Source organism: Streptomyces sp. NPDC048751 (assembly GCF_043198595.1).
GTDB lineage: Bacteria > Actinomycetota > Actinomycetes > Streptomycetales > Streptomycetaceae > Streptomyces.
On sequence record NZ_JBICUX010000009.1, the window covers coordinates 223,355 to 279,408 of the forward strand.

49 protein-coding genes and 2 pseudogenes (1 of these 51 cut by a window edge) are annotated in these 56,054 nt (G+C 71.2%); 32 read left to right on the forward strand and 19 right to left on the reverse strand.

The window, feature by feature from the left end; genetic code table 11:
* Window positions 1-41 precede the first annotated feature (41 nt).
* The 5 genes from chvE (at window position 42) to ACGFNV_RS28325 (ending at window position 6,985) form a co-directional block, all read left to right on the forward strand.
* On the forward strand, window positions 42-1,148 hold the full coding sequence (gene chvE / locus ACGFNV_RS28305; RefSeq protein WP_393626042.1) for a multiple monosaccharide ABC transporter substrate-binding protein: 1,107 nt from the start codon (window positions 42-44) through the stop codon (window positions 1,146-1,148).
* Window positions 1,149-1,192: 44 nt separating this feature from the next.
* Window positions 1,193-2,743, forward strand: a complete 1,551-nt coding sequence (gene mmsA / locus ACGFNV_RS28310) for a multiple monosaccharide ABC transporter ATP-binding protein (RefSeq protein ID WP_393626043.1) — start codon at window positions 1,193-1,195, stop codon at window positions 2,741-2,743.
* A complete protein-coding gene (mmsB, locus tag ACGFNV_RS28315; protein ID WP_393626044.1) occupies window positions 2,740-3,984 on the forward strand; it encodes a multiple monosaccharide ABC transporter permease in 1,245 nt (414 codons plus the stop codon). Before mmsA ends, mmsB begins: the two co-directional genes overlap by 4 nt.
* Before the next feature lie 91 nt (window positions 3,985-4,075).
* A complete protein-coding gene (locus ACGFNV_RS28320; RefSeq protein ID WP_393626046.1) occupies window positions 4,076-5,125 on the forward strand; it encodes an aldose epimerase family protein in 1,050 nt (349 codons plus the stop codon).
* A 123-nt stretch (window positions 5,126-5,248) separates the two neighbouring features.
* A complete protein-coding gene (locus tag ACGFNV_RS28325) occupies window positions 5,249-6,985 on the forward strand; it encodes a pyridoxal phosphate-dependent aminotransferase (protein ID WP_393626047.1) in 1,737 nt (578 codons plus the stop codon).
* An 81-nt stretch (window positions 6,986-7,066) separates the two neighbouring features.
* Here the strand turns inward: ACGFNV_RS28325 and ACGFNV_RS28330 are convergent, their stop codons facing one another.
* Complete coding sequence (locus ACGFNV_RS28330) at window positions 7,067-8,500, reverse strand: family 43 glycosylhydrolase (RefSeq protein ID WP_393626049.1); 1,434 nt, start codon at window positions 8,498-8,500, stop codon at window positions 7,067-7,069.
* Complete coding sequence (locus ACGFNV_RS28335) at window positions 8,482-9,462, reverse strand: arabinan endo-1,5-alpha-L-arabinosidase (RefSeq protein ID WP_393626050.1); 981 nt, start codon at window positions 9,460-9,462, stop codon at window positions 8,482-8,484. Before ACGFNV_RS28335 ends, ACGFNV_RS28330 begins: the two co-directional genes overlap by 19 nt.
* Window positions 9,463-9,623: 161 nt before the next feature.
* Here ACGFNV_RS28335 and ACGFNV_RS28340 point away from each other — a divergent pair, with 161 nt between their 5' ends.
* The gene (locus ACGFNV_RS28340) at window positions 9,624-10,535 is read left to right on the forward strand and encodes a MerR family transcriptional regulator (protein ID WP_393626051.1); all 912 of its coding nucleotides are present in this window, start codon (window positions 9,624-9,626) and stop codon (window positions 10,533-10,535) included.
* 303 nt (window positions 10,536-10,838) lie between these two features.
* On the opposite strand, the gene ACGFNV_RS28345 is transcribed toward ACGFNV_RS28340, so the two are convergent.
* Entirely contained in the window at window positions 10,839-11,645 is an 807-nt protein-coding gene (locus ACGFNV_RS28345) for a helix-turn-helix transcriptional regulator (RefSeq protein ID WP_393626052.1), read from the reverse strand.
* Here ACGFNV_RS28345 and ACGFNV_RS28350 point away from each other — a divergent pair.
* Window positions 11,622-11,867, forward strand: a complete 246-nt coding sequence (locus ACGFNV_RS28350; RefSeq protein WP_393626054.1) for a hypothetical protein — start codon at window positions 11,622-11,624, stop codon at window positions 11,865-11,867. The two genes, ACGFNV_RS28345 and ACGFNV_RS28350, sit on opposite strands and share 24 nt — an antisense overlap.
* Window position 11,868: 1 nt before the next feature.
* On the opposite strand, the gene ACGFNV_RS28355 is transcribed toward ACGFNV_RS28350, so the two are convergent.
* Both ACGFNV_RS28355 and ACGFNV_RS28360 read right to left on the reverse strand, forming a co-directional pair.
* Window positions 11,869-12,768 (reverse strand): NADP-dependent oxidoreductase, encoded by a 900-nt coding sequence (locus ACGFNV_RS28355; RefSeq protein ID WP_393626055.1) that lies wholly within the window; start codon window positions 12,766-12,768, stop codon window positions 11,869-11,871.
* Window positions 12,769-13,057: 289 nt separating this feature from the next.
* Window positions 13,058-13,987 (reverse strand): NmrA/HSCARG family protein, encoded by a 930-nt coding sequence (locus ACGFNV_RS28360; RefSeq protein ID WP_393626057.1) that lies wholly within the window; start codon window positions 13,985-13,987, stop codon window positions 13,058-13,060.
* 92 nt (window positions 13,988-14,079) lie between these two features.
* Here ACGFNV_RS28360 and ACGFNV_RS28365 point away from each other — a divergent pair, with 92 nt between their 5' ends.
* From ACGFNV_RS28365 to ACGFNV_RS28375, 3 genes and pseudogenes are all read left to right on the forward strand, one after another.
* Window positions 14,080-14,865, forward strand: a complete 786-nt coding sequence (locus tag ACGFNV_RS28365) for an AraC family transcriptional regulator (protein ID WP_393626058.1) — start codon at window positions 14,080-14,082, stop codon at window positions 14,863-14,865.
* 76 nt (window positions 14,866-14,941) lie between these two features.
* Window positions 14,942-15,430 carry an AMP-binding protein gene (locus tag ACGFNV_RS28370; protein ID WP_393626059.1) on the forward strand — a complete coding sequence of 163 codons (489 nt, stop codon included), beginning with the start codon at window positions 14,942-14,944 and terminating at the stop codon, window positions 15,428-15,430.
* Window positions 15,431-15,503: 73 nt separating this feature from the next.
* Window positions 15,504-16,271: pseudogene (locus ACGFNV_RS28375) on the forward strand (IS5 family transposase); the annotation flags it as partial.
* Between the two features lie 3 nt (window positions 16,272-16,274).
* On the opposite strand, the pseudogene ACGFNV_RS28380 reads toward ACGFNV_RS28375, so the two are convergent.
* Window positions 16,275-16,376 (reverse strand): annotated as a pseudogene (locus ACGFNV_RS28380) (nitroreductase); the annotation flags it as partial.
* Window positions 16,377-16,513: 137 nt separating this feature from the next.
* Between ACGFNV_RS28380 and ACGFNV_RS28385 the strand changes: the two are divergent.
* Window positions 16,514-17,284 carry an intradiol ring-cleavage dioxygenase gene (locus ACGFNV_RS28385; protein WP_393626061.1) on the forward strand — a complete coding sequence of 257 codons (771 nt, stop codon included), beginning with the start codon at window positions 16,514-16,516 and terminating at the stop codon, window positions 17,282-17,284.
* A 62-nt stretch (window positions 17,285-17,346) separates the two neighbouring features.
* Here ACGFNV_RS28385 and ACGFNV_RS28390 read toward each other — a convergent pair whose 3' ends face one another.
* The gene (locus ACGFNV_RS28390) at window positions 17,347-17,814 is read right to left on the reverse strand and encodes an ATP-binding protein (RefSeq protein ID WP_393626062.1); all 468 of its coding nucleotides are present in this window, start codon (window positions 17,812-17,814) and stop codon (window positions 17,347-17,349) included.
* A 127-nt stretch (window positions 17,815-17,941) separates the two neighbouring features.
* On the opposite strand from ACGFNV_RS28390, the gene ACGFNV_RS28395 reads away from it, so the two are divergent.
* Together ACGFNV_RS28395 and ACGFNV_RS28400 are read left to right on the forward strand one after the other, a co-directional pair.
* A complete protein-coding gene (locus tag ACGFNV_RS28395; RefSeq protein ID WP_393626064.1) occupies window positions 17,942-18,763 on the forward strand; it encodes a Scr1 family TA system antitoxin-like transcriptional regulator in 822 nt (273 codons plus the stop codon).
* Window positions 18,760-18,942, forward strand: a complete 183-nt coding sequence (locus ACGFNV_RS28400) for a DUF397 domain-containing protein (protein ID WP_393626065.1) — start codon at window positions 18,760-18,762, stop codon at window positions 18,940-18,942. Before ACGFNV_RS28395 ends, ACGFNV_RS28400 begins: the two co-directional genes overlap by 4 nt.
* 65 nt (window positions 18,943-19,007) lie before the next feature.
* Here ACGFNV_RS28400 and ACGFNV_RS28405 read toward each other — a convergent pair whose 3' ends face one another.
* Both ACGFNV_RS28405 and ACGFNV_RS28410 read right to left on the reverse strand, forming a co-directional pair.
* Window positions 19,008-19,658, reverse strand: coding sequence for a DUF4360 domain-containing protein (locus ACGFNV_RS28405; RefSeq protein WP_393626067.1), 651 nt, complete (start codon window positions 19,656-19,658; stop codon window positions 19,008-19,010).
* 189 nt (window positions 19,659-19,847) lie between these two features.
* Window positions 19,848-20,306: an RrF2 family transcriptional regulator gene (locus ACGFNV_RS28410; RefSeq protein WP_393626068.1), complete on the reverse strand. Its 459-nt coding sequence runs from the start codon at window positions 20,304-20,306 to the stop codon at window positions 19,848-19,850.
* A 78-nt stretch (window positions 20,307-20,384) separates the two neighbouring features.
* Here ACGFNV_RS28410 and ACGFNV_RS28415 point away from each other — a divergent pair, with 78 nt between their 5' ends.
* Entirely contained in the window at window positions 20,385-23,327 is a 2,943-nt protein-coding gene (locus ACGFNV_RS28415) for a beta-galactosidase (RefSeq protein ID WP_393626070.1), read from the forward strand.
* 57 nt (window positions 23,328-23,384) lie between these two features.
* Here ACGFNV_RS28415 and ACGFNV_RS28420 read toward each other — a convergent pair whose 3' ends face one another.
* On the reverse strand, window positions 23,385-23,963 hold the full coding sequence (locus ACGFNV_RS28420; protein ID WP_393626071.1) for a TetR/AcrR family transcriptional regulator: 579 nt from the start codon (window positions 23,961-23,963) through the stop codon (window positions 23,385-23,387).
* Between the two features lie 90 nt (window positions 23,964-24,053).
* Here ACGFNV_RS28420 and ACGFNV_RS28425 point away from each other — a divergent pair, with 90 nt between their 5' ends.
* The 3 genes from ACGFNV_RS28425 (at window position 24,054) to coaD (ending at window position 25,502) form a co-directional block, all read left to right on the forward strand.
* Complete coding sequence (locus ACGFNV_RS28425) at window positions 24,054-24,500, forward strand: anthrone oxygenase family protein (protein WP_393626073.1); 447 nt, start codon at window positions 24,054-24,056, stop codon at window positions 24,498-24,500.
* Between the two features lie 62 nt (window positions 24,501-24,562).
* Window positions 24,563-24,988: a DUF4267 domain-containing protein gene (locus ACGFNV_RS28430; RefSeq protein WP_393626074.1), complete on the forward strand. Its 426-nt coding sequence runs from the start codon at window positions 24,563-24,565 to the stop codon at window positions 24,986-24,988.
* Window positions 24,989-25,094: 106 nt separating this feature from the next.
* Window positions 25,095-25,502: a pantetheine-phosphate adenylyltransferase gene (gene coaD, locus ACGFNV_RS28435; RefSeq protein WP_393626076.1), complete on the forward strand. Its 408-nt coding sequence runs from the start codon at window positions 25,095-25,097 to the stop codon at window positions 25,500-25,502.
* Window positions 25,503-25,548: 46 nt separating this feature from the next.
* On the opposite strand, the gene ACGFNV_RS28440 is transcribed toward coaD, so the two are convergent.
* From ACGFNV_RS28440 to ACGFNV_RS28460, 5 genes are all read right to left on the reverse strand, one after another.
* A complete protein-coding gene (locus ACGFNV_RS28440; protein ID WP_393626078.1) occupies window positions 25,549-27,060 on the reverse strand; it encodes an alpha-N-arabinofuranosidase in 1,512 nt (503 codons plus the stop codon).
* Between the two features lie 69 nt (window positions 27,061-27,129).
* Entirely contained in the window at window positions 27,130-28,083 is a 954-nt protein-coding gene (locus ACGFNV_RS28445; RefSeq protein WP_393626408.1) for an arabinan endo-1,5-alpha-L-arabinosidase, read from the reverse strand.
* Window positions 28,084-28,097: 14 nt separating this feature from the next.
* Window positions 28,098-28,970 (reverse strand): carbohydrate ABC transporter permease, encoded by an 873-nt coding sequence (locus tag ACGFNV_RS28450; protein WP_393626079.1) that lies wholly within the window; start codon window positions 28,968-28,970, stop codon window positions 28,098-28,100.
* A complete protein-coding gene (locus tag ACGFNV_RS28455) occupies window positions 28,967-29,905 on the reverse strand; it encodes a carbohydrate ABC transporter permease (RefSeq protein ID WP_393626081.1) in 939 nt (312 codons plus the stop codon). The genes ACGFNV_RS28450 and ACGFNV_RS28455 overlap by 4 nt, the downstream gene beginning before the upstream one ends.
* Window positions 29,902-31,251 (reverse strand): extracellular solute-binding protein, encoded by a 1,350-nt coding sequence (locus ACGFNV_RS28460; RefSeq protein WP_393626083.1) that lies wholly within the window; start codon window positions 31,249-31,251, stop codon window positions 29,902-29,904. Before ACGFNV_RS28460 ends, ACGFNV_RS28455 begins: the two co-directional genes overlap by 4 nt.
* 270 nt (window positions 31,252-31,521) lie before the next feature.
* Here ACGFNV_RS28460 and ACGFNV_RS28465 point away from each other — a divergent pair, with 270 nt between their 5' ends.
* From ACGFNV_RS28465 to ACGFNV_RS28485, 5 genes are all read left to right on the forward strand, one after another.
* Entirely contained in the window at window positions 31,522-32,754 is a 1,233-nt protein-coding gene (locus ACGFNV_RS28465; RefSeq protein WP_393626084.1) for an MAB_1171c family putative transporter, read from the forward strand.
* Between the two features lie 17 nt (window positions 32,755-32,771).
* Entirely contained in the window at window positions 32,772-33,302 is a 531-nt protein-coding gene (locus ACGFNV_RS28470) for a toxin (RefSeq protein WP_393626085.1), read from the forward strand.
* Window positions 33,299-34,480, forward strand: coding sequence for an MAB_1171c family putative transporter (locus ACGFNV_RS28475; protein WP_393626087.1), 1,182 nt, complete (start codon window positions 33,299-33,301; stop codon window positions 34,478-34,480). Before ACGFNV_RS28470 ends, ACGFNV_RS28475 begins: the two co-directional genes overlap by 4 nt.
* Window positions 34,481-34,647: 167 nt before the next feature.
* The gene (locus ACGFNV_RS28480) at window positions 34,648-35,844 is read left to right on the forward strand and encodes an MAB_1171c family putative transporter (RefSeq protein ID WP_393626088.1); all 1,197 of its coding nucleotides are present in this window, start codon (window positions 34,648-34,650) and stop codon (window positions 35,842-35,844) included.
* A complete protein-coding gene (locus ACGFNV_RS28485; protein WP_393626090.1) occupies window positions 35,841-37,238 on the forward strand; it encodes an FAD-dependent monooxygenase in 1,398 nt (465 codons plus the stop codon). Before ACGFNV_RS28480 ends, ACGFNV_RS28485 begins: the two co-directional genes overlap by 4 nt.
* Window positions 37,239-37,350: 112 nt before the next feature.
* Here the strand turns inward: ACGFNV_RS28485 and ACGFNV_RS28490 are convergent, their stop codons facing one another.
* Both ACGFNV_RS28490 and ACGFNV_RS28495 read right to left on the reverse strand, forming a co-directional pair.
* Window positions 37,351-38,202 carry an SMP-30/gluconolactonase/LRE family protein gene (locus ACGFNV_RS28490; protein ID WP_393626091.1) on the reverse strand — a complete coding sequence of 284 codons (852 nt, stop codon included), beginning with the start codon at window positions 38,200-38,202 and terminating at the stop codon, window positions 37,351-37,353.
* Window positions 38,199-38,972, reverse strand: a complete 774-nt coding sequence (locus ACGFNV_RS28495; protein WP_393626093.1) for an IclR family transcriptional regulator — start codon at window positions 38,970-38,972, stop codon at window positions 38,199-38,201. The genes ACGFNV_RS28490 and ACGFNV_RS28495 overlap by 4 nt, the downstream gene beginning before the upstream one ends.
* Before the next feature lie 117 nt (window positions 38,973-39,089).
* Here ACGFNV_RS28495 and ACGFNV_RS28500 point away from each other — a divergent pair, with 117 nt between their 5' ends.
* Window positions 39,090-39,665 carry a hypothetical protein gene (locus ACGFNV_RS28500; protein WP_393626094.1) on the forward strand — a complete coding sequence of 192 codons (576 nt, stop codon included), beginning with the start codon at window positions 39,090-39,092 and terminating at the stop codon, window positions 39,663-39,665.
* Here the strand turns inward: ACGFNV_RS28500 and ACGFNV_RS28505 are convergent.
* Window positions 39,655-40,527: a RimK family alpha-L-glutamate ligase gene (locus ACGFNV_RS28505; protein WP_393626096.1), complete on the reverse strand. Its 873-nt coding sequence runs from the start codon at window positions 40,525-40,527 to the stop codon at window positions 39,655-39,657. The genes ACGFNV_RS28500 and ACGFNV_RS28505 overlap by 11 nt on opposite strands.
* Window positions 40,528-40,682: 155 nt before the next feature.
* Here ACGFNV_RS28505 and ACGFNV_RS28510 point away from each other — a divergent pair, with 155 nt between their 5' ends.
* Window positions 40,683-41,792 (forward strand): MerR family transcriptional regulator, encoded by a 1,110-nt coding sequence (locus ACGFNV_RS28510; protein WP_393626097.1) that lies wholly within the window; start codon window positions 40,683-40,685, stop codon window positions 41,790-41,792.
* Window positions 41,793-41,819: 27 nt separating this feature from the next.
* On the opposite strand, the gene ACGFNV_RS28515 is transcribed toward ACGFNV_RS28510, so the two are convergent.
* Window positions 41,820-42,536, reverse strand: coding sequence for a FadR/GntR family transcriptional regulator (locus tag ACGFNV_RS28515; RefSeq protein WP_393626099.1), 717 nt, complete (start codon window positions 42,534-42,536; stop codon window positions 41,820-41,822).
* 193 nt (window positions 42,537-42,729) lie between these two features.
* Here ACGFNV_RS28515 and ACGFNV_RS28520 point away from each other — a divergent pair, with 193 nt between their 5' ends.
* The 8 genes from ACGFNV_RS28520 to ACGFNV_RS28555 form a co-directional block, all read left to right on the forward strand.
* The gene (locus ACGFNV_RS28520; protein ID WP_393626100.1) at window positions 42,730-44,100 is read left to right on the forward strand and encodes an SLC13 family permease; all 1,371 of its coding nucleotides are present in this window, start codon (window positions 42,730-42,732) and stop codon (window positions 44,098-44,100) included.
* Window positions 44,101-44,163: 63 nt separating this feature from the next.
* Window positions 44,164-45,609, forward strand: coding sequence for an acyl-CoA synthetase (locus ACGFNV_RS28525; RefSeq protein WP_393626102.1), 1,446 nt, complete (start codon window positions 44,164-44,166; stop codon window positions 45,607-45,609).
* Window positions 45,606-47,129 (forward strand): carboxyl transferase domain-containing protein, encoded by a 1,524-nt coding sequence (locus tag ACGFNV_RS28530; protein WP_393626103.1) that lies wholly within the window; start codon window positions 45,606-45,608, stop codon window positions 47,127-47,129. Before ACGFNV_RS28525 ends, ACGFNV_RS28530 begins: the two co-directional genes overlap by 4 nt.
* Before the next feature lie 108 nt (window positions 47,130-47,237).
* Window positions 47,238-47,666, forward strand: coding sequence for a CU044_2847 family protein (locus ACGFNV_RS28535; protein ID WP_393626104.1), 429 nt, complete (start codon window positions 47,238-47,240; stop codon window positions 47,664-47,666).
* Window positions 47,663-49,363: a trypsin-like peptidase domain-containing protein gene (locus ACGFNV_RS28540; RefSeq protein WP_393626106.1), complete on the forward strand. Its 1,701-nt coding sequence runs from the start codon at window positions 47,663-47,665 to the stop codon at window positions 49,361-49,363. Before ACGFNV_RS28535 ends, ACGFNV_RS28540 begins: the two co-directional genes overlap by 4 nt.
* A 50-nt stretch (window positions 49,364-49,413) precedes the next feature.
* A complete protein-coding gene (locus ACGFNV_RS28545) occupies window positions 49,414-50,448 on the forward strand; it encodes an AAA family ATPase (RefSeq protein WP_393626107.1) in 1,035 nt (344 codons plus the stop codon).
* 58 nt (window positions 50,449-50,506) lie between these two features.
* Window positions 50,507-54,883, forward strand: a complete 4,377-nt coding sequence (locus tag ACGFNV_RS28550) for an SAV_2336 N-terminal domain-related protein (protein WP_393626109.1) — start codon at window positions 50,507-50,509, stop codon at window positions 54,881-54,883.
* A 373-nt stretch (window positions 54,884-55,256) separates the two neighbouring features.
* Window positions 55,257-56,054 carry the 5' portion of a rod shape-determining protein gene (locus ACGFNV_RS28555; protein WP_393626110.1) on the forward strand. The gene runs 240 nt beyond the window's last position, so only the first 798 of its 1,038 coding nucleotides appear in the window; it begins with the start codon at window positions 55,257-55,259; its stop codon lies beyond the right edge, outside the window.

The window sequence follows — 56,054 nt, forward strand, 5'->3', positions numbered from 1 at the left end:
CGCGAGACCGACCCCTGCACAAAACATCAAGGATGATGACCATGCGTAACCGCAGAGCCGCTCTCGCCGCCGTCGCCGGAGCCGCCTCCCTCGCCCTCACCCTGTCCGCCTGTGGCCAGAGCGGGGAGGGCGGCAGCAAGGAGGACAAGGGGGACGCCAAGGGCGGCACCATCGGCATCTCGATGCCGACCAAGTCCTCCGAGCGCTGGATCTCCGACGGCAAGAACGTCGTCAAGGACCTCGAGGCCAAGGGCTACAAGACCAAGCTGGTCTACGGCGAGGACGACCCCGACCAGCAGGTCTCGCAGATCGAGAACCTGATCACCCAGGGTGTCAAGGCCCTCGTGATCGCGGCCATCGACAACAAGTCGCTGAACAACGTCCTCCAGCAGGCCGCCGACGCCAAGATCCCGGTCATCTCCTACGACCGCCTGATCCTCGGCACGAAGAACGTCGACTACTACGCGTCCTTCGACAACGAGAAGGTCGGCAAGCTCCAGGGCCAGTACATCGTCGACAAGCTGGGCCTGGCGAGCGGCAAGGGCCCGTTCAACATCGAACTGTTCGCCGGCTCCAACGACGACAACAACACCAAGTACTTCTTCAACGGTGCGATGAGCGTGCTCCAGCCGTACATCGACAAGAAGAAGCTGGTGGTCAAGTCCGGCCAGACCAAGCTCACCCAGGTCACCACCCTGCGCTGGGACGGCGCCACCGCCCAGAAGCGCATGGAGGACAACCTCACCTCGTCCTACACCAAGGGCAGGGTCGACGCGGTGCTCTCGCCGTACGACGGCATCTCCATCGGCATCATCGCCGCGCTGAAGTCGGACGGCTACGGCACCAAGGCCAAGCCGCTGCCGGTCATCACCGGCCAGGACGCCGAGCTCGCCTCGGTGAAGTCGATCATCGCGGGCCAGCAGTCGATGACCGTCTACAAGGACCTCCGCAAGCTCGCCCAGGTCGCCACGAACATGGTCGACGCCTCCCTGAACGGCAAGAAGCCCGAGATCAACGACACCAAGTCGTACGACAACGGCACCAAGGTCGTCCCCGCCTACCTGCTGCAGCCGGTGGGCGTCGACAAGAGCAACTACGAGAAGGAGCTCGTGCAGGGCGGTTACTACACGGCGGACCAGCTCAAGTAAGCGCCGAACCGCCCGTCAACACACTCTGATTGGAAGGCACGACCATGGCGGGACCCGTCCTGGAAATGCGCTCGATCGTCAAGACCTTTCCCGGCGTCAAAGCGCTGTCGGACGTCTCCCTGACCGTCCGTCAGGGCGAGGTCCACGCCATCTGCGGTGAGAACGGCGCCGGAAAGTCCACCTTGATGAAGGTGCTCTCCGGCGTCCATCCGCACGGCACGTACGAGGGCGACATCCTCTTCGAGGGAGAGGTCTGTTCGTTCAAGGACATCCGGGCCAGCGAGCAGCACGGCATTGTGATCATCCACCAGGAGCTGGCGCTGTCGCCGTACCTCTCCCTGGCGGAGAACATCTTCCTCGGCAACGAGCACGCCAAGGGCGGGTTCATCGACTGGCGGGAGACCCTGCGGCACGCCACCGAGCTGCTGCGCCGGGTCGGTCTGCACGACCACCCGGAGACCCGCGTCGCCGACATCGGCGTGGGCAAGCAGCAGCTCGTGGAGATCGCGAAGGCGCTCTCCAAGAAGGTGAAGCTGCTCATCCTCGACGAGCCCACCGCGGCGCTCAACGACGAGGACAGCGACAAACTGCTCGATCTCATCCTGGAGTTGAAGAAGCAGGGCATCACCTCGATCATCATCTCCCACAAGCTCAACGAGATCCGCAAGGTCGCCGACTCGGTGACGATCATCCGCGACGGCCAGACCATCGAGACGCTCGATGTGAAGGCGCCGGAGACGACCGAGGACCGGATCATCAGCGGCATGGTCGGCCGCGACCTGGACCACCGCTTCCCCGAGCGCACCCCGCACGAGCCCGAGAAGGGCGCGGCCCCCGCGCTGGAGATCCGCAACTGGACCGTGCACCACCCGATCGACCAGACGCGCAAGGTCGTCGACGACGTGTCGATCCAGGTGCGGCGCGGGGAGATCGTCGGCATCGCGGGTCTGATGGGCGCGGGCCGCACCGAGCTGGCGATGAGCGTCTTCGGGCGCTCCTACGGCCGGCACGCGGGCGGCACGGTCCTCAAGGACGGCACCGAGATCCGTACGAAGTCCGTCGCCGAGGCGATCGGACACGGCATCGCGTACGTCACCGAGGACCGCAAGCACTACGGTCTCAACCTCATCGACGACATCAACCGCAACATCTCGCTGACCGCCCTGAACAAGGTCGCCAAGCGGGGCGTGGTCGACGAGCACGAGGAGCGGAAGGTCGCCGAGGGCTTCCGCAAGTCCATGAACATCAAGGCCCCGACCGTCTTCGAGACGGTGGGCAGGCTGTCCGGCGGCAACCAGCAGAAGGTCGTCCTCAGCAAGTGGATCTTCGCGGGCCCGGACGTGCTGATCCTGGACGAGCCCACGCGCGGCATCGACGTCGGCGCCAAGTACGAGATCTACACGGTCATCGACCAGTTGGCCGCCCAGGGCAAGGCGGTCGTCTTCATCTCCTCCGAGCTGCCCGAACTGCTCGGCATGTGCGACCGCATCTACACGATGGCCGCCGGGCGGCTCACGGGCGAGTTCCCGCGGGCCGAGGCCACGCAGGAAGTGCTGATGCGTCAGATGACGAAGGACAAAGAGGTAACCCGATGAGCACGGACGTGACCAAGACCCCGGCGGCGGCTCCGCCCGGGAAGAGCGGGGGCTCGGCCACCGGCAGCGGACTGTTGCAGCTGATGCTGGACGGCCTGCGCCGCAACATGCGGCAGTACGGCATGCTGATCGCGCTCGGCCTGCTCGTGGTCCTGTTCCAGGTGTGGACCGGCGGCGACCTGCTGCTGCCGCGCAACGTCTCCAACCTGGTCCTGCAGAACAGCTACATCCTGATCCTCGCGATCGGCATGATGCTGGTGATCATCGCGGGTCACATCGACCTGTCCGTCGGATCGGTGACGGCGTTCACCGGCGCCTTCGCGGCCGTACTGACGGTGCAGCACGGCATGGCGTGGCCGCTCGCGCTGGTGCTGTGCCTGGCCATCGGCGCGGTGGCCGGCGCGGTGCAGGGGTACCTGATCGCCTACCTCGGCATACCCTCGTTCATCGTCACCCTCGCGGGCATGCTGATCTTCCGTGGTCTGACGGAGATGTTCCTGAAGGGCCAGACCCTGGGCCCGTTCCCGGACGGCCTGCAGAAGATGGGCAACGGCTTCCTGCCGGAGGTCGGTCCGAACACGAACTACCACAACCTCACGCTGCTGCTGGGCTTCGCCCTGCTGGCCTTCGTGGTCCTCCAGGAGGTCCGCGACCGCAAGCGTCAGCAGGAGTTCGCGCTCGACGTGGTGCCCACGAACCTCTTCCTGCTCAAGCTCGTCGCCATCGCCGCCGCGATCCTCACCGTCACGATGCTGCTCGCCAGCTACAAGGGCGCGCCGATCATCCTGATCGTCCTCGGCCTGCTGGTGGTCGGCTACGGCTACCTCATGCGCAACGCCGTCTTCGGCCGTCACATCTACGCGATCGGCGGCAACCTGCCGGCCGCGAAGCTGTCCGGCGTCAAGGACAAGAAGGTCACCTTCCTCGTCTTCCTGAACATGGGCGCGCTCGCGGCCCTGGCGGGTCTGGTGGTCGCCGCCCGTCTGAACGCGGCCTCGCCGAAGGCGGGCCTCAACTTCGAGCTCGAGGCCATCGCCTCGTCGTTCATCGGTGGCGCGTCCATGAGCGGCGGTGTCGGTACCGTCCTCGGCGCGATCATCGGTGGTCTCGTCCTCGGTGTGCTGAACAACGGCATGAACCTCCTCAGCGTCGGCACCGACTGGCAGCAGGTCATCAAGGGCCTCGCCCTGCTGGCCGCGGTCGGCTTCGACGTGTGGAACAAGCGCAAGTCCGGTTCGTGAGCCGGTGAACGGGCCCCGCCTTCCGGCGGGGCCCGTTTCTTTGTCGGCGTTTTCCGATGTCGGCGTCGTCTTTGTCCGGGGAAGGCAGGAAATGGTGAAGACGCTCTTCGGCACACTGGCCGACGGCACCGAGGTCTCCAGCTGGTCGCTGGAGAACGGCGGGACCCGGCTGAAGGTCCTCGACTACGGCGGGATCGTCCAGTCCCTGGAGATCCCCGACCGGCACGGCCGGTACGCCAACGTCTCCCTCGGCTTCGACACCATCGAGGACTACGTCGCCGGCAGCCCGTACTTCGGAGCGCTGATCGGCCGGTTCGGCAACCGCCTGGCCAAGGGCCGCTTCACCCTGGACGGCGAGAGCCACCAGCTGCCCGTCAACGACGGCGACAACAGCCTGCACGGCGGTACGGAGGGCTTCGACCGGCGCGTCTGGGACGTCGAGCCGTTCACCGAGGGCCAGGACATCGGCCTGCGCCTGCACCTCACCAGCGCCGACGGCGAGATGGGCTACCCGGGCACCCTGACGGTGAAGGTGACGTACACCCTCACCGGCGACGGCGACTGGCGCGTCGACTACGAGGCCACCACCGACCGACCCACCGTCGTCAACCTCACCAGTCACGTCTACTGGAACCTCGCCGGCGAGGGCAGCGGCTCGGTCCACGACCACGAGCTCCGGATCGCCGCCTCCCGCTACCTGCCCGTGGACGCGGGACTCATCCCCACCGGCGCGCCGGCGGACGTGTCGGGCACCCCCTTCGACTTCCGGGAGGCCAAGGCGGTCGGCCGGGACCTGCGTGTCGCCCACGAACAGCTGCTGCACTGCAAGGGCGTCGACCACAACTACGTCCTCGACAAGGGCCTCACGGACCACCCCGAGCACGTCGCCACGCTCCGGGACCCCGCCTCCGGCCGCACCCTGAGGATCGCGACCACCGAACCGGGCCTGCAGTTCTACTCGGGCAACTTCCTCGACGGCACCCTGGTCGGCAGCGGCGGCCGCGTCTACCGCCAGGGCGACGCCCTGTGCCTGGAGACCCAGCACTTCCCGGACTCCCCCAACCAGCCGTCGTTCCCCTCGACCGTGCTGCGACCGGGACAGACGTACCGCACGACGACGGTGCACTCCTTCGGCAGCTGAAAACGCGTTGAACGGCTCCGCACCCGCCTCCGTATCCATGGATGGCCCGCGCTCCCCCGCGCGGGCCATCCATAGACGACGGGCCCGGCCGTCCCCACCGGACCCGCCCCATACGGAGGTTCCATGGCCGACAACGTCACCTCGCTGTTCCGCAGCACCGCGGCGCACAGCCCCTCCATGGCGGCGTTGACGCGAGAGGGCGGCGAGGGAACCGGCCCGGTGGACTTCTGCATCCCCTGCAATCCGTACTTCCCCACTCCGGCGATGTTCGAGGAGATGGCGGGACGCCTCCGCGACATCGTCACGTACTACCCGAGCAGCGCCGACACGATCACGGCCGAGCTGTGCAACCTCCTCCAGCTTCCGCCGCAGTGCGTGGCGATGGGCAACGGCTCGACGGAGCTGATCACCTGGATCGACCACCTCCTGGTCCGGGAGTCCCTCGCCATCCCCGTCCCCACGTTCGGCCGTTGGACCGACCAGCCGATGGAGACCGGCAAGCGGGTCGACATGTTCCCGCTCCAGGAGTCCAGCGGGTTCGCCCTCGACCTCGCGCAGTACGCCGAGTTCATCCGGGCCCGCGGCACCCGTGTCGCCGTCATCTGCAACCCGAACAACCCCGACGGCGGCTTCCTGCACAAGCACGCCGTCGTGCAGTTCATGGACGCGATGGCCGACCTCGACCTGATCGTGATCGACGAGTCGTTCCTGGAGTTCGCCGACGCCGAGGCCGAACCCAGCGTCGTGCACGAGGCGATGCTGCGCCCGAACGTCGTCGTCCTGCGCAGCCTCGGCAAGAACTTCGGCCTGCACGGCATCCGCTTCGGCTACCTGGTCGCCAACCCGGCCCTGGCCGGCCGGATCCGCTCCATGCTGCCCAAGTGGAACCTCAACTCCTTCGCCGAGCACGTCGTCTTCATGCTCAAGGAGCACGGCTCCGAGTACGCGCAGAGCCTCCAGCAGGTGCGCCGGGACCGTCTCGACATGGCGAGCCAGCTCTCCGCGCTGCCCGGCCTGACGGTCTACCCGTCGCAGGGCAACTTCCTCTTCGTGCGCCTCCCCGTGGGCGCCGAGGGCACCGTGGTCCGGGACCGGCTGCTCACCGAGCACCGGATCCTGGTCCGTGAGTGCGGCAACAAGATCGGCTCGTCAAGCCGCTTCCTGCGGCTCGTGGTGCGCCCCCAGGTGGACGTGCGTCGCCTGGTGTCCGGCCTGGAACAGGTGCTCTACGGGACCAGGAGGGGAGCCGCCGTACCCGAGCTGGGTACAGGGACCCAGTACAGCTCGGGTACGGCGGCAGTGGACCGCCTGGTCAGCGCGACGAACGGCGCCGGTCTCCAGGGCCTCGCCGCTCAGGCCGTCGGCGCCCAGGGGCTGGCACCCGCTGCGGCCCCCCAGATGCCGATGCCCGCGGCCGCCCAGGCTCCCGCCCCGTCCAACGGCACCGGAATGCCGATGCCGGCCGCGGCCCAGACCTTCCCCCAGCCCGTCGCCACCCCGGCCCCTGCGCCGGCGCCCGCGGCCGCGCCCCCCGCTCCGGTGGCCTTCCCGACGCCGGTCCCGCCCGCGTCCCCGATCCCGCCGGCGTCCCCGATCCCACCGGCGTCTCCGTTCCCGCCCGCGGCCCCGTTCCCGCCCGCGGCCCCCGCCCCGGCGGCGGCACCGGTTCCGGCCGCCGCCGCGATGACCCCGCCGCCGATGGGCCCCACCCCGCCCGGCGTCCCCGCCCGCGGTGGCCTCACCGCCGCCCAGGTACGCGGCACGACGGGCATGCCGAACGGCCTGACCACGGCCCCCGCGACCGGCTGGCCCAACGCCCAGAGCTGGCCGAACGCGGCGGGGATGGGCCAGGCGGGCTGAGGCGGACCCGCCTGACGTCGTCCGAACGCCCTTCCGCGAGGAAGGGCGTTCGGTGTACCCGCTGGTAGCTCCAAGACAGTTCTAGACCGGGTTCAGCTTCCACTGCTGGCAGTTGTTGTTGAGCCACGACCACTGACGTACGTCGGCGGCGTCCGCGGTGGAGCAGTTGGCGACGTCGGCGACCTTGCCGGTGGCCTGGTTCACGATCCGTACGTAGCCGCTGTCGGTGACGAGGAACCGGAAACGCTGGCAGGTGTTGTTCAGCCAGGACCACTGGCGCAGGTCGGCACCGTCGGCGGACGAGCAGTCGGCGGTGTCGAGGACCTTGCCGGTGGCGACGTTCACCAGACGGCTGGTGTCGTCGCCCTGGTCCTCGATGCGCCACTTCTGGTTGGTGCCGCCGTTGCAGGAGTACTGCTGGACGTTGGCGCCGTCGGCCGTCGAACTCCCGGCGACATCCAGGCACTTGCCGCTGTTGCGGTTGCTGATCGTGTACGTCGTGGAGGCGGTGGCCGGCTCTCCCGACGGCCCGCTCATGCCCGCCCCGAGCGCGACGGGGGCACCGAGGTTCGGCGAACCGTCCGCGTTCCAGGTGAACTTCTGCGCCCGTGTCGTACGCCCGTTGTCGCAGCCATCGGAGGCGGAGTCGTTGGCGTGGTAGACGATCCAGCTCTCGGTGCCGTCGGGCGAGGAGAAGAAGCCGTTGTGGCCGGGCGCGTACACCCCGGCGGAGTCGTTGCGTTGGAACACGGGCGTGGACTTCTTCGTCCAGGAGGACGCGGAGAGGGGGTCCGAGCCGGTGAGGGTGAGCTGGCCGAGCTTGTAGTCGGGGGTCCAGCAGCCGCTCGCGGAGTAGATCAGGAAGGTCTTCCCGCCGCGCTGGAGGATCTCGGGGCCCTCGTTGACCGTGCCGTTGCGCTCCCAGTCGTAGGTCGGCGTGGAGACGGTGGAGAAGCCGGTGGCGAGGGTGTACGGGTTGGACATCCGCGCGGCGACCAGGTTCTGCGTCCCGCCGCCGCTCGCGCTGCCGAACAGGTACAGCTGGCCGTTGATGGTGGCGACCGTCGGGTCCAGCATCCAGGAGGAGTTGAGCTGGCCCTTGTAGGTGTACGGGCCCATCGGGTCGGATCCGGTGCTTTCCAGCACCTGGGATCTCTGGGTGGCGTTGTAGTCGGAGATGTTCTGCCCGGCGACGTAGTACAGGTACCAACGCCCGTTGAGGAAGTGGATCTCCGGCGCCCAGATGTTGCAGCAGCGCGAGGCGGCGTCACCCTTCCACACCTGCACGCTGGGCGCGGTGGCCAGCCCGGCGAGGGTGGTCGACTTGCGCATGGTGATGACGTCGGTCCAACTCGTCGTCACCAGGTAGTAGTTGCCGTTGTAGTACGAGATCCAGGGGTCGGCGCCCTTCTGCGTCTTGATCGGATTGCTGAACGAGGCCGCGCTGGCGGACGGCTGCCCGACGGACAGGGCGAGGAGTAGTGCCGCGAGGAGGGTCAGTATGCGACGGGCCATCCGCTGCTCCAGTTCAGTAGGTTGACGCCGAGCTTCGGCGTTCCGTTGTCGTTGCCGTCGTAGTAGTGGTAGACGATCAGGTCCCCGTCGGAGTCGTTCATGATCGACTGCCCACCGGGCCCGATGACGCTGCCGTGCGACTCCAGCACGGGCGTCCCGCCGTTGTTCATCAGCGAGACGCCGTTCTTGTCGTAGTAGGGCCCGGTGACGCTGGTGGCGCGCCCGACCTTGACCTTGTACGTGGAGCTGGTGCCGGCGCAGCAGGTGTCGTACGAGGCGAAGAGGTAGTAGTAGCCGCCGCGCTTGACGATGTAGGGCGCCTCGACGGCCTTGGTCCCGGTGGGGCGGGAGGCGATCGAGTAGCGGGTGGTGTTGGAGGAGAGCTGCTTCCCGGTGGAGGGATTGATCTGGATCATCTTGAGCCCCGTCCACCAACTCCCGAAGGACAGCCACCACTTGCCGTCGCCGTCGACGAAGAGGTTGGGGTCGATGGCGTTGTAGTCGCTGGAGGTGGCCGAGGTGTAGACGGTGCCCTGGTCCGTCCAGGATCCGGGGAGGCCGGTCGTGGAGGTCGCCAGCCCGATGGCCGACTTGTTGGACCCGAAGGTCGAGACGGCGTAGTACATCAGGTACTTGCCGCCCTGGTACGAGATGTCCGGCGCCCACGCCTCGCTCGCACCGTACGACGACCACCACCCCGGCTTCACCGAGAAGGCGTCGCCGCCCGCGCTGAACGCGATCCGGTCGGTGGAGGTGCGGTAGGACAGGCCGCCTCCGGTGGCGTACAGCAGGTAGCGGCCGGCGGAGGTGCGGATCATCGTCGGGTCGTGGACGACGGTGGAGCCGGTGACGCGGCCGGGGTTGGGGTAGGCCGACGCGGTGCTCGGGACGAGGGCGAGCAGTAAGGCGGCGGGCAGGGCGAGAAGCGTGGTGCGTTTGGGGAGGCGGGAGGTGCGGCTCACGTGGGTCCTCCTGAGCGTGGGGGGAACGTTCGTGATGTCGAACGTCGATCGCAGATTCGGACGGACCGTAGAATCGAATCCCTTGCGCGTCAATGGTTCGCGCAACCGGTCGCACTGAAGCGCTTGAGTTTCCAGCGGCTGGAGGGTCCAGGATCTCGCCCATGGACGACGAACGCCCCGACGTGCTCACCATCGGCCAGCTCGCTCACCGCACCGGACTTCCGGTACGTACGCTGCGCTTCTGGTCGGACGAGGGAGCGGTGCCGCCCGTGGCCCGCTCCGCGAGCGGTTATCGGCTGTACGACGCCGAGTCCGTGTCCCGCGTCGAGCTGGTCCGCACTCTGCGGGAGTTGGGCCTCGGGCTCGACGACGTGTGCCGGGTGCTGAGCGGTCGGACCACGGTCGCCGAGGTCGCCGACGCGCACGTGGCCGCGCTCGACGCGCAGATCCGCTCGCTCAAGGTGAGTCGGGCCGTCCTGTCCACCGTGGCGACACGTGGTTCCACCGCTGAGGAGACAGCACTGTTGAACCGGTTGGCGCGGCTTTCCGCCGCCGAACGCAAGCAGATCATCGACGAGTTCAAGGAGGAGGTGTTCGGCGGTCTCGGCGTCGAGCCGCACCTGCGCGACCGCATACACACCTTCAGCATCGAATTGCCCGACGATCCCACACCTGAGCAGGTCGACGCCTGGATCGAACTGGCCGAACTGGTGCGGGACCCCGGCTTTCGCGCCCGGTTGCGCACATGGATGGAGCTCAACACGCCCGTACCGGGGCGCGGTCGTCCCCCCGGGGCGTCCATCTGGTGGGCCAGGCAGGTCGTGCAGACCGTCGCCGAGGTCAGAAAACGCGGGGCAGCTCCCGAGGGACCGGAGGCGGTCGAGGTGCTGTCCGAGCTGTTCGGCGACGCCGATCGGACCGCCGTGCTGCGCAGCCTGGAGGCCGGGATCGAGGCAGGGGCGGAGCGCTACCGCAGGCTTGTCGCCCGCGTGCGCGGGCAGGATTCGGCGCCCGACGCGACCGAGGAGCTGGAGTGGCTGGCGCGGGCCCTGCGCGCTGCGGATCAGGCCTGACCGGCCGCATTGCGCTTGTGCGCCATCCCGTGAGGTTCCCTGAGCCCAGCTGAGCCCCTCTCCCAGCAACTCGGGTGGAAGACCTTGGTGCCGCAGGGCCGACGGCGCACGTCGTAGCGGTCCCACAGGGCCAGCAGGGACGGATCCATCCGGAAAGCACTCCCTCGCGTAGTGGGGACAGCCGTCCCGAGAGGCGCTGGCGGCGTATGTCGCCGACCACTTGGGGCCAAGCCAACGCGCCCCGGCGGACCTACGCTTTTCAAAGCCCTAGGTGTGCTGTCCCGGGACGTTGGTTCCTCGCGGTCAGGCTTGACGGGCGTAGGACGTGAGGCGATCGGCGAGCGCGGTGACGAGGTCGCGCAGTTCATCGGGGCGCTCGATGACGAACGGCCGGTCGAGTGAGGCGAGTACTGGAGGCAACCAGTCGAGCCGCTCCGCCCGCAGCTCAACGCGGAGCCAGCGCTCGGTTGCCCGGTCCTCGCCTGCCACGGGCGCGTGCTCCTCCAGGCTCGCGACGCTGGCGGGAAGATGGGCGCGGATCTGCTCAACCGTCCCGTGGATCCGCAAGGTCACCTCGTGCTGGTACTCAGCCGTGGCGAAGCCTGACAACACCCGCTGTGCCGGACCGGGACCCGCCGGCGCTTCGAATGAGCCGGGCAGGGTCCGCGCGTCTGCGATGCGATCGAGCCGGAAAGTTCGATCCTCTTCGATCTGGGCGTCCTTGCCCGTGACGTACCACCGGCCCGCATGGGCGACGATCCCGTACGCGTGCAGCGTGCGTGCGCTGCGCCGTCCGTCACGGTCGGTGTAGCGGATCGAGACCGGTCGGTGGTTGCGCACCGCATCAGCGATGGTGAGCAGGAGTCCGGCGTCCGGGGTTTCGAACTCGCCGGGCTGATCGGTGAAGTCGAGAGCGTCCAGAAGTGTGTCGAGCCGACGGGCGATGTGCTTGGGCAGCACCCGCCGGATCTTCGCCGATGCCGTCTCGCTCGCCGTGCGCTCCGTCGTCGTCAGCCCTGCTCGCCGGCCCGCGACCAGGCCGAGCAGCACGGCCAGCGCCTCGGCATCGGCCTGGCCCGCAAGCACGTGGACGACGTGCTGGCGCTGCACGACGACTTGGTGGACGGCTGCCGCGGCCTTCCCCTCGTGGCCGCGGCAGCCGGGGACGGGCGGACGTGGTGCGAGCAGCAGGCGGAACTGCTGCTCGCCCGCGGTCTCGGCCACCTGCGGCAGGCAGGACCGGTGGAGGCGGACGAGCTGGCCGGGTTCGCCAGGACCGTGACGACCGGCCGGTGCGCTGCCGTCGTGCCTCCCCAGCCGGCCGGTGACTGAGCTACGGCCGCAGGATGAGCTTCCCGGCGGCGTGACCGCTCGCGCTCAGCTCCTGCGCCTTCGCGGCATCCTCCAGCGGAAGGCTCTGCGCGAGGCGCACCGTGAGCTTGCCGTCGGCTGCGAGGCGGGCGTACTCGCCGAGGCGGGAACCGAACGGGGCGCCGGGGCCGGAGTAGGGGATACCCAGCTCGGCGGCCTTCGGATCGGCGATGGTGATGATCCGGTCGGTGCCGCCGCGCAGGTCGATCGACACCTCCAGGTCGCCCGCCCCCGCGGTGTCGTACACGGCGTCGATGCCCTGCGGTGCGGCCTCGCGGACCCGGTCGGCGAGGCCGGCGCCGTAGGCGACCGGGATCGCGCCCAGCGAGCGCAGGTAGTCGTGGTTGCCGGGGGAGGCGGTGCCGATGACCGTGGCGCCGCGGGCGACCGCGAACTGAACACCGACGGCGCCGGACACACCCGCGGCTCCGTGCAGCAGGAGCGTGTCGCCTTCCCCGACGCCGAGGGCGTCGAGCACGCGGACCGAGGTCTCGACGGCGACGGGCAGTGCCGCGGCGAGGTCCCAGTCGAGGTCCGCGGGCTTCGGGCCGAAGTCGACGGCCAGCGCGTGCTCGGCGTACGCGCCGGTGACGGTCCAGCCCAGGACCTCGTCACCCACCGCGACGCCGGTCACGCCTTCGCCGACCTCGTCGACGACGCCGGCCGCCTCCACGCCGGGGATCACCGGGAACGGCGGCGCCACCTGCGGCCTCCACCCGTTGCGGATCTTGGAGTCGAGCGGGTTGACCCCTGCCGCCACGACCTTCAGCCGCACCTGTCCGGGTCCGGCGTGCGGCTCGTCGACCTCTGCGAGGCGGAGGACTTCCGGGCCGCCGAACTCGGTGTAGGTGATCGCCTTCATGTCCTGCTCCAATTCTCGTCGCTCTAGGGCCTGTTGCGAAAGTGGCGTCGTCGCCCGAAGGGCGGCCGCGCGGCGTCCGGTGCGTGCTCTCGGCGTGCCGCCTGGAAGCCCTCGTACTGGGCGTACTCGGGCTTCCGGGCGGTGCGGCGAGAGCGCGTGCCGGGCGTCGCGCGGCAGGCGCCACTTTCGCAACAGGCCCTAGGTGAAAGATCAACCTTGGCCTGGACCTGCGGCGGCCGCGCCGGCACTTCGACTAGTTCCGGCGGGGCCGTTCATCGCGGCTGGAGGCTCAGGAACCAGCCATGTTTGTGGGCGCGGTCCAGCCGGTGGATCGGATCCACTCGACCAGGTCCAGGGTGGCCGGCTCGATCGAGCGCACCACCGCGAGGTCCGACGGGTATTCCGCCGCCTCCGCGAACTGGCGGAACATCGCCTTGTCGAGGTCGCTGGGAAGCACGCTCAACGGCAGGGCCTCGTACCGTGCCGGGAGTCCGGCGTGCGCGCCGAACGCCGCGGCGATCTGGGGGCCTGTCAGCTCGTCGCCGACGAGCTCGACGGCTCCGCCGGGCGCCTCCGCGGTGTCGAGCAGGAGCGCGGCGGCGACCCGGCCGATGTCCCTGATCGAGATCATCTTCAGGGCAGCGTCCTCCGGCATCGGCAGCCTCAGCACGATCTCTCCGTGCTCCAGGCTCGGTGCCATCACCTCCATGAAGGGGGCCGGGCGAACCATCGCGGCCCGCAGGCCGGACTTCCTCAGGTGCTCCTCGATCCAGTGCTTGGAGTCGTGGTGCGGCACACCCCTCTCCCGGTCCGCTCCGATGACCGAGTTGAACACGACGTGCGGGACGCGTGCCGCGACCGCCGCGTCGACGAGCGCGGTACCGACGCGGATCTCCGCCTCGACCTCTTCGAGGCTGTTCGCCTCCGGGGTCATGAAGTAGAACGCCTCGACCGCCGTCAGCGCGGTGGCCAGCGACGCCGGGTCGTCGGTCCGGATGGCCGCCAGCTCGACGCCGCGGGCGGCCAGCGCCTGAGCCCGGTCGGACTGCGGGTTGCGGACCAAAGCCCGCACCCGCGCCCTGCGGTCCAGTAGCGCGTCGGCCACCGCCCCGCCCTGTTGCCCCGTCGCGCCGAAGACTGCGATCGTGCCGGTCGTCTGTGTGGCGGTGGGGGAGGACGACGCGGGCGCGGCGTCCTCGAGCTTGATCTGTTGTGACATGTCTCCACGATGTGGTCTGCGGCGCCAGGCGTACCACCGGTATCCCGCCAGGTTCTTCTGATAACCCGCCAGTGGCGGGTAGCCTCGATCGCGTGTCCGACACCAGCGGCGAGCCGACCTTCTGCACCGACGATGCGCCGTTGTCGGCGCCGCTGGCCCATGGCGCCGACGTGGCTGCGCACTTCCACGACTACGGCCAGCTCCGCTACGCCGCGCGTGGGGCCCTGGTCACAGTGACCCAGGTGGGCACCTGGGTGGCGCCGGCCAGTCGGATCATGTGGGTGCCGCCTTTCGCGGTGCACGGCAGCAAGGCGTACGGCGAGACGGACATCCGGGTGCTGTCGCTGCCCGTGACGCTGACCGGACAGCTGCCGGCCGAGCCGTCGGTCTTCGTGGCGAGCGCGTTGCTGCGCGAGGCCTATCTGGCGCTGATGAGCGAGGGCGAGCCGCTGGAGAGCCCCCGTGCGCGGCTGCTGATCGACGTCGTACTCGCCGAGCTCGCCCGCGCCGCACAGGAGCCGATGCGCCTCCCGGAGCCGAGCGACCGGCGTCTCAAGGCGGTCACCGACCTGCTCCACGTGAACCCAGCAAGCTCGGCGACCCTGGCCGAGCTAGGCCACCGCACCGGCGCCAGCGAACGCACCCTGAGCCGGCTGTTCGGCAGCGAGCTGTCGATGAGCTTCCACCAGTGGCGCACCCTGCTGCGCACCCAACGGGCGCTGATCGAGCTCAGCGACGGTGCCTCGGTCACCGACACGGCGATCCGGCTGGGCTGGTCGAACCCCAGCAGCTTCATCGACGCCTTCACCGAGCTGGTCGGTCAGACACCCGGCCGCTATCGCTCGTCGGCTCGGTCCTCCCGCAGCTCCCATGGGTGAGAGGTTGGCGGGGTAGCCGTAGTTCCTGGCGGAACATGGGTGGCAGCCCAATGGTGCGGGTGCCCACACTGCAAGGGTGACTCCCTCCGTCACCACCCAGAGCTCCTCGTCGGCATCGCCGGCCTCGGCCGGTGCGACCCTGAGCGACCTTATCGTCCAGTCGCTGACCCGGCACAGCTCGTCGGAGGCGTTCGTCGCGGGCGACCGACGACTGACCTACGCCCAGGTGCGGGACCTGGTCTCGCAGTACATGGGTGCGCTCAGTCGGCGCGGCGTTGGCCTGGGGGTGGGCGTCACCATGCTCAGCCCGAACATGCCTGAGTCCTGGATTGTCCAGGCTGCGACGTACCTCCTCGGAGGCCGCTTCACGGGACTCCAGGCCCTGGCCTCGGTGCAGGACCACATCGTGGTCTGCGAGGACGCCGAGGCAGCCGTGCTCGTGGTGTCGGCAACTCTCGAGGAGCACGGCCGGCAGGTCCTCGACCAAGTGCAGTTCGGTGATGTCGCTGGCGAGCACCGCAACAATCCAGTGCGGGGGGGCCGATCAAGTATCAAACGGGCCTAACAACGGCTGACACAAAGCGGTGGGTTGTTCCTGGCTGCCGTGACTGGTGCGGGAGTTGAGGGTTCGGTCTGGTGTGGGGACGTCGCCGTGGATCGTGTCGGATGAGTTGTGGGACCGCGTGGAACCGCTGCTGCCGCAGCGTGAGCGCAGGTTCCGGTATCCCGGCCGCAGGCCGTTGCCGGACCGGGATGTGCTGTGCGGGATCTTGTACGTGCTGCATACGGGGATCCAGTGGGAGTACCTGCCGCAGAACCTCGGCTTCGGGTCGGGCATGACGTGCTGGCGACGGCTGCGGGACTGGAACGAGGCCGGCGTGTGGCAGCGGCTGCACGAAGTCCTGCTGGCCGAGTTGAATGCGGCCTCCCGGCTGGACTGGTCAAGGTGCGTGGTCGATTCCTCCCACGTCAGGGCGCTAAAAGGGGGGATCCACACGGGCCCCTCGCCGGTCGACCGGGGCCGGGCCGGCTCGAAGCACCATCTGATCACCGACGGCCACGGCACCCCGCTCGCGGTCCTGCTGACCGGCGGCAACCGCAACGACGTCACGCAACTGCTGCCACTGCTCGACGCGATCCCACCGGTCCGCGGCCGCATCGGCCGTCCCCGACGCAAGCCGGACTCGCTGTTCGCTGACCGGGGCTACGACCATGACATCTACCGTGACCAGGTCCGCGCCCGGGGCATCGTGCCCGCGATCGCCAGACGCGGCACCCTGCACGGCACGGGACTAGGCACCTACCGCTGCCTCGTGGAGAGGAGTTTCGCGTGGCTGCACGGCTTCCGCCGTCTGCGCATCCGATGGGAACGCAGGGCCGACATCCATGAAGCGTTCCTCAAACTCGCAAGAGGTCAGTTCGGCCGGGTACATCGGATACTCCCGCTCATCACCCGGATCTCCCGCCAGCGCCCTGGCCGTCGCGCGTCTCTTCAGTTCGGCCAAGGGCTCGGGAGGCCCCGCGTCGGGCACCCTCGGCGTGGGCTCGCGCCCGTGTTCACTGCCCTGTCCGGCAGAAGACTTGACGGAGCGTCACTTTACCGAACTGACAGGTGGCCAACAGGATCGGACCCTAAGGTGCCGTGTCCATGACAGACACTCCGGAAGTTCGCAGCAACGTCGCGCGCCGTACCGTGCTGATCGCCACGGGCGCCACCGCCGCGACGCTCGCCGTAGGCGCCGCCGCCGCGCACGAGGCGCCGACCACCGAGGCCGCCGAGACCGCCCCCGTGGCCGCGGCCGCCGTCTGCACCCTCACCAAGGAGATGACCGAAGGCCCCTACTACCTCGACGGCCAGCTCGTCCGCGCCGACATCAGCGAAGGCAAGCCGGGCATCCCGCTCAAGCTCGCCCTCACCGTCGTCGACGACGACACCTGCGCCCCGCTCAGCAACGCACTCGTGGAGATCTGGCACTGCGACGCGCTCGGCGAGTACTCCGGCTTCGTCGGCAACAACGGCCACAACGAACCCGACAACGGCACGTTCCTGCGCGGCGGCGTCCTCACCAACTCCAGCGGCGTCGCCAACATCACCACGATCTACCCCGGCTGGTACCGCGGCCGCTGCATCCACATCCACGTCAAGGTGCACACCAACGTGACCCTGACCTCCGACGGCTCCTTCACCGGCGGCCAGGAACTCCACACCGGCCAGCTCTTCTTCGACGAGGCCATCACCCGCCGCGTGGCCACGGTCTCCCCGTACTCCACCAACACGGTCACCCGCACCACCCTCGCCCAGGACTCCATCTACGACGACGGAGGCGCCGCGTCCGGCCTCCTCACCCTCACGGCCCTGGGCAGCTCGACGTCGGCGGGTTACGGGGGGAAGCTCACGCTGGGCGTCGAGCGAGGCTGAACCTCGAACTGACTCAGCGCTCGGCCAACACGCCCCGGGTGACCGTACTGTCGAACGTGCGGTCACCCAGGGCGCTGCGGCGTTCGACGCCTCCGCAGATCGACCTCCGCCCGCACGGTCTTGCCGGGCTCCCTGTCGACGACCTCCCAACGGTCGGCCAGCGCGTCAACGAGGGCAAGCCCGCGCCCGTCCTCGTCCAGCGGCCCGGGCGGTCGTACGTCGCCGGGGCCGGGCAGGCGCGCCCCGCTACGGGTGTCGGTGACCTCGACGCGCACGCTGCCGGGGACGAGGGAGAGCCTCAGCTCGAAGTCCCGGCCAGGCACGCGCCCATGCGTCACCGCGTTCGCGGCCAGCTCGGCGACGATCAGCGCGAGCGTGTGGTGTGTGTCGGTGCCGTACGGGATTCCCCAGGAGTGGAGCTGGTTCACGGCGAGGTGCCGGGCGAGACGGGCACCGCGTGGGGTTGCGCTGAGGCGCTGGGTGAACATACGTACGGTGACCGGCGATTGGGAGGTGGGAGGAGCTGTCATGCGCCCAATCTGACGGCGTGACCTGCACTTCACCAGGGGGACACCGTGTACGCGGGGGCAGCGTACGCGGCTACGGACTGGACAGTACTGATCACCGCCCGTGACCATGGCTCGCGGGAGGTGACCAATGGTGGTCGATGGTGAGCCGGATTCCTCGGACAGCCTGCGGACGTTCGGGGCGGTCGTCCAGGCGTTGCGCGAACACGCCGGGTTGAGCAGGGAGGAGTTCGCCGAGCTGGTGTGCTTCTCCAAACACACGGTGGCTTCCGTGGAGTTGGGGCGCCGGATGCCCGATCCGACGTTCGTGGAGCGGGCGGAGGAGGCGTTGGGGAACACGGGGGCGTTACGGAGGGCGGCGCAGCATCTGGCGCGGCAACCGGGGTTGGCGGCTTGGTTTCGGCAGTGGGCGCGGATGGAGGTGGTGGCGATCACGCTGTACACCTATGAGTGCCGGCTGATCCCGGGGCTGTTGCAGACGGAGGCGTATGCGCGGCAGTTGTTCGCCGACGAGCTGCCTCCCCTGGGGGACGAGCAAATCGAGGCCCAGTGGGGGGCAAGGGGTGAGCGGCAGCGGCTGTTGCGGGATCGGCCGAACACCGCATTCAGCTTCATCATCGAGGAGCACCTGCTTCGCCGACGTACCGGCGGCTCCGAGGTAACGAGGGAACTCATCGATCACATGCTGGAGGTCGCCGAGCTGCGGAACATCGAAGTTCAAGTCATGCCCCTCGTTCGGGAGTCACACGCTGGCCTTCATGGGCCCATCCGCCTACTGGAAACTCCCGAGAACAAGTGGTTCGCTTACAACGAGGGTCAGGAAAGCGGGCAGCTGATCACGGACCGGAAAGTGATCAGCACCCTCCAAGCGCGGTATGCCAGGATGCGTTCGCAGGCTCTCACCATCCAGGACTCCTTGAGCCTGTTGCAGCGGATGCGAGGGGATCTATGAGCACGCCCGAACTGACCTGGTTCAAGAGCAGCTACAGCAGCGGCTCTGGCGACGACTGCGTCGAGGTCGCCACCGGCAACCGCACCATCCACGTCCGCGACTCCAAGAACTCCCGGGGCCCACAGCTCGCCCTCTCCCCCACCGCCTGGGCCGACTTCCTCACGTCCGTCACGAAGTGACCCGGGCCGGGGCGACCCTCACCCACGCCACCCGCAAAGCGCCGTAGCGAAGGTCGCCCCTCGTCTCACTTGGCCGGGCACTCCTTCCAGGCCATGTGGTACGTAGTGCTGATGTCGCCGTCGGTGGAGTCCATGGTCATGAAGCTGACCTTGCTGGGGGACGACGTGCCGGCGTTCACGCGCAGCTCGGTGTTGATGTTGAAGTTGCGCTGGACTCCGCAGGGCGCGTAGACGAGCTGGGCCCAGTCCGTGGTGTCGGTGGCCTGCCAGTTGTCCTTGAGGGCGCCGGAGAAGTTGTGGTTCTTGAACACCGTGCTGGAAGAGCCCTGGAAGTAGTACGAGGCCCGCTGCACCGCCGTCGCGCCCCGCTCGAGCGAGGCGAAGCCCCGGTAGTCCGCGCTGGCGATGGCGTAGGTGAAGCCCTGCGGGACGTGGACGATCAGGTTGAGCTGGCAGTTCTTGCGGAACGCCGTGGGGTCGGAGTTGCCGCCGACCTGGGCGAGGTAGTCGCTGTACGTCACCGTGAACGCGGTGTTGTCCTCGGAGACGGCGACCGCCGCCGTGCCCGCGGGACAGCCGGAGCCGTTCACCGTGGCGACCTTGATGACGATCTTGTCCGGGGGCGGGTCGACGAACCCGGTGGACGGGTCGTGCGCGGGCACCGCGGCGGTGACGAGAGCGGCTATCGCGCCGCCCAGGAGCAGCCCACTTGCCATGGTCTCTCCCCTTCGTTCAGATCGGTGGGGGGTGGATGCGCCCCGCCGCGCCCACTGAAACTCTGTGAAGAATCAATGGAGTTGCTGTGAAGAAGCGGGGCGATCGAATCGTAGGGAGACCCCCGTGAACCGGCCAGGTCGAACTCCGGCCATTCACCTCGGCCCGTTCACACCCACGCACACCCTCCGCTACGGGTTCTCCCACGCCGCCGGCTCCGCCGCCAGTCGCCGCACCGGCTCCGGCAGCGCGTCCGCCGCGATGTCGGCGATCGAGACGCCCTCCAGAATGCGCCGCACGTTGGCCCGTAGCGCGATCCACAGGGGGAGGAGGGGCTCGGCCGTGCCCGTGTAGGTCAGGCCGGTCGGGCGTTCGCCGCGTACGGAGACGATCGGGCCGTCGACCGCCCGGATCACGTCCGCGACGGTGATCGTCGCGGGGTCACGGGCGAGCCGGTAGCCGCCGCCTCCGCCGCGCCGGCTGTCGACGATGCCGCCGCGCCGCAGGTCGCCGAGGATCCCCTCCAGGAACTTGTGCGGGATGTCCTGTGCGGCGGCGACCACCTCCGCCTTCACGGGGTCGGCGCCCTGCCGTACGGCGAGCTCCAGAACCGCCCGTACCGCGTAATCCGCCCGTGCCGAGATCCTCATGCGCCCATTGTGCGGTGTCCCGGTGTGCACAATGACCCCGCACACCCCCGCACACGCACCCCGGGCCGGGAGGCTCCGATGGAGCTCAGCAGACGTACCTTCAGCGCCCTCGCGGGCACCGCTGCCCTCGGCCTGGCCCTGGGCGGCAGCGGTGGGGCCACCGACGCCCACGCCGCCCACATCGCGCCGACCGGGCCGGCGCCCGCGCCGCCCGGCGCCGACGGGAAGCCGCACACCATCGGCTTCGACCGGTACTCCCTGCTCGTCGACGGCCACCGTCTGTTCGTGTGGTCCGGCGAGATGCACCCCTTCCGGCTGCCCAGCCCCTCCCTGTGGCGGGACGTGCTGCAGAAGATGCGGGCGTACGGCTACAACGCGGTCAGCGTGTACGTGTCCTGGAACTACCACTCCCCCGCACCCGGCCGGTACGACTTCACCGGCATCCGGGATCTGGATCTGTTCCTGCGGATGGCGAGCGAGACCGGGCTGTACGTCATCCTCCGCCCCGGGCCCTACATCAACGCCGAGATCGACGGCGGCGGCTTCCCCGGCTGGCTGACGGCCGCCAAGGGGACCGCCCGGACCGCCGACCCCACCTACCTCTCCCACGTCGACCAGTGGCTGGCGGCGGTGAACCGGATCGCCTCCCGGCATCTGTACAGCGACGGCGGCGGCACGATCCTGCTCTACCAGATCGAGAACGAGTACGACGCGCACGCCACCGAGCCGGCCGGGCGCGACTACATGGCCCATCTGTACCGGAGGGTGCGCGCCGACGGTGTCGACGTGCCCCTCTTCCACAATGACAAGGGACGGAACGGGTATTGGGTGCCGGGGTCCTTCGACACCGGTGAGGAGCACGGGCTCTGGCTGTACGGGTTCGACGGGTATCCCTCACCCTCCCAGGTGCCGCCGGACTGGGGACACTACGGGAGCGGGGGGACGACCGGTGGGGCCACGGCGAGCCCGCGGACGCCCGGGTTCGTGCCGGAGTTCGGCGGTGGCTGGTTCGATCCGTGGGGCGGGGTCTGGTTCAAGGGGAAGGGGTACGCGGAGTCACGGCGGACCCGGGACGCGGCGTACGAGCGGCGCTTCTACCTGACCAACCTCGCCAACGGGATCACCCTGCACAACGTCTACATGACCTTCGGCGGGACCTCGTGGGGCTGGCTGCCCGCGCCGGTCGTCTACACCTCGTACGACTACGGGGCCGCCTTCGACGAGGGGCGCAACCCGACCGCCAAGCTGGTGCCGATGCACCAGCTCGGGCATCTGCTCCGGCACGTGCCCGACTTCGCCAAGCTGGACCGGGCGGCGGACATCACGGCGGACGGGCTGCGCGTGTACCACCTCACCAATCCCGACACCGGCGCCCACTTCTACGTCCTGCGCAACGACGGCACGGAGTCCGTCACCTCGACCCTGCGCGCCGCCGGGACCGACCTCCCGGTCACCGTCCCCGGCCTCGACGCCCGCCTCCTGGTCACCGGGCTCCGCCTGGAACACCGCACACTGAGCCACTCCACGGCCCAGCCCATGCTGGCCCTGACCGTCGGGCGGCAGGACATCGCCGTGCTGACCGGGCGGGCCGGTGAGGAGACACGGACCGTGCTGGAGTGCGCGAGCGAGCCGACGGTGACCGTGCTGGGTGGGCAGGCCACTCATTCCTACGCCTCCGGCGCCCTGCGCATCGACGCCGAACTCCGCGGACTCACCCGGGTGTTGGTCGAGGGCGGCGGTGTTTCCACGCCCCTGCTGCTTCTGCTCGCCGACGACGAGACCTCCGTACGGCTGTGGCCCCGGGACACCCCGGCGGGACCGGTGCTGGTGTACGGGCCCGCCCTGCTGCGCACCGCCGACACGAGCGGTGCGGCCCTGCACCTCACCGGGGACACGGTCGGGGCCGTCGACCTGGAGGTCTGGGCGCCGGACGGTCTCGGGCAAGTCACCTGGAACGGCACCGACTTGACGATGCGGGGCACCGAGTCCGGCGGTCTGCGGGGTGAGCGGCGACTGGCCGGTGTGGGGGCGGTGATGCTGCCGGTGTTGGGCGGGTGGCGGTTCCGGGCGGAGAATCCCGAGTCCGCGCCCGGCTTCGACGACTCCGGCTGGACCGTCGCCGACCGGACGACGTCGTACAGCACGACGCCCGTACCCGCCGGACAGCCCGTGCTCTTCGCGGACGACTACGGCTTCCACTACGGCGACGTCTGGTACCGGGGGCACTTCACCGGCGCGACCGGCCTCCAGGAGGTGTCGCTCGCCTACAGCACCGGCACACAGGGGATGCTGCTGGCCTGGCTGGACGGGGAGCCGTTGGGCGGGCACCGGATGCCGGTGCCGGACGACGCCACGGTCAGGAAGGGCAGTTGGGCGGCGACTGTCGTGTTGTCCGTCCCGGAGAAGCTGCGTACGGGCGGGGCGCATGCGCTGTCCGTGCTGGTGCGGCGGATGCAGCACGACCAGGACGGCAAGGCGCTGGACACCCACAAGGTGGCGCGCGGGCTGACCGCGGTCACCTTCAAGGGGGCGTCGCCGCAGGTCACTTGGCGGCTTCAGGGCGAGGCGGCGGTCGATCCGGTACGTGGGCCGCAGAACAACGGCGGGCTGTACGGGGAGCGCGAGGGCTGGCATCTGCCGGGGTACGCGGACCACGGGTGGCGCCAGACCGCTCTCCCGCGTGCGGAGCGGCGGCAGGGGGTGACCTGGTACCGCACCGAGTTCCGGCTCGCCGTCGATCCCGGCACCGACGCCTCCGTCGGGCTGGTCCTCGACGACGACCCGAACCGCTCGTACCGCGTCCAGATCTTCCTCAACGGCTGGAACATGGGCCAGTACATCAACGACGTGGGCCCGCAGCACACCTTCGTCCTGCCGAACGGCATTCTGCGCACCCGGGGCACCAACACCCTCGCCCTGGCGGTCCTGTCCGACGGGACCACTCCGGCGGGACCGGGCCAGGCGCGCCTGACGCTGCTGGGAGCGGCGGCGGGGGGCGTGCCGGTGAAGCCGGTGGACTAGCCAGGCCGCCTGGTCGTAGTCGGCCGGTACGTCCTCCGCGTGCCTCTTGGTGGCGTGTCAGACCTTGGCGAGCCGGTCCACCAGCAGCTCCACCCTCGCCTCGGTGTACTCCGGCGGCAGCCGCCGCGACCGGGTCAGGGTCGCCACCCCGTGCAGGGACGCCCAGAACACCTCGGTGAACAGCCCCGGGGCGATGCCGTTCCCGGCGACCTCTTCGAGGCTCTCCAGCAGCGCGGCGAAAGCGTCCTTGAGAGGTTCCGGGGTGTCCTCCTGTGCGTACGCGAGGGTGTTGTCGAGCTGGAAGATGGCGTCGTAGACCGCCGGGTTGCGTGCGGCGAAGTCGAGGTAGGCGTGGGCGAGGGCGGCGACCCGCGCGCGCGGGCCGTCCGCGGCGGCGGTCGCGGTCCGGACCGCCGCGGCCAGCTCGGTGGCGCCCTGGAGGGCGACGGCGCCGATGATCTCGCGTTTGCCGCGGAAGTGGCTGTAGAGGACGGGCTGGCTGTATTCGATGGCTTCGGCGAGCCGACGGGTGGTGACCGCGTCCCAGCCGTGCTGCTCGGCGAGTTCCCGGGCTGTCGCCACGATGAGGCGCTCGCGCTCCGCCCGTTCGCGTTCCTTGCGTTCCTGTACCGACATGATTCGATCCTAGCACCGCTAGACAAGAGAGCTACAGCAGTACTAGCGTTGCCTCATCAGCTAGCAGCACTAGATGCCGAGAGGGTCGTCATGCTCAACGCACTTGAGGTCGTCACCACCGTGATCGTCGGCGTGATGGTGGGAGTGGAGTTCTCCGTCGCCTTCATCATGAACCGGATCCTCAACGCCCTCCCGGAGGACAGCGGCCAGCTCGGCCACGCACACGGGGGCCGGATGCTCGGCGCCTTGATGCCGTTCTGGTACATCGGCTCGTTCGTCCTCGTCGGCATCTGGGCGGCCGCCGGGTGGCACCACCACGGCACCGGCCTCGTCGTCACCGCCGGCGCGCTTCTGATGCTCAGCGTGATCATGTCGATGCTGCTGCTCGTCCCGATCAACAACCGGAACAAGACGTGGACCCCTGACAACCGGCCCGCCGACTGGAAGCAGCAGCTGAACCGCTGGGAGCGCTTCCACTACGTCCGCGTCGCCGTCCTCATCGCCGCCTTCGCCCTGCTGGTCACCGCCCTCGCCTGAGCCCACGCGCTCACCCTCCCCGCTCCGTACGCGCCCTACCAAGACCCGCAAGGAGAAGAACAATGTCGCTGAAGAAGATCAACACCGTCCTGGCCGCCGCCTTCGTCCTCTTCATCCTCTGGTTCGGGACGGAGTACATCGTGAGCCCGGAGACGACGGCGCCGGGCTTCGGCCTGCCGAGCTGGCCGTCCGGCGACGGCGGCGGCTTCCTGATCGTCAAGGGAATCCGCGACGACGTCCTGGCCCTGGTCCTGGGCACCCTGCTGGTGAAGGGCCAGCGCCGGGCGCTGGGCTGGGCGCTGCTGGTGGGGTCCCTCGCCGCGTACGGCGACATGACCACCGTGCTGGCCCACCACGGCTCCGTGGCCATCGCGTTCGGCATCCACTGCCTGACCGCGACACTGATGGTGGTCAACGGCCTGCTGATGCTGCGCGAGACCCGCCAGGTCGCCGCCGCTCCGACGACGCCCGCCCCGCAGCCCGCCTGATCCCATCACTGCAAGGGTGGCCCGGCCCCCGGCCGGGCCACCTTGGCGCGTGCCGGTATGTCGGCACTTCACTGCCGGGGGCGGCCACTTGTTACTCTTCCCGGTCATGCGAGCCCTCTTCCCAGGATCCTTCGACCCGGTCACTCAAGGGCACCAGGACGTACTCCGGCGCGCCGCTCTCCTGTTCGACGAGGTCGTCGTGTGCGTGATGTTCAACGCGAGCAAGACCGGCCGCTTCCCCGTCGCGGAACGGCTGGAACGACTCCGCGCGGCAGCAACCGGCTTGAGCAACGTCACGGTCGACTCCCACACCGGCGGCCTGCTGGTCGACTACTGCCGCCGAGCCGCAATCGACGTCGTCATCCGCGGAGTCCGCGGCGTGCGCGACCTGGACCACGAAATGCCGATGGCCCGCATGAACCACGAACTGGCGGGAGTCGAAACGTTCTTCATCCCTGCCGACCCCACCCTGGCCCACGTCTCCTCCACCCTCGTCACCGCGACGAGTTCGTGAGACGTGTCGGCCCCGGCTGCGCACGTCGGCGCAGCCGGGATAGCACTCAGGCCAGCCGGATCACGTTCCACGACAGCGGCTCCAGCACCGCGGTCAGCCGACCGTCCTGGAGCGTCGTGCCCTGCACCGCGTGCGGGGCGACCCTCTCGGGCTCGGCGAGCGTGTTGCGGGCGTCCGGGTCGGCGTCCGCGAGCGCGCTGTGCTCGACGACGGAGGTGAGGTCCAGGCCGCTGAGGGCCACGTCGAGGGGCAGCGGCTCGGTGCGGCTGCGGTTGACGGCGAACACGGTGACCGAGCCGTCCTCCGCTCGGACCGCCGTGGCGTGCAGCAGGTCCGCCTCGCCGTACTTCTTCGTCTCGTACGTCGGCGAGTCCACGCGGACGTCCAGGACCTCGCCCCGGCCGTACTTCGACGCCTGGGCGAACGGGAAGAACGTCGTCTGCCGCCAGGCCGGGCCGCCCGGCTCGGTCAGGATCGGCGCGATCACGTTGACGAGCTGGGCGAGGCAGGCGACGGTGACGCGGTCGGCGTGCCGGAGCAGGGCGATGAGGAGCGAGCCGAAGACGACCGCGTCCATGACGCTGTAGTTGTCCTCGAGGAGGCGCGGGGCCTCCGCCCAGTCCCGCGCGCCGGAGTTCTCGATCTCGTGCCACTCCGAGATGTACCAGACGTTCCACTCGTCGAAGGAGAGGTTGATCTTCTTCTTCGACTTCAGCCGCGCGCCGATGTGGTCGCAGGTGGCGACCACGTTCTCGATGAAGGACTCCATGTCGACGGCGGAGGCGAGGAAGGAGTCGATGTCGCCGTCCTCGGGCTGGTAGTAGGCGTGGAGGGAGATGTAGTCGACCAGGTCGTACGTCTCCTTCAGCACCGTCGCCTCCCACTCGGCGAAGGTGGGCATCGACTGGGAGGAGCTGCCGCAGGCGACGAGTTCGACGTGCGGGTCGATCTGGCGCATGGCGCGGGCGGTCTCCGCCGCGACGCGACCGTACTCCTCGGCGGTCTTGTGGCCGGTCTGCCAGGGGCCGTCCATCTCGTTGCCCAGGCACCAGAGCTTGATGCCGAAGGGGTCCTTGTCGCCGTGCGCGGCACGGAGGTCGGACAGGGCCGTGCCGGCGGGGTGGTTGGCGTACTCCTGGAGTTCGAGGGCCTCGGCGACGCCCCGGGTGCCGAGGTTGAGGGCCATCATGGGCTCGGCCTGGGGGCCGATCTTCTTCAGGAAGGCGATGTACTCGGAGAGGCCGAAGCGGTTGGTCTCGGTGGAGCGCCAGGCGAGGTCGAGGCGGCGGGGGCGCTCCTCGGCGGGGCCGACGGAGTCCTCCCACTTGTAGCCGGAGACGAAGTTGCCGCCGGGGTAGCGGATGGCGGTGACGCCGAGTTCCCGGACGAGGTCCAGGACGTCGGTGCGGATGCCGTCCTCGTCGGCGGAAGGGTGGCCGGGCTCGTAGATGCCGGTGTAGACGCAGCGGCCGAGGTGTTCCACGAAGGAGCCGAAGAGGCGAGGGTTGACCTCGCCGACTGTGAAAGCGGGGTCGAGGGTGAAGCGTGCGGTTCGCAAGGTGCGCCTTTCGAGGGTTGAGTTCTGTCTGCGGGTGAGTCGTGGCTGGTCGCGCAGTTCCTCGCGCCCCTAAAGAATTCTCGGCCAGCCGTTGATCGTCCAAGCAAGGGTGTTGAGCCCCAGCTTGGGCGTGCCGGCGTCGTCCGCGTCGTAGTAGTGGTACGCCAGGACGTCTCTCCCTTTGTCCTTGAAGATCGACTCGCCGCCGGTGCCCAGGTATCTGCCGTGGCCCGCCAGCAACAAGTCGCCACCTCCCTCCAACAGCCGTTTGCCCGTGCTGTCCACGTACGGGCCCGTCACGCTCGTCGATCTGCCGACCCTGATCTTGTACGTCGAGTTCACGCCGGCGCAGCACTGGTCGTAGCTCGCGAAGAGGTAGAAGTAACGGCCGTGCCGCACGATGTACGGGCCCTCCACCGCATAGGGGGCGTCCGGGCGGGTCGCGAGGTGGTGGACCGTGGCCTCCGGGATCGCCTTGCCGGTCCTCGGGTCCAGTTCGACCATGCGGATGCCGGTCCAGTACGAGCCGAACGACATCCACAGCCTGCCGTCCGCCCGGACGATCGCCGGGTCGATGGCGTTCCAGGAGTCGCTGGTCTCGGAGCTGAACACCTTGCCGTGGTCGGTCCAGGTGCCGGGGAGACCGGAGGGGGACGTGGCCACGCCGATCGCGGAGTGGTTGGTGCCCCAGGAGGAGACCGCGTAGTAGAGCCAGTACCGGCCCGCGCGGTACGACACGTCCGGTGCCCAGGGATCACCGGTGCCGTTGTACTCGTACCACCAACTCGGCGGCTGGGCGAAGGCGTTGCCCGCGTCGGTCCAGTTCCGCAGGTCCTTCGAGAGCCGGGCGCCGATCACCCCGCCGGTCGAGTACGCCACGTACTGGCCGGACTTCAGCCTGAGGACGGTCGGGTCATGGATGATCTGCTGGCCGGCGATCGGGAGCGGATCGGGGTAACTACCTTCGGCCTGGGCCGTGTTAGGGAGGACGGCCAGGAGGACCGCCGCCGCCACGGCCGTCATCGCTCTGCGCGCTCTCACTGTCCCGCCAATCCCGTGTGGGCCACGCCCGCCACGATCTGACGCTGGAAGAAGACGAAGACGACGATCAGGGGCAGGCCCGCCATGAGGCCGCCGGCCATGAGCTGGGCCCACTGGATGCCGTAGGAGTTCATGACGGTCGCGATGCCGTTCGGCATGGTCATCAGGTCGGGGTTGTTGGTCACCATGTAGGGCCACAGGAAGTTGTTCCAGGAGGCGATGAAGGTGAAGATGCCGACCGCCGCCAGGGAGGGGCGGGCCAGCGGGACGACGATGGTGAAGAAGACCCGCCAGCGGCCGGCGCCGTCGATGAACGCGGCCTCCTCCAGTTCGCGTGGGACGCCCTGGAAGAACTTGTAGAGGATGTAGACCATGGCGGCGGGCGCGCACTGCGGGAGGATCATGCCCCAGTAGGTGTCGACCATCCCCATCTGCTGGACGGTGGTGAAGAGGGGGACACCGAGGACCGCCGGGGAGATCATCAGGCCCGACATGACGATGCCCATGAGCACGCTCTTGCCGCGGAACTCGGTGCGGGCGAAGCCGTATCCGGCGAGGGCGCTGACCGTCAGCACGACGGTGGTGACGCAGACCGACACGACCAGCGAGTTGATGAACCAGTTGGTGATGTTGCCGGTGTCCCACAGCGCCTTCCACGCCTGGGCCGTCCAGTCCTCGGGCAGCCAGTGCGGCGGGATCTCGGCCGCCTCCGCCTCGGACTTCAGCGAGGTGAGCAGGGCCGCGGCGATCGGCGCCACGAAGACGGCGGAGACGGCGACGCCGATCAGCGTCAGGACGATCTGGCTCGGCGTCCAGGGCTTGCGGGACCTGGTGCGTACGGTGCGTACGGTCGTCTCGGTGGTGGTCATCGGCCGCCCTCCTCACGGGTGCGCAGCAGCCACATCCGAGCCAGGGCGACGACTGCGATGATCAGGAAGAAGATGATGGACATCGCGGAGGCGTAGCCCACGCGGTAGCTGGTGAAGCCCTGTTCGAGGGTGTACTGGACGAAGGAGCGGGTGCTGAGCTCCGGTCCCGGCGAGAAGTCCATCATCACGACGGCCTGGTCGAAGAGCTGGAGCGAGGCGAGGATCTGGAGTGCGATCACCAGGCCGGTGATGTTGCGCAGCATCGGCAGCGTGATGTGGACCATGCGGTGCCAGGCGTTGGCGCCGTCGAGCTTCGCGGCCTCGTACAGGTGGTCCGGGATGCCCTGGAGGGCGGCGAGGTAGAGCAGGAAGCTGAAGCCGACCGTCCACCACAGGGTCTCGATGACGATGGCGAGCATCGCGTACGACTTGTCGGTCAGCCAGGGTGTGTCGAGGCCGAAGGTCTGGTTGATCAGGCCGATGCCCTGGGTGAACAGCCACTGGAACATGTTGGCCGCGACCGTGGAGGGCAGCAGGAACGGCACGAAGAAGCACAGCCGCCACAGCCATTTGCCGCGTTCGATGTGGTGGGCGAGCATCGCGAGCAGGAAGGCGAGGACCGTGATGCACGGGACGACCAGCAGCGTGAAGTAGGCGCTGTGGCCGAGGGCGTCCCACATCGCCGAGTCGTGCAGGGCGTCGCGGTAGTTGTCGAGGCCGACGAAGCTCGCGCCCTCGCCGGAGATGTTGGCGTCCGTGAAGCTGAGGTAGACGCCGCGCAGCAGCGGCCAGATGACGAACAGCGCGAAGAGCGCCAGGAACGGGGCGACGAACCAGCCCCCGTGCTGGAAGCCCTGCTTGCGGCGGACGGTCGCCGTCGCGGTCGCGGTCCTGGCGCGTGCCGGTGCGACGACGGTCTGAGCGCTGGTCGTCATGCGACCGCACCTCCCTGCGCGGCGGTTCTGCCGTCCATCGGGTTCTTCGAGGCGAGGAGCTTGGTGAGGTGCTTCTTCATCGTCTGCGCGGCCGAGGCCGGTTTGGCGGAGCCCATGGTCGAGGAGACGACGACCGGGCCGAGGTCCTGGGCGAGGACGCCGGTGGAGCCCGCGAACCACACCTTCGGCTCGGTGGCCTGGTGGTCCATGGCGCTCGCGTACTCGTTCTGCGGGGTGAGCTTTTTGTACGCGGCCGTGGAGAGCGTCGGTGTGTACGCGGGGATGTGGCCGCCGGCCGCCCACTGGAGGGCGTGCTTGACGACGTAGGCGGCGAGTCGGTGCGCGCCCTCGTTGGTGGCGCCGCCGCGTCCCGACTGGTGGGGCAGGACGAAGGCGTGCGACTCGGCGTGGGTGGCCTGCTTGCCGAAGACGGGCGGCAGCGGGGTCGCGCCGTAGTCGAGCTCGGCGCCGGAGAAGACCGGCACGGACCAGTTGCCCTCCCAGGTGAAGGGGGCGCCGTTGATGAACTGTTCGCCGGTGGGGGCGCCGGGGATGACGTACCCGTCGGTGACGTGCTTGCGGAGGAACTCCAGGACCTGGGTGGCCTTGTCGGTGTCGAAGAGGACCTCGGTGTCGGCGTCGTTGAACCACCGGCCGCCGAGCTGGGTGTAGAAGGCGACGAAGAACCACCACTGGAAGTTCTGGTCGTTGGTCCACAGGCCGATCGTCTGGAGCCCCTTCTTCTGGACCGCCTTGGCCTTCTTCAGGACGTCGAACCACTCGTCGGTGGAGGTGACCGGGATCATCCTGCCGTCGTCGCCGAGCAGGTCCGCCTTCCTCAGTACGTCCTTGCGGTAGAAGCAGAGCTGGACGTGGATGTCGAGGGGGAGGGCGTAGAGCTTGCCGTCGATGACGGCGCGCTTCCACAGCGCGGGGTTGAAGTCCTGTTCGCGTACGCCGTACTTGGCGAGCAGGTCGGCGTCCCAGGGGTCCAGGAGGCGGCCGGGTGAGAAGCCGGTGACCCGGCCGAGGTGCATGACGCCGAGGTCGGGGGCGCGGTTGCCGGCGGCGGCCATGGCGAGCTTGGTGTAGAAGGGGTTGCCCCACTGGAGGGTGGAGTCCTTGACGTCGATGGTGGGGTTCGCCTTACGGAAGGCGTCCAGCATCGCGATCATGTTCGCGCCGTCGCCGCCGCTGAAGAGGTTCCAGTAGCGGACGCGGGTGTCCGCGCTGGAGGCGAGGGCGTCGGCGCCGGTGCCGAGAGCGGCGAAACCGAAGCTGCCCGCCACCGCCAAACCGCCTGCGGTGGCCAGAAGATGCCTGCGGGTGAGGCCGGGTCGTTCCATTCCCTGCCCTTACTGTTCGATATTTCGGAGCGTGCTCGTAACTTCGAACGGACCGTAAAATCGATGCGCGTTCCCGTCAATGGTTTCGACGCGACTTATGACAGCGCTTTCTACGACGGCTGTTCGAACATCCACGCACTTCGGTCACCGAGCGATTGTTTCCGGCTGAACTATGGCCATCGGATCGCATGACGCGGACAGTTCAGGACGCGTACCCTCGGACCGGCTGCCGAGCGGCCGACGGACGGCGAGGAGGGGGGAGCGACGCCCGTGTCCCTGGCCCTGGAGCTCAGCGAGTGCTCCGTCTCCTTCTGGATCCCGACCGGGGTTCTGGCCGTAGCGCTGGCGATCAAACTGCCCACGATCATCCGGCTGTGGAAGGAACCGCTGCTGCGCGCGGTCGGCGGACTGCTGCTCCTCGCCTGCTGCGTGTTCGTCTTCGTCACCCCGTCGACCATCGCCTGGACCAACCGGGTCACCGGCGTTCCCAACATCTCGGCGCCCTGGGTCTATTCACTGCTCACCGCGTTCTCGGGCTCCTGTCTGCTGCTGATCATCGCCTGGCGCAACGGCCTGTCCGACCGCTCGAGCGCGACCCGCCGCGCCATGCGCTGGGTGATCTCCGTCTACTCGGGCGTGATCGTGGCCCTGTGGGTGCTGTTCGCGCTCGCCGACACACCCGTGGAGCGGCTGCGGGACCTGGACACCTACTACGCCGACACCCCGTTCATGCGCGAGGAGATCCTGCTCTACCTGCTCGCGCACACCCTGGCCACCGTCATCACCTCACGGCTGATCTGGAACTGGGTGCGCACCGACGGACTCGACGCCTGGCTGCGCTGGGGGCTGAAGTTCCTGGGCATGGGCTACGCCACCCAGTTGGTCTTCGACGCCGCCAAACTCACGGCGGTGGTGGCCCGTTGGACCGGTCACGACCTGGACCTGCTCAGCACCGACGTCGCCCCGCCCGTGGCCTGTCTGTCGGCCGTCCTGATCGCGGTCGGCTTCATCCTGCCGCACGCCGGCCAGTACCTGCACGACCGCTGGCGGGTGCGGCTCGCCCACCGCGAACTGGGGCCGCTGGACCAGCTGATGCGGACCGTCGACGGCCATCGCGCGCCCCTGCTGCTGCGCGCCGCCCCCGAACTGCGCCTGACGCGCCGGGAGACGTTCATCCGCGACGCGCTGCTCCCGCTGGCGCGGCACGTCGACGACGACCTGCGCACCCGGTCGCACGACGCGGCGCTCGCCCTCGGACACGGCCCGCAGCGGGCGAAGGCGCTCGCCGAGGCGGTGGCGATCCTGGACGCCGTCGGCGCCGTGGGAAGCGGGGGCCGCGCCGCGGACGGCGATGAGGCGGGCCACCCGGACCCCACGGACCTGCTGCGGGAGATCGGGGCGGTCTCCCGGGCCCTGCGGCATCCCGAGGTCATCGACGCGGTGCGCGCCCGGGCGGCCGCCGCGGCGGAGGCGGCCGGTCCGCCCCTGCCGCACCGGAGGTGAGGTAACTGAGGCAACGCATGGCCTGGAACATTGCAACGGTGCGCAGGAAGAAGGAGATGCGCCGGCTCGCCGGCGTGCTCATCGGACCCATGCGGGTCTCGGTGCCCGCGGATCCCGAAGCCCTGTTCGACGCGCTCGTCGACTCCGTCAGCCGGTGGCGGGGCCGCGAGGTCGTCGTGCGCCGGGAGGTCTTCCCGCCGCACACCGCGAGCGGGCTCTGGCTGGAGGGCGACCGGCAGGACATCGTCGTCGTCGACCGGCGGGCCGCCGTCTGGCACCAGATCGTGATCTTCTGCCACGAGGTGTGGCACATGCACCAACAGGGCGCGGACACCCCCACCGTGGCGACCGCCGACGGCCGCCCCGTACCCGTCGCCGCACGCACCGACTTCAGCCTCGCCGACGAGCAGGAGGCCGACCGGTTCGGCATGCTCATGAGCGGGCGGCTGCGCCCCTGGCTGGAGGCGGACCCCACCCCGGGCGACGGCGCCCAGGACCTCGCCGGGCGCATCGGAGCCGCCCTCAACTACCGCGGGACACGAAGATGAACGGCCTGATCAACTACATCAGCTGTGGTGTGCTGTGGCTCGGCCTGGTGGTCAAGGCCCCCGATCTCCTGCGGCACCGGCGCGACCCCTACCTGCGGGCCATCTGCGCCGTGCTGGGCCTCGCCGGGGTCTGCTTCTTCCTCGGCGCCGAGCCGACGGTCGCCGCCGTCAACCACTTCAGCGGCATCCCCAACCTGGCGGCGCCGCTGACGTACGCGTCGATCACCGCCTACAGCGCCGCCTCGCAGATCCTCATCGTCTACTGGCGCGGCGGACCCCGGGTGCACCGCACCACCCGGCGCTGGATCGTGGCGTACGCGTTCGTCCTGCTCGGCATCGCCACGACGTTCGCGCTGGGCGACGCGCCCGTGGAGCGCCGCACCGACCTCGACACCTACTACGCGACGACCCCGTACATCGCCGGGATGATCGTGCTGTACCTGGCCGGTCACCTCGCCGCGACCAGCGTCACCACCGTGTCGTCGCTGCGCTGGGCCCGCGAGGTCGACGGCTGGCTGCGCGCCGGACTCATCACCCTGGGCATCGGGACGCTGTGCAACGCCGGGTACAGCGTGGGCAAGCTGGCCGCCGTGGCCGCCCGTTGGTGCGGACGGGACTGGTCGGGGCTCGGTACGACGGTCTCCCCGGCCGCCGCGGGACTCGGCGCCCTCATGACGGTCGTGGGCATCCTGATCCCGCTGGCCGGGCCCCGGCTGACGGAACGGCAGCGGGCGCGACGGGACTACGTACGCCTCGAACCGCTGGAACAGGAGCTGGACGAGCTCCTGACCCGTCGGGCGCTGCGCCTGCCCCGGCCGCGCCCGGCCTCCCCCACCACCCGCCTGGTGTGGCGGCAGACCAGCATCCACAACGCGCTGAGCTGTCTGGACGCGTTCTTCGACCGGGCCCTGTACGAACGGACGCTGGAGGCCGAGGCGCAGGCGACCGGTGACCTGGAGCGGGCCGAGGCCACCGCGTGGGCCGCGGTCGTCGCCGCCGCCGTCGTGGAGGAACGCCACCGGGAGAGACCCGTGGCCCCGCCCGAGGAAACCGACCGCTTCCTGGACGGGGCCCCCGGTCCGGCCGCCCTCGTGCGCATCGCCGACGCGCTGACCGCCTCCCCCCTCGTCACGGCGGCCCGCGCCCACGCCGGCACGACCACCACGGGCACGGCGTGACCCCGACACCCGCAGTCCCCCCACACCGGTACGACCAGGGCGGGCACGGCGCCGGTCCGGCGCCCGCGCTCCCCCACGCCGGTACGACCACGACGGGCACCGTGCGAGCCCGTCAGCGGCACCCCTCCCCCCACCGCCGCACGATCGTCTGAACGGAGTCCCCGGGCATGAGTCTCGTCGTGTATCTGGCCGCCGCGGCCTCCGCGCTCGCCTGTGCCGTGCTGTTCCGCAACAGACCCCGCACCGCCGCCCCGAGCCCGCTGACCGTGTCCACCTGCGTGGCGATCACCCTCGGAGCCGTCGTCTTCGTCTGCTCGGCCCCGCTGACCCTGGCCGCCGTCAACGACCTCACCGGCATCCCCAACTTCGGTGCGCCGCTCACCTACGGGATGCTCTCCGCGTACAGCTGCTCCCTGCTCATCCTGCTGATCCACTGGCGGGGCGGCTCCCCCGAGCGGATCCGGAGCCTGGTGCTGCGGGCCGTCGCCGCGTACTCCGTACTGATCGTCGCCATCGTCGTGCTGTTCAGCCTGGCGGACGCGGACGTGGAGCGGCTCTCCGACCTCGACACGTACTACGCGAACACGCCGTACATGCGCGAGATGATCGTGCTCTACCTGCTCGGGCACAGCGCGGCCATGCTGGCGATGTGCGTGGTGTGCGTGAAGTGGGCCCGTGAGGTCACCGGCCTGCTGCGGACCGGGCTGTGGCTGATCCTGGCCGGGGCGCTGCTGGACGTGGTGGGCTTCCAGCTCACCAAGTACACGGCCGTCGCGGCCCGTTGGTCCGGCCACGACCTCGACTTCCTGTCCACCGCCGTCGCCCCGCCCATGGCCTCGCTCGGCGCGCTGGTGTTCTCCGCCGGGTTCGTCCTGCCCCGGCTGCTGCCCGCCGCGCAGGCCCAGTGGCACAGCCTCGACGACCACCGCAGGCTGGGCCCGTTGTGGTCGCGGGTGCGGTTCGCCTCCACCGCGCCGAAGCCGCCGAGCGCCTGGTGGCAGCTCCCGCAGGCGCGCCTGCGCTGGCGTGAGGTGTCCATCCACGACGCCCTGTTGGCGCTCGCCCCCTACTTCGACGACCGGGTCCGCGAACAGGCCCTGGACGCCGCCCTGCGCGAGGGCCGGCCGGCGCACGAGGCCCGGGTCGCCGCCGAGGCCGCCATGGTGGCCGACGCCGCGCGCCGCGCCGCCGACCGGCGGGAACCACAGGCCACCCCCAGCACGTACCGCCTCTACGCCACCGAAGTCTCCGGCACCGGTGGCCTGGTGGAGTTGGCGGGGGCGCTCACGCGGTCGACTCACGGAGGCGCCGTTCGTGAAGGTACGGTGAAGGCCACCCCTGGATTGACACGAGGAGCCCCATGACGCGGAGAGCTGTCGTCATCGGTGCCGGCCTGGCCGGCATGCTGGCCGCGGCCGCGCTGTCGCCCGCCGTGGACGAAGTGATCGTCCTGGATCGCGACGACCTGCCCGACGGACCCGACCACCGCAAGGGGCTTCCGCAGGGGCGTCACGCCCACCTGCTGATGGCCGGGGGCCTGGCCGCCATGGAGGGCCTGGTGCCCGGCGTGAGCATGCGCCGGCATCTGCTCGCCGCGGGCGCGCGCGAGGTGTCCCTCGGCTCGGGCATGCTGGCGCTGACACCCGAGGGCTGGTTCCGGCGGTGGCGGCACGAGGGTCCTCGCATGCTCACGTGCAGCCGGGCGTTGCTGGACTGGGCGGTGCGGGTCGCGGTGCTGGCGAACACGAAGGTCGAGGTCCGCAAGGCACGGGTGGTCGAACTGACCGGTGCCGCCCGGCGTGTTGCGGGGGTACGGGTCTCAACTGCCGACGGCGAGGCGGAGCTCGACGCGGACCTCGTCGTCGACGCCAGTGGGCGCGGCACTCGCGTGACGCACTGGCTGGAGCACCTCGGGGTGACCGGCATCCGTGAACGCACGGTGGACTCCGGGCTCGTCAACGCCACCCGCGTGTACCGGGTACCCGCCGGGGCCGAGCGGTTCCCCCTGACGGTGATTCAGTCCGACCCGTACGCGGGGCTGCCCGGCCGCAGTGGCATGGTCCTGCCGATCGAGGGCGGGCAGTGGATGGTGAGCCTCGCCGGCACACGCGGCGGGGAACCGCCCGCCGACCCGGACGGCTTCCTGCGCTACGCACTCGACCTCCCGCACCCCATCGTCGGGCGGCTCGTCTCCGGTGCCGAGCCGCTGACCGACGTCCACATCAGTCGCAGTACGAGCAACGTCCGGCGGTACCTGGAGAAAGTGCGGGAGTGGCCGGAGGGGCTCGTGGTGCTCGGGGACGCCGTGGCCACCTTCAATCCGGCGTACGGGCAGGGGATGGCCGTGGCCGCGCTGGGGGCGCGGGTCCTGGGTGACGAGGTACGGCGCCATGGGCTCGGGGCCGCCGGGCTGGCGCGGCGGGTCCAGCGCGGGGTGGCACGGCCCGTCGAGACGGCCTGGGCGATGGCCGTGGGGCAGGACGTCTGGTACCCGCGGACCCGGGGCGGGCAGCCGAGCGCCGCGGACCGGCTGGTCACGCGGTACTCGCGACGGCTGACGCGGGCCTCGACCGGCTCCTACGAGGCCGCCGCCGCGCTCTGGGACGTCACCAGCCTGAACTCGGGGGTGGGGCGGTTGCTGCGTCCCGGGACGGTTCTGGCCGTGCTGAACGGGCCGTTGTTGCCTTCGCTGGCAGGGCCGCCGTTGTCCGACGCGGAGCGGGAGATCCTACGAGGACTTGACCGTACGTCGGTCTGACGTGCGGGGCGGTGCCGGGGCCGGGGACGGGTGGGTGCGCTCGCCCGCGCTCGCGGGGTGCCGCCTGCGCCCACCCTCCCCCACCGCCCCAGCGGCACGACTGCCCGCAGGCTCAGCCTGCGAAGGTCGGCTGCGTCATCCCCTTGCCCGCGCCCGGTACCACCAACAGCGACCCCGACAGCGGTGGCGGCGCGTCCAGGCCCACCCGAGCCGTCGTGATGTACAGATCGCTCAGGTCGGGACCGCCGAACGCGCAGGCCGTCACCCGCGGGGCGGGAAGCTCGATCACCCGGTCCAGCACCCCCGCCGGGGTGTACCGGCGTACCGCCGCGCCCTCCCACAGCGCCACCCACACACAGCCGTCCGCGTCGACCGTCAGGCCGTCGGGGAAGCCCGCGCCCTCCTCGATCTCGACGAGGGGGCGGCGGTTCACGGCGCGTCCGTCGGTGAAGTCGAAGACGTCGACGCGGCGGGTCGGGGAGTCGATGTAGTACATGAGGCGGCCGTCGGGGCTCCAGCCGGTGCCGTTGCTGACCGCCACGTCGTCGAGGATCACCTCGACGGCGCCGTCACCGGTGACGCGGGAGAGCGTGCCGCCGCCCGGTGCCTCGTCGTAGCGCATGGTGCCGGCCCAGAGGGAGCCGTCGGGGGCGACGGCGGCGTCGTTGGCGCGGCGGCCGGGAACGGGCTCGTGGTGGAGCCAGCGGAAGCTGTCGTCGGGGTCGAGGAGGCCGACGCCGTCACGCAGATTGAGGACGAGCCCGCCGCCCGTGCGGGGCTTGACGGCGCCGACGTGCTGCTCGGTCGTACGGACCGTGCGCCGGCCGGTGGCGGGGTCGTAGGTGTGGACGCGGGAGCCGAGGATGTCGATCCATATGAGGCGGCCGGCCGCCGCGTCCCACGTGGGGCCCTCGCCGAGCGTCGCCTCGGCCCGGACGGCCACCTCGTACATGTGGTGGGTCATGCCACGCTCCGGTAGCCGAGGCGCTCGGACAGCTCGGCGGCGCCCTTGGCGGCGAGCTGCTCCAGCTCACCGCGGCGGTCGTCGCTCCAGCGGATCATGGGGATGGAGATGGAGAGGGCGGCCACGACCTGCCCGGTGCGGTCGCGGACCGGGGCGGCCACGCAGGAGACGTCCGGGTTGGACTCGCGGCGCTCCACGGCGATGCCCCGCTGCCGGATCTCCGCCAGGGCCTCGCGCAGGGCGGCCGGGTCGGTGATGCTGTTGGGGGTCATGCCGACCAGATCGGCGTCGTCCGGGACCCGGGTGGCGAGCTCCGGCTCGGGAAGGGAGGCCAGCAGCATCTTGCCGACGGAGGTGCAGTGCGCCGGGAGGCGCCGGCCGGCGGCGGACACCATGCGGACCGCGTGCGTGGAGTCGACCTTGGCGATGTAGATGACGTCCGTGCCCTCCAGGATCGCCACGTGCACGGTCTCGTCGCAGGTCTCGGCGACCGAGCGGGCGACCTGCATGCCCTCGGCGGCGAGGTCGAGCTGCTCGGAGTAGCGGCTGCCGAGCTGGTAGGGGCGTACACCGAGCCGGTAGCGTCCGGGCTGGCCCTGCACGGGGACGATGTACGACCGGGCGGCGAGCGTGGTGACCAGCTCGTGCACGGTGGTGCGCGGCAGCTGGAGCTTGCGCACGATGTCGGGGGCGGAGAGCGTCCCGTCCCCGTCGAGGAAGAGCTCGAGGATGTCGAGAGCCCGGGTCACGGCTGGTACGAGGCGTCCCACGACTGGCCCCCTCCCTTGTTGGTTGCCACGTTCGAGATTTCAACTGGCGATCGGCATGACGAACACAGGCTAGTCATAGTGGGGGGAACGAGCAATGGTCCTGAACAGGTGGGCACGATGGGTGCCATGCAGTTCACCCCGCTCGACTTCCAGCTCGTCCTGCTGCGCCGCATGGCCGACCACAATCCCGGCCTGGTGGAGGACGCCCGGCATGAGCTGGGCGTCTCGATCGCCGAGATGCGTGAGGCGAACAAGCGCTGGCAGGCGATGGTCCGCTCCCCGCGCACCCGGTCCGCCGCCTCCCGCTACCGCTCGGTGCTCGGCGCCCCGGAGTCCACGACCGCCCGCCGCATCGGGGACCTGGACTGCGAGGCCCGGCTCTGGCCGCTGCCCCTGTGGCCCGACCTCCGCTTCGAGATCCTCCTCGCCCCGAACGGCACGGTCTGGAACGAGTGGCTGGTCCGCGCCCCCGGAGCCGAACCGCCGGTCCTGAAGACCCTCGACGACCTGACCCCGTGGTCCTGCACGGTCGACGAGGCGGCCCGCGCCTTCGCCCCCGCCCGCCCCCTCCAGGGCACCGCCCCCACCCGCTGGGGCCTCGCCTTCACCGCCCCGGACACACGGGGCGTACGCCATGAGGTGGCCGCCGAGTTCACCTACGGGCTGCTCCAGCGGACGGCGGTCAACGGGTAGCGGCGGCCAAGGTCGCCTCGACCACCCGCGCCACCGACCCCGTGTGCAGGGAGAGGAACAGGTTCGGCTCGACCAGTTCCAGTTCCATCACGCGGGGCTCACCGTTCTCGCCGTCCACGAGGTCGACACGGGCGTAGAGCAGGTCCGGGGCGCCGGGTATCGCGGACAGGGCCTGTTCTGCGACGGCGAGTTCGGCGGGGGTGGGCTGCCAGGGTTCGAGGCCGGGGTGGGCGACCTTGCGCTCGTCGTAGGGCGTGCCGGGCGACAGGACCGCGCCCTTGCGGCTGGCGTGCAGGAGGCGGCCGCCGAAGAACTGCAGGGCGCGTTCGCCGCTGACGTCGATGCCGCGCACGTACGGCTGGATCATCGCCGTGAAGCCCTCCGCGTGCATGCGGGCGAGCTGTCGTACGGCCGTGTCGTGCTCGTCGGGGGTGTAGCGGGCGGCGAAGCGGGCGCCCGCGCCTGACGTCGGCTTGATCACGTACTCGTGGTCGGCGGGGAGGTCGGCCGCCCCGCCGGGGGCGAGGTAGCGGGTCGGGACCGTGGGCACGCCGGCCTCCGCGAGGTCGCCGAGGTAGCGCTTGTCGGTGTTCCAGCGGATCACGTCGGCCGGGTTCGCGAGCCGGGTCGCCGCACCGGCCTTCTCCGCCCAGGCCGTGAACTCCGCCGCCCGCCAGCTGTAGTCCCAGGTCGAGCGGATCAGGGCGAGGTCGAAGGAGGCCCAGTCGGTGTCCGGGTCGTCCCAGAACACGGCCGCCGGCTCGGCTCCGGCCTCCTCCAGCGCCCGCACCAGCACCGGAAGGTCCCGGTCGACGCTGACCTCGGGACCGGGGCGGCAGGTGACGAGTGCGATGCGGGACACGGCGGGCTCCCTCGACGTACGAACGGCTGATCGACCCGCAGGCTAACAAGGCCTCCGCAACCGGATCACCTCCCTTGACCTTCCCCCTCGGTGAAGCCACAGCATCGGTGGCGGAACCGGAAGGGGGCGTGGACACGCTCCGGGAGGGTGGGGAAGTGCTGACCATCGGGGCCTTCGCGAAGGCGTGCCGGCTGTCGCCCAAGGCGCTGCGGCTCTACGACGAGCTGGGGCTGCTGCCGCCCGCCCGGGTCGATCCGGACACCGGGTACCGCTACTACGCGCCCGAGCAGCTGGAGCGGGCCCGGCTGGTGGCCTGGCTGCGCAGGCTCGGCATGCCGCTGGCCCGGATCCGCGAGGTGTGCGAACTGCACGCCCGGGAACCGGCGGCCGCCGCCCGCGAGATCCGTGCCTACTGGGCGCGGGTCGAGACGGAGACGGCGCTGCGGCGGGACCTCGCCGCGTTCCTCGTCGACCATCTGACGGCCACATCGAGGAAGGACACCACCATGCTCGAACTCCGCTACTCCGCCCACTCCGACCAGGGCCGGGTGCGACCCGCCAACCAGGACACGGCCTACGCGGGCACCCGACTGCTCGCCGTCGCGGACGGCTTCGGCGCGGCGGGCGGGCCCGCGAGCAGCGCCGCCGTGGAGGCGCTGAAGTTCCTGGAGACCGAGGAAGTCGCGGCGGGCAGCGTGCTCAATCTGCTGGAGGACGCCGTGCGGGGCGCGACCGAGGCGGTCCACGACCTCGCGGAGGGCACCGAGAGCGGGACCACGCTGACCGCGGTGCTGTGGACGGGCTCCCAGCTGGCCCTGGCGCACATCGGCGACTCGCGCGCGTACGTGCTGCGCGACGGCGAGCTCTTCCGGATCACCCACGACCACACGGTGGTCCAGTCGCTGCTCGACGAGGGCCGGCTGACACCGGAGGAGGCCCTGAGCCACCCCCAGCCCGCCCTGCTGCTGAAGGCGCTGACGGGCGGCACGCCCGCCGGCCCCGACCTGCGCCTGCACGACGCCCGCCCCGGGGACCGCTACCTCCTGTGCTCCGACGGCCTGTCGACCGTGGTCCCCGACGACCGCGTCCGCGACCTGCTCACGGCGTCCCCGGACCCGGAGCGGGCGGTACGGTCCCTGATCGGCGCCGCGAACGACGCCGGCGGGCCGGACAACGTCAGCTGTGTGGTGGCGGACGTGGTGGAGGCGGCGAACGTGGCGGAGGCGGTGGAGGCTGCGAACGTGGCGGAGGCGGTGGGCGCCTGACGCCTCCGCCCGCCACTGCTCCGCCCGCTACTGCTCCGCCCGCTCCTCCTCCGGCTCCCAGTCCAGCAGCCGCACCTTCGCGACCGTGCGGACGTGGCGGCGCATCGCGGTGGCCGCCTGGGTGGGCCGGCCCTCGGCTATGGCGTCGAGGATGGCCTGGTGCTGGGCCAGGGAGCGGGCGGGGCGGTGCGGCTGGCGGAGGGACTCGGTGCGGCTCTCGGCGATCTGGTCGGCGATGGAGCGCATGAACTCCGCGAGCAGGCCGCTGTGGGCGGCCGCGGTCACCGCCGCGTGGAACAGGCGGTCGCCCTCCACCCCGGGCCCGCCCTCCTCGATCTCCCCCGCCATGTGGGCGAGCGCCGACCTCATCGCGTCCAGGTCCGCCTCCGTACGGCGCTCCGCGGCGAGTTCCGCGAGCTTCGTCTCCAGGGCCTCGCGGGCGTCCAGGACGTCGGGCAGGCGTCGGCGGCGTTCGACCATCTTCTCCACGGGCTCGACGTCCAGGCTGTCGCGGACCAGGTACGTCCCGCCGCCGTGCCGCGCCTCCACCAGGCCCTGGACCTCCAGGACCACGATCGCCTGCTTGACCGAGGCCCGGCTGACGCCGAGGCGCTGGGCCAGGTCGCGTTCCGGCGGGAGGCGGTCGCCGGCGCGCAGGCCGCCGTCGGTGACGTACTGGCGCAGGCGGTCCAGCACCTGCTCGTAGAGGCGCTGTTTCGTCATGGGGCGCAGGGCGTCGGTCACGGGGTCCCCCTCTCGTCCGGAGGGTAACACCGGGCGCGGCGGGTGGCAGAGTGGCTGAACCAATTTGTGCGGGACCCCTTGACGTGGCTCCGTCGCGCGCCCAGGCTGACCAGCCATCACCTGTAGTGGCTCAGCCACTCGGCCACTCAGGCACCCACGCCAACCGCTCCGGGGCCCAAAGACGGGAGCCCGTATGTCCCCCGAACTCATCTCGATCCTCGTCCTCGTCGTGGTGTTCGTCGTCGCCACCACCCGTTCCGTCAACATGGGCGCGCTCGCCTTCGCCGCCGCCTTCGGGGTCGGGGAACTCGTCGCCGACCTCGACGCGGACGGCATCTTCGCCGGATTCCCCGGCGACCTGTTCGTCGTCCTGGTCGGCGTCACGTACCTCTTCGCGATCGCACGGGCCAACGGCACCACCGACTGGCTGGTGCACGCCTCCATCCGGCTCGTACGGGGGCGGGTCGCGCTGATCCCCTGGGTGATGTTCGCCCTGGCCGGCGCGCTCACCGCGATCGGCGCGGTCAGTCCGGCCGCGGTCGCGATCGTCGCGCCGATCGCCCTGAGCTTCGCCACCCGCTACGGCATCAGTCCGCTGCTGATGGGCGCGATGGTGGTGCACGGCGCCCAGGCGGGCGGCTTCTCGCCGATCAGCATCTACGGCACGATCGTCAACGGCATCGTCGAGCGCGAGAAGCTCCCCGGCAACGAGATCGCCCTCTTCCTCGCCTCCCTGCTCACCAACCTGGTCATCGCGGGCATCGTGTTCGTGTTCTTCGGGGGGCTGAAGCTGTGGGCGCGGGGGGCGGTGACGCCGACGGGCGGACACGCCGGGGGCTCCGGTGGGAGCGGGGGCCGCGGCAAGGGCAGCGGCCCCGTGAGTGAGGGCGCCGGTTCGGCCACCGCTCCGGCGGGCACCGCTGTCGCCACCCGCGCCGACGCCCCGGACTCCCCCGACACCACCCGCCTCACCCCCGCCCGCATCGCCACGCTCACCGCGCTGGTCGCCCTCGTCGTCGCGGTGCTCGCGTTCGATCTCGACGCGGGCCTGACGGCGATCACCCTCGCCGTCGTGCTGAGCGCCGCCTGGCCGGACGACAGCCGTACGGCGGTCGGTCAGATCGCCTGGTCGACGGTGCTGCTGATCTGCGGTGTCCTCACCTACGTCGGTGTGCTGGACCAGATGGGCACGATCAAGTGGGCCGGCGAGGGTGTCGGCGGCATCGGCGTACCGCTGCTGGCCGCGGTCCTGCTGTGCTACATCGGCGCCCTGGTGTCGGCGTTCGCCTCCTCGGTGGGGATCATGGGGGCGTTGATCCCGCTGGCGGTGCCGTTCCTCGCGCAGGGCGAGATCGGGGCGGTCGGCATGGTCGCGGCGCTGGCGGTGTCGGCGACGGTCGTGGACGTGAGCCCGTTCTCGACCAACGGCGCCCTGGTGCTGGCCGCGGCGCCCGACGTGGACCGCGAGCGGTTCTTCAGGCAATTGATGGTTTACGGAGGGATCGTGGTGGCGGTGGTGCCCGCGGTGGTGTGGCTGGTGATGGTCGTGCCCGGCTTCGGGTAACACCGGTGGGACGGCAACAGGCAGCAGACGGCGACAAGCAGCGACAGTCAAGGAGCATGACGCGTGTCCTCTCTTTTCCCGGCCCTCACGGGCGGCACGGCGGGGCGGGTCGCCCTGCGGTTCGGCGCCCGGTCCCTGACGTACGCGGAACTCGCCGCCGCGGCCGGCACCCTCGCGGGCCGGATCGCGGGCGGCGGGCGGGTCGCCGTCTGGGCGACGCCGACCCTGGAGACCGCCGTAGCGGTGGTGGCGGCGCTGGAGGCAGGGGTGGCCGCCGTACCGCTGAACCCGAAGTCCGGGGAGAAGGAGCTCGGGCACATCCTGTCGGACAGCGCACCGACGGTGGTGCTGGCCGAGCCCGGAGCGGAACTCCCTTCGCCGCTACGGGACTTGACTCGCGTGGACGTCGAGGTGCACGGCACCGGGGGCCCGGCTCCCGAGCCGTCGGCCGACGACGAGGATCCCGCCCTGGTCGTCTACACCTCCGGTACGACCGGCCCGCCCAAGGGTGCCGTCATCCCCCGGCGGGCGATCGCCACGACGCTGGACGCGCTCGCCGACGCCTGGCAGTGGACCGGCGACGACGTGCTGGTGCACGGGTTGCCGCTGTTCCATGTGCACGGGCTGGTGCTCGGCGTCCTGGGCCCGCTGCGGCGCGGCGGATCCGTGCGGCACCTGGGCCGGTTCACGACCGAGGGTGTGGCCCGCGAGCTGAACGACGGCGCGACCATGCTGTTCGGCGTGCCGACGATGTACCACCGCGTCGCCGAGTCCCTGTCCACCGAGCCCGAGCTGGTCAAGGCGCTCGCCGGGGCCCGGCTGCTGGTCTCCGGCTCCGCCGCGCTGCCCGTGCACGACCACGAGCGGATCGCGGCCGCGACCGGGCGGCGGGTGATCGAGCGGTACGGCATGACGGAGACGCTGATGAACACCAGCGTGCGCGCCGACGGGGAGGCCCGGGCGGGCACGGTCGGCGTGCCGTTGCCGGGCGTGGAGCTGCGGCTGGTGGAGGAGGACGGCTCGGCGGTGGCGTCGTACGACGGTGAGACGGTGGGCGAGATCCAGGTGCGCGGGCCCAACCTTTTCACCGAGTACCTCAACCGGCCGGACGCCACGGCCGAGGCGTTCACGGCGGACGGCTGGTTCCGCACCGGCGACATGGCGGTGCGCGACCCCGACGGCTACGTCCGGATCGTCGGCCGGAAGGCCACCGACCTGATCAAGAGCGGCGGTTACAAGATCGGGGCCGGGGAGATCGAGAACGCGCTCCTCGAACACCCGGGGGTGCGCGAGGCCGCCGTCACCGGGGAGCCGGACGCCGATCTGGGCGAGCGGATCGTCGCCTGGATCGTCCCGACGGATCCTCAGTCGCCGCCCGGGGCCGAGGAGTTGGCCGACCATGTGGCGAGCCGGCTCGCGCCGCACAAGCGACCGCGCGTGGTGCGGTACCTCGACGTCCTGCCGCGCAACGACATGGGGAAGATCATGAAGCGGGCGCTGACGTCATGAGCGTCCGCCTCACCGCACGCGAGGTCATCGCCCTCGTCACCGACCGCTTCGAGGAACTTCCGTACCCCGAGCGGGAGTCCGGGCCCGACGGTCCGCTCGGCTGGCAGGGTTACGACGCCTCGCGCGCCCGCGCCGCCGAGCGCACCGGTGAGGAGGAGTCCGTCGTCTGCGGCACCGCGAGCGTCGAGGGCACGCGGGCCGTGCTGATCGCGTTCGAGTTCGGCTTCCTGGGCGGTTCGCTGGGGCAGCGCACCGGGGACCGGCTGGAGGCGGCGTACACCCATGCCCGCGCCCACCGGCTGCCGGTCGTCCCGCTGGTGGCCACGGGCGGCAGCCGGATGCAGGAGGGCATGCTTGCCCTCACCCAACTCCAGCGCGTGGCCCGGCAGTCGGCGCTCACCCGGGAGGCCGGGCTGCCCCAGATCGCCGTCCTGCGCGACCCCACGACGGGCGGCGGCTGGGCCACTCTGGGCGCGGGCGCCGACGTCACCCTCGCCCTCCCCGGCGTCCAGGTCGGCTTCGCCGGCTCCCGCGTACGCCCACCGGACGCCGATCCGACCGCGTACACGGCCGAGGCCCAGGTGGTGGCGGGCTCGGCGGACGCGGTGGTCCCTCCGGGAAAGCTGCGGGGGGTGCTGGGGCGTTGGCTGCGGCTGCTGGCACCGGGGTCGCCGGCGAGGGCCGCTCTGCCCGACACCCCGGCGACGCCCGGCTCGTCCCTCCCGATGCCCGGCCCGCCCGCCCAGGACCGGGTGACGCCCTCCCCCGTCGGCCCGACCGCCCAGAACCCGGCGGCACCCTCCCCCGTCGGCCCGCCTCCCGCGGACCGGGACACGCTCGCCACCCCGTCCCCCATCACCCCCGCCCCGCTCCCCCGGGTCCTCGGTGCGGCCGACCTCCCCCGCACCGGATGGGACGCCGTCCAGCGCGCCCGCTCCTCTCGACGCCCCCGTGCCGAGCGCTACTTGGACGCCTACTTCACCCACCGCGTCGCCCTCTCCGGCGACCGCTGCGGGGGCAGTGACCCCGAGGGCATGCTGTGCGGCTTCGGGGAGCACGCGGGGCGTACGGTCGCGTACGCGGCGCAGACCGGGGCGGCGACCCGCCCGGCGGGCTATCGCACGGCCACCCGGCTGATCCGGCTCGCGGACCGGCTCGGCATCCCGGTGCTGACGCTGGTGGACACGCCGGGTGCGGCCAACGACGCCGAGGCCGAGCGGCAGGGGGCCGGTGCGGCGATCGCGGACCTGTTCGGTGCGGTGGCCGCCGTGCGGACGCCGGTCACCACGCTGGTGATCGGCGAGGGCGGCTCCGGCGGCGCGCTGGCGCTCGCCGCACCCGGCAACACCTGGGCCACGCCGGACAGCTACTTCTCGGTGATCGCGCCGGAGCTCGCGGCCGCGATCCTGAAGCGCACTCCGGCGGATGTCGAGCCGACGGCCGATCAACTCCGCGTGCGGCCACAGGATTTGGTGGAGCTGGGTGTGGTGCGCGGTATCGCGTCCCAGGACAGGCCCTAGGGGAAGACTTGGCCGATGAGACCGCTTACGGGGCGGGGAAACGGGGACAACCTCAAGTACCTTCCGTAACAATGAAGGCGCACAACGCGGTCGCACGACGGGGGGCGCATGGAAGGCGTGGTCGAGTTCAGGACGGGTGACGGAGCCGTCGTCGCCGTCGAGGCCGTCGAGGAGCAGTACGGCTCCCGGTTGGTGGCCCGCGGTGACGGTACGGTCCAGGCGGCCCGCACCTTCGAGGGCGCGCTCGACGGGGTGCGTGCGGCGGCCGAGTCGGCGCTGCGGGTCTTCAGGGACGGTTCCCTGCGGCCCGACGGCGTCGAGATCGAGTTCGGGGTGAAGCTGGCCGCGGAGACGGGCGCGATCATCGCCAAGGGCACGGCGGAGGGCCACCTCGTCGTACGGCTGTCCTGGTCCCCGTCCGCCCCGCAGCCACGGCCCGCCCCGCCGACACCGTCCGCGCCGCCGATGCCGTCCAGCCCGCCGACGCCGCCCGCCCCGCGGTCCCCGTCCACCTCGGAGGCCGGCCCGTCCACATGAACAGCGCCGAGTGGCACGCCCGGATCGAATGCGGGGGCAAGGTGGCCGGGGCGGGCTTCCTGGTGACCCCGAGCAAGGTACTGACCTGCGCCCATGTGGTGCGGGACGGCGCGAGGGACGGGCTGACGGTCACGTTCACGGAGCGCCCGGGCCTGCCCGCCTTACGCGCCCGGGTGGTGGCGGACGGCGGCTGGGGCGGCGGCGCCGCCGACCTCGGTGACGTGGCCGTCCTGGAGCTGGAGCGGGAGGTCGCGATCGCCCCGGCCGCGCTGGCCCCCGTGGACGGCGCCCACGGCACCACCCCCCGCAAACTGGTCGTCTACGGCTTCCCGGCCGGTTTCGACGAGGGCACCCTCGCCGAGTACCGCATCACCGCACCGCAGTTGATCAGCCGCGAGTGGCTCCAGCTGGAGGCCTGGCAGCAGGACGGGCAGCCGCTCGCCCCCGGGTTCAGCGGCGCCGCGGTCACCCTGGTCGACACCGGCGAGGTCGTCGGCATGGTCACGGCGGCGGCCGGCGCCCGGGGCGTGCGCAACGGACGGATGATGCCCACGCAGGTCATGGCCCGGTACTGGCCCGACCTCACGGGCCTGGTCCCCACCTCCGACCACCGCACCGCCGACCGTGCCCGGCTGCGCGCGCTGGTCGAGCGGGCGGTCCGGGCGGGCGTGGACTGTGATCCGGTACGGCTCTACACGGCCGCCGCCGGACCGTTCGATCCCGATCCCCCCGAGGAGGGGTTCGACTCGCTGTGGTCGGCGGCGCTGTTCGTACTGTGCGAACTCGACGGGCCGGGCGCCGGGGAGACACTGGCCCGGCTCACCGACCGGCTGGAGGCGCTGCTGCGGACCCGTGAGCCTGCGCCGGAGACGCCCGCGCCGGAGTGGGCGCCCATCCTGGTCGAGCTCAAGCACAGCGGCGCGGGCGACGGCCTGGTCCGCGTCGAGGTGTCCGCGTACAGCCAGGGGCGCAGACACCCGGTCGACTCGGACACCGTCCCACAGGGGCGGCTGCGCGCGTTCGTGCGGGACGGCATCGAGGCCGCGTTCCGGTATCTGACGCCCGGCGCGGACGAGTTGATCGCGTTCGCGCTGCCCCGCGACTGGCTGGACTGGCCGGTCGACCGGTGGGAGAGCGCGCCCGACGACGACACCCCGCTCGGCTGCGTGTACCCGCTCGTCGTCACCGACCACGCCCGCCGCAAGGCCAGCACGCGGCACGTCCTGACCCGCGCCTGGAACCGGCTCGACTCCTTCCCCGGTGCCCGGTTGCACCGCGTCGACTGCGGCAGCCCCGAGGAGCCCGGCAGGCTGCGGGTGCGGCTGCGCAAGCCCGACGCCTGTCTCGCGGGCTTCGCCGCCGCCCCGGCGGCGGCCCGTACCCGCCCCCACTTCGACACCTCGCTCACCGCGCCGGCGCCGGTGATCGTGTGGTCGCGCAGCGGCTGCGTCGCCGGTGAGGGGGACTGCGGGGGCGCCGACGGCTGCACCGGCAAGGCCTTCCTGGACGAGCTGGACGCCTGCGTCTCCGGGGTGCCGCCCGCCGAACTCCCCCGGCACGTCCTGGCGTTGCGCGAGGAGGCCGACGCGGAGGACGGCCACTGGGCCCGGGACATCCAGCTGCTCTGGGACGACCCGCGCGTCTTCACCGACCCCCACGCCAGCGCGGCCGCCCACGTCCAGTCGCCCGTGGCCTGACCACGCGCGCAGCCGAGTTGCGAGAAAGTACGGAGACCGGAGACCACCCCATGCCCCACTGGTCCGTCTACACCGGGAAGAGCGAGCCGCACGACGGCATCGAACGGCTGCCCGCCCCACCCCCGTGGCGCGCCTTCGACGGCGCGCCCGTCCTGCCTCCGCCCCGCGACACCGACGACGAGACGGCGATCTCCCCCGACCGGGTGCACCGCGCCAGGACGTACGTCGCCACCCCGGAGAGCGTCCAGCTCGTCAACGCCGCGCTCACCCTGCGCCGCCCGCTCCTCGTCACCGGCCCGCCCGGCACCGGCAAGTCGTCGCTGGCGTACGCGGTGGCGCGCGAGCTGCGCCTCGGCCCGGTCCTGCGCTGGAACATCACCAGCCGCAGCAGTCTCGCCGACGGTCTCTACCAGTACGACCCGCTGTCCCGCCTCTACGCGGCCCGGCAGGCGGCGGCCCGGCGCGACGGGCGGTCCTCGACCACGGAAGGCGTCGAGGACCACCTGCGCCTCGGTCCCCTGGGCACGGCCCTGCTCCCCTACGAACGGCCCCGCGCCCTCCTCGTCGACGAGATCGACAAGAGCGACCTCGACCTGCCCAACGACCTGCTGAACGTCCTGGAGGAGGGCCAGTACGAGATCCCGGAGCTGGTCCGCGCCGCCCGCCACGCCACCGACGGTGGTGGCAGGGCCGAGGTGCTGGCCGACGGCACCGACACCCCCGTCCCCATCGCCCGTGGCCGGGTCCGCTGCCGTGCCTTCCCCTTCGTCGTCCTCACCAGCAACGGCGAGCGCGAGTTCCCGCCCGCCTTCCTGCGCCGCTGCGTCCGCCTCCGGCTGCGCCGCCCCGACCGCGACCAGCTCACCGAGATCGTCCGCGCCCACCTCGGCACCCCCGAGGGCAGCGCCGACCACCTCATCACCCGCTTCCTGGAACGCGCGGGTACGGGCGAACTCGCCACCGACCAACTCCTCAACGCCATCTACCTCACCGGCATCGCCGGCCTCGACACCGCCTCCCACGACGAGCTCGCCGAACAACTGATGCCGTACCTGAACACGACGGCGGACGGCGATGGCTTCTGAGGAGGGGAGCGAGGAGCACAGAGCCACTGCGCCCTCACCCGTCGCACGCTTGAGGGCGGTGCTCGCCGCGGCCGCGGGGAGCGAGGCGGGGCCGTCGGCTGGACCGACTCCGCTGGAGATCGCGGAAGTGCTGTGGCTGGCGGGGCAGTTGGGCGGTGAAGAGTCCTCTGCCGAGGTGCCGGTGGCCGACGACCTCGTCGGCGACCCCGGCACCGCGGCGGCTCCGGTCGGTGGTGACGCCCCCCACCCCGCGGCCCCTCACTCCGAACCGCCCGCGCCCGACCCCGCCCCGCACCCCGACGGTCGTGTCCCGCTCCACTTGCCCACCCCGGCGCACCCGTCGGAGGGGAACGGCGGTGGGCCGACGCTGCTGGCCCCCGCACCACCGATGCTGACCCACCCCCTGGCGTTGCAGCGGGCGTTGCGGCCGCTGAAGCGGAACGTGCCCGCGCCACGGGCGCGGGTTCTGGACGAGCGGGCGACCGCCGACCGCATCGCGCGTCTCGGTGCCCACCCCGACGTCTGGCTGCCCGTCCTGCGTCCGGCGCCCGACCGCTGGCTGCACCTCAACCTGGTGCACGACACCGGCCCCACCATGCCGGTCTGGCGCCCCCTGGTGCGCGAACTGCACACGGCTCTCGCCCAGTCGGGCATCTTCCGCACCGTGACCCTGCACCCGGCGGGCCCCGACGGCCGGGCCCGTCACGTCCCCGCCCCCGACGACGGCCGTACCGTCACCCTCCTCGTCAGCGACTGCATGGGCCCGCAGTGGCGCCCCGGCCCGGCGGGCGAGCGCTGGTACGCCACCCTGCGCCGCTGGGCGCACCGCATGCCGGTGGCCGTGCTGCAGCCACTGCCGGAACACCTGTGGCCGACGACGGCCCTGCCCGCCGAGCCGGGTCTGCTCACGCCACCGGCCGCGGCGGCGCCCTCGGCCACACTGGCCTTCACCCCGTACGACCCCGACACCCCACCGCCGCCCCCGTACGCCGTTCCCCTCCCCGTCCTGGAGCCGGGCGCCCCCTGGCTCGCCAACTGGGCGGCCCTGCTGGCCGATCCGGGCGGCCGTCGGATGCCGGGCGCGGTGGCGTGGCTGCCCGCCTCCCCGACCGCGCCCGCCGAACCGGCCCCCGCCGTCACCTCCTCCACCCCGGAGGACCTGGTCCTGCGCTTCCGGGCGACCGCGTCGCCGGAGGCGTTCCGCCTCGCCGGGCACCTCGCGCTCGCCGTGCCCTCCGTGCCGGTGATGCGGCTCGTCCAGCGCACGGTGGACCGCGCACCGCGCCCGCAGCACCTCGCCGAGGTGATCCTCAGCGGCATGCTGACGACCGCGCCGGGCCCGCCGGGCTCGTACGACTTCCGCCCCGGCGTACGCGACCTGCTGCTGCGCACCCTCCCCCGCTCGGCCCGTGGCCGCACCCGCGAGTTCCTGGCGGAGGTGGGAGCGCTGATCGACGACCGGGCGGGGCTGGCGGCGGGTGAGTTCCAGGCGGAGAGGGGCAGGGACGGCGCCCCGGGCGGCGCGGCGTTCGCGACGGTCAGCGAGGAGACGGTAGAGCGGCTGGGTGGGGGCGGGTCCGAGGAACTGGTCGGCGAGCGGTACCGGCTGTTCGGGATGCGGGGCCTGGGGCGGCGCATGCGGGCGGCCATGGATGTGCGGACCGGCCGACGGGTCGTCGTCCACCTGTATCCGGAGCAGACGGAGGAGACACGAGACCGGTTCCTGCGGGAGGCGGCCACGCTGGCCGAGGTGGACAGTCCGCATGTGGTGCGGGTGCTGGACTTCGGGATGGAGGGCCGGCGGCCCTATCTGGTCGCGGAGTTCACGGACGGTGTGACACTGACCGAGCTGGGACACGGCAGCGGACCTGGCGTGTCGCTGCGCGTGCTGGCCCGGGTGGCGTGCCAGGCGGAGGCGGCGCTGGAGACCCTGCACGCCAAGGGGCTGGTACGCGGACAGCCGGGCGCGGAAGGACTGCTGCTGCGGCCGGACGGCACGGTGGTCCTCAGCCGGTTCGCGCTGGGCGAGCAGTCTCTGGGAACGGATGCCACGGCAGACCTGCTGGTTCTGCGTGAAGTTGTGCGAGACATGGCCGAACAGGTCGCTTTGTCCGGCGAGTTCGAGTCGCTGCGCGCGCGCCTCGCGAGCGCGCTCCAGTCGGACATGGTCCGCTACGCCGACACGGAACTCGCGGCCTTCCAGAACCACGGCCCGCTGACCTACCGGCTGTTCGGCCCGCTGACCATCACCCGCCCCGGCGAGCCGCCCGTCACGATCCCGAACGCCGAGGCCCGCGCCCTGCTGAGCATGCTGCTCCTCAAGGCGGGGCGGCGCGTGCCGTTGGCGGAGCTGGCCCGGGGCATCTGGGAACAGCCGCCCCAGAAGGACGAAGCGGCCCGCCGCATCCACAGCCTGGCCGCGCTGCTCGCCCGCCGCCTGGGCCCCAGCAGCGTCGCCACTCTCTCCGGCGGCTACGCGCTGTACGCCGCGGGCGACGAGATCGACGTACGGGAGTTCGAGGCCCGGCTCGACCGCGCCGCAGACCAACAGGACCCACAAGCCCGGCGCGATGAGCTCCAGCAAGCGCTGGACCTGTGGCACGACGAACCGCTGTCCGGCATCACGGGCCCCGCCGCCGACGCCACCCGGGCCGCGCTGCGCACCCGCCACCAGGCCCTGCGCGCCGACCTGGCCGAACTCGACGGCCCGGCCGAGCCGGGCCATCCGGACGACGGCCGCCCCACGATCCTCTTCGAGGCCGACGACCTGACCGGCCGTCCCGAGGCCCGCATCACCCTCGAGTACGCGGTGCACGAGATGCTCTCCCGTGGCGCCCTCACGCCCCAGCAGTACGAGGTGCGGGTCCGCCAGGACGGCTACGAAGTCGTCGCCGAACCCGGCACCTACGTCCTGCCCGTGCTGGTCGCGGTGCTGCGCGGCCTCCCGGAGGCCCTCTCGGGGCTCACGGATCCGCCGAGCCTGCGGGTGACGTTCTCGGGGCGGCTCGCCGACGCCCCCGAGGGCCTGCTCGGCTCCATCCCCCCGGCCGACCTCCTGGTCGTCGTCCCTCCCTCCCTGTACGAGGAGTTCGCCGACAGCTCCGCCGCCCAGGGCCCCCGGCGCTTCCAGCCCCTCTACCGGGGCAGCGACCCCGGCACCCCACCCCTCGCCTGGTACTGCCCCCTCACCCCGCCGCGGGCGACGGCACGGCCCGACGCGGAGACCCGGGATCTCGTGAAGGGCCCCTTCATCACGCACGACCTCCGTCAGCTCGGCATCCCCGCACCCGGCCGTACCGCCATCGTCCACACGCAGCCCGACGGTCCGCTGACGCTGCTCAACCCGGCGCGCCCGCACGGCACGCGCCCCCCGCGGGTGACGACGTACTACGAGGTGGACCTCACCACGCACCAGGCCCACTACCGCGTCTCCCTGCCCAGTTCCGGCAAGGGCGCCTTCGCGGCCGCGGTGGAGCTGTCGTGGCACGTTGACGATCCGGTCGCGTTCGTGCGCGCGGAGGCCACGGGTGTGTCGGAGCGGCTGCTGGAGCATGTGCTGGAGTCGGCGCCCCGCATCACCCGCCGGCACCCCGTGCGCCGGGCGGGCGCGGCGCAGCGGGCGGTGAACTCGGGGCTGCGCCGGTGGCCGGTGCCCGGGCTGACGGTGGCCTGTGCGGTGCAACTCGCGCCGGAGGGCTCGCCGTTGCCGGAGCCGCGGCGCACGGCGCCGCCGTCGCGTCCGTTGTCCGGGGTGCTCGCGGACGCCGAGACGGTGCTGCTCGGCTTCGACGGTCCCGTCACCCGCCTGTACTCGTCGCAGACCGCGCGCGAGGCCGTGCTCGAGCTGCTCGCCGTCGTCGCCGAGCACCGCGACCCGGAGGACGCGCTCTCGGGCCGGCCCCTGCCCCGGGTGGACGCGGCGGGTCGTGAGGTGTTCGCGCACCCGCTGGACGTACTGCGCGCCTTCGCCCGGGACAGGCTCGGGCCGCTGCTGCGCCAACGCCTCGACGAGCTGGAAGTGGCGGCCGTCCCCGACGCGCCGACCACGCACAACTCCGTACCCCTCGTGCGTGCCCTGCACGACGCGGGCCGCCCCGTCCACATCGTCACGGACGTCTCTCCGCAGGCCGTGCACCGCTATCTGAAGCCCTACGGCCTGCCCCTCGCCGGCGTCCACGGCCGCGGCGAGGACCTCGGCCTGCTCATGCCCCACCCCGACTGCCTCCTACGGGCCCTGAGCTCCCCCGGCACGCCCGCCCCCAGGGGCGTCGTGATCGGGTCGACGGTCGCCGAACTCACCGCCGCCCAGCAGGTCGGCCTCGGCTTCGTCGGCCTCGCCCGCAACCCCACGGCCGAGCAGCGCCTGCGCGAGGCGGGCTGCGAGATCACCGTCCCCTCCCTCGCCCCCGTACTGGAAGCGGCACGCTCCCTCTGAGCGCGCTCCCGCCGCCCAGAGCCTGTCCGGCGGATCATGCCGGAGACGCGCGACTCGGCACGCACACCCCCACGCTCTGCTCCGCCCGCGCGGGAGGGGCCCCGTCGCGTCGACGCCCTCCCCCGCCTTGCGGCCGCACACTCGGCTTCGCTCGGCCGGGGGACCCCCATGACAACGCTCATCTGCGCCGATTCGGCGCCGCAACTGTCCCCCGACCTGATCCGCCGGACAGGCCCCCGTTGCAGAACCCCCCATTCAGCGGCGCCCCACCCGGCCCCCTCCAGAAGGCGGCCCCCGCTCCGTCCCGCGCACCATGCGAGGGAGGCCCGCCACCGGGCGGCCTCCACGGCCTGCGCACTCGGGAGGACCTGGAATGACCGCCAGTCTGGAGCAGCTGCGCCGCTGCCACTTCGCCGTCGACCTGGGCGCGGCGAGGACGCGGGTGTATGTGAAGGGGGCGGGGCTCGTCGTCGACCAGCCCTCCGCCGCTGCCGTGAACACCCGTACCGGTGCGCTGATCGCGGTCGGCGAGTTCGCGGAGAAGATGACGGGCCGCACCCCCCACTACATCCGCGTGGCCCGACCCGTCTCCGGCGGCACGGTCGTCGACATCGAGATGGCGCAGCGGATGCTGCGTCATCTGCTCGGCGACAAGGTGCGCCGCTCGCTGCGCCGCAAGCCGTTCCTGCGCGCCGCCGCGTGCACCCCGCACGACGCCGACCCGCTGGCGCAGCGCGCCGCGATCGAGACCCTGGTGGGGCTCGGCGCGCGCCGGGTGGAGCTCGTCGACACCCTCATCGCCGCCGCCGTCGGCTGCGGGCTGCCCGTGGAGCAGCCCGAGGCGACCATGATCATGGTGTGCGGGGCCGCGGCCACCCAGGTGGCCGTCCTCTCCCTGGGGTCGATCGTGACGGCGGAGCGCATCCCGGTGGGCGGTGAGGCCGTGGACCACGCGATCGTGCAGCATCTGCGCCACGAGCACGAGTTGATGCTCCCCAGCCAGTCCGTACGGCCCCTGCAGCTCGCCCTCTCCGGCAACGGGCTCACCCCGCACGGCCCGGCCTCGACCGAGATCCACGGACGGGACGTCGCGACCGGTCTGGCCCGCTCCGTGCAGGTGGACACCGCCGCGGTGCGGGACGCGATCGAGACCCCGCTGACCGCGGTGCTC

Bases quoted from the DNA above. Each gene is read 5' to 3' on its own strand.
- chvE (WP_393626042.1), top strand. From the start codon at position 42: ATGCGTAACCGCAGAGCCGCTCTCGCCGCCGTCGCCGGAGCCGCCTCC.
- mmsA (WP_393626043.1), top strand. From the start codon at position 1,193: ATGGCGGGACCCGTCCTGGAAATGCGCTCGATCGTCAAGACCTTTCCC.
- mmsB (WP_393626044.1), top strand. From the start codon at position 2,740: ATGAGCACGGACGTGACCAAGACCCCGGCGGCGGCTCCGCCCGGGAAG.
- ACGFNV_RS28320 (WP_393626046.1), top strand. From the start codon at position 4,076: ATGGTGAAGACGCTCTTCGGCACACTGGCCGACGGCACCGAGGTCTCC.
- ACGFNV_RS28325 (WP_393626047.1), top strand. From the start codon at position 5,249: ATGGCCGACAACGTCACCTCGCTGTTCCGCAGCACCGCGGCGCACAGC.
- ACGFNV_RS28330 (WP_393626049.1), bottom strand. From the start codon at position 8,500: ATGGCCCGTCGCATACTGACCCTCCTCGCGGCACTACTCCTCGCCCTG.
- ACGFNV_RS28340 (WP_393626051.1), top strand. From the start codon at position 9,624: ATGGACGACGAACGCCCCGACGTGCTCACCATCGGCCAGCTCGCTCAC.
- ACGFNV_RS28355 (WP_393626055.1), bottom strand. From the start codon at position 12,768: ATGAAGGCGATCACCTACACCGAGTTCGGCGGCCCGGAAGTCCTCCGC.
- ACGFNV_RS28360 (WP_393626057.1), bottom strand. From the start codon at position 13,987: ATGTCACAACAGATCAAGCTCGAGGACGCCGCGCCCGCGTCGTCCTCC.
- ACGFNV_RS28385 (WP_393626061.1), top strand. From the start codon at position 16,514: ATGACAGACACTCCGGAAGTTCGCAGCAACGTCGCGCGCCGTACCGTG.
- ACGFNV_RS28390 (WP_393626062.1), bottom strand. From the start codon at position 17,814: ATGACAGCTCCTCCCACCTCCCAATCGCCGGTCACCGTACGTATGTTC.
- ACGFNV_RS28395 (WP_393626064.1), top strand. From the start codon at position 17,942: ATGGTGGTCGATGGTGAGCCGGATTCCTCGGACAGCCTGCGGACGTTC.
- ACGFNV_RS28400 (WP_393626065.1), top strand. From the start codon at position 18,760: ATGAGCACGCCCGAACTGACCTGGTTCAAGAGCAGCTACAGCAGCGGC.
- ACGFNV_RS28405 (WP_393626067.1), bottom strand. From the start codon at position 19,658: ATGGCAAGTGGGCTGCTCCTGGGCGGCGCGATAGCCGCTCTCGTCACC.
- ACGFNV_RS28410 (WP_393626068.1), bottom strand. From the start codon at position 20,306: ATGAGGATCTCGGCACGGGCGGATTACGCGGTACGGGCGGTTCTGGAG.
- ACGFNV_RS28415 (WP_393626070.1), top strand. From the start codon at position 20,385: ATGGAGCTCAGCAGACGTACCTTCAGCGCCCTCGCGGGCACCGCTGCC.
- ACGFNV_RS28420 (WP_393626071.1), bottom strand. From the start codon at position 23,963: ATGTCGGTACAGGAACGCAAGGAACGCGAACGGGCGGAGCGCGAGCGC.
- ACGFNV_RS28425 (WP_393626073.1), top strand. From the start codon at position 24,054: ATGCTCAACGCACTTGAGGTCGTCACCACCGTGATCGTCGGCGTGATG.
- ACGFNV_RS28430 (WP_393626074.1), top strand. From the start codon at position 24,563: ATGTCGCTGAAGAAGATCAACACCGTCCTGGCCGCCGCCTTCGTCCTC.
- coaD (WP_393626076.1), top strand. From the start codon at position 25,095: ATGCGAGCCCTCTTCCCAGGATCCTTCGACCCGGTCACTCAAGGGCAC.
- ACGFNV_RS28445 (WP_393626408.1), bottom strand. From the start codon at position 28,083: ATGACGGCCGTGGCGGCGGCGGTCCTCCTGGCCGTCCTCCCTAACACG.
- ACGFNV_RS28450 (WP_393626079.1), bottom strand. From the start codon at position 28,970: ATGACCACCACCGAGACGACCGTACGCACCGTACGCACCAGGTCCCGC.
- ACGFNV_RS28455 (WP_393626081.1), bottom strand. From the start codon at position 29,905: ATGACGACCAGCGCTCAGACCGTCGTCGCACCGGCACGCGCCAGGACC.
- ACGFNV_RS28460 (WP_393626083.1), bottom strand. From the start codon at position 31,251: ATGGAACGACCCGGCCTCACCCGCAGGCATCTTCTGGCCACCGCAGGC.
- ACGFNV_RS28470 (WP_393626085.1), top strand. From the start codon at position 32,772: ATGGCCTGGAACATTGCAACGGTGCGCAGGAAGAAGGAGATGCGCCGG.
- ACGFNV_RS28475 (WP_393626087.1), top strand. From the start codon at position 33,299: ATGAACGGCCTGATCAACTACATCAGCTGTGGTGTGCTGTGGCTCGGC.
- ACGFNV_RS28480 (WP_393626088.1), top strand. From the start codon at position 34,648: ATGAGTCTCGTCGTGTATCTGGCCGCCGCGGCCTCCGCGCTCGCCTGT.
- ACGFNV_RS28485 (WP_393626090.1), top strand. From the start codon at position 35,841: ATGACGCGGAGAGCTGTCGTCATCGGTGCCGGCCTGGCCGGCATGCTG.
- ACGFNV_RS28490 (WP_393626091.1), bottom strand. From the start codon at position 38,202: ATGACCCACCACATGTACGAGGTGGCCGTCCGGGCCGAGGCGACGCTC.
- ACGFNV_RS28500 (WP_393626094.1), top strand. From the start codon at position 39,090: ATGGGTGCCATGCAGTTCACCCCGCTCGACTTCCAGCTCGTCCTGCTG.
- ACGFNV_RS28520 (WP_393626100.1), top strand. From the start codon at position 42,730: ATGTCCCCCGAACTCATCTCGATCCTCGTCCTCGTCGTGGTGTTCGTC.
- ACGFNV_RS28530 (WP_393626103.1), top strand. From the start codon at position 45,606: ATGAGCGTCCGCCTCACCGCACGCGAGGTCATCGCCCTCGTCACCGAC.
- ACGFNV_RS28535 (WP_393626104.1), top strand. From the start codon at position 47,238: ATGGAAGGCGTGGTCGAGTTCAGGACGGGTGACGGAGCCGTCGTCGCC.
- ACGFNV_RS28540 (WP_393626106.1), top strand. From the start codon at position 47,663: ATGAACAGCGCCGAGTGGCACGCCCGGATCGAATGCGGGGGCAAGGTG.
- ACGFNV_RS28545 (WP_393626107.1), top strand. From the start codon at position 49,414: ATGCCCCACTGGTCCGTCTACACCGGGAAGAGCGAGCCGCACGACGGC.